Origin of the sequence: Micropruina sp., from assembly GCF_047602385.1 — a bacterium.
Taxonomy (GTDB): domain Bacteria; phylum Actinomycetota; class Actinomycetes; order Propionibacteriales; family Propionibacteriaceae; genus Micropruina.
Map to the genome: position 1 here is coordinate 456550 of NZ_JASGHL010000005.1, position 56988 is coordinate 513537.

The 56988-nt window shown below is 69.9% G+C and carries 50 protein-coding genes and 1 pseudogene (2 of these 51 cut by a window edge); 21 read left to right on the plus strand and 30 right to left on the minus strand.

The window, feature by feature from the left end:
* Both QM711_RS17630 and QM711_RS17635 read right to left on the minus strand, forming a co-directional pair.
* Nucleotides 1–1888, minus strand: partial view of an ABC transporter ATP-binding protein gene (locus tag QM711_RS17630; protein WP_415101732.1) — the 5' portion only. The gene continues 71 nt to the left of window position 1, outside the view; 1888 of the gene's 1959 nt are visible here — the first part of the coding sequence; it begins with the start codon at nucleotides 1886–1888; its stop codon lies beyond the left edge, outside the window.
* A complete protein-coding gene (locus tag QM711_RS17635) occupies nucleotides 1878–3743 on the minus strand; it encodes an ABC transporter transmembrane domain-containing protein (RefSeq protein WP_415101734.1) in 1866 nt (621 codons plus the stop codon). The genes QM711_RS17630 and QM711_RS17635 overlap by 11 nt, the downstream gene beginning before the upstream one ends.
* A 211-nt stretch (nucleotides 3744–3954) precedes the next feature.
* Between QM711_RS17635 and QM711_RS17640 the strand changes: the two genes are divergently transcribed.
* On the plus strand, nucleotides 3955–4299 hold the full coding sequence (locus tag QM711_RS17640; protein ID WP_415101736.1) for a glyoxalase superfamily protein: 345 nt from the start codon (nucleotides 3955–3957) through the stop codon (nucleotides 4297–4299).
* A 195-nt stretch (nucleotides 4300–4494) separates the two neighbouring features.
* Here the strand turns inward: QM711_RS17640 and QM711_RS17645 are convergent, their stop codons facing one another.
* The 5 genes from QM711_RS17645 to nirD form a co-directional block, all read right to left on the minus strand.
* Complete coding sequence (locus tag QM711_RS17645; protein ID WP_415101738.1) at nucleotides 4495–5283, minus strand: ABC transporter permease; 789 nt, start codon at nucleotides 5281–5283, stop codon at nucleotides 4495–4497.
* A complete protein-coding gene (locus QM711_RS17650; RefSeq protein WP_415101740.1) occupies nucleotides 5280–6143 on the minus strand; it encodes an ABC transporter permease in 864 nt (287 codons plus the stop codon). The genes QM711_RS17645 and QM711_RS17650 overlap by 4 nt, the downstream gene beginning before the upstream one ends.
* Nucleotides 6136–7056: an ABC transporter ATP-binding protein gene (locus tag QM711_RS17655; RefSeq protein WP_415101742.1), complete on the minus strand. Its 921-nt coding sequence runs from the start codon at nucleotides 7054–7056 to the stop codon at nucleotides 6136–6138. The genes QM711_RS17650 and QM711_RS17655 overlap by 8 nt, the downstream gene beginning before the upstream one ends.
* A gap of 207 nt (nucleotides 7057–7263) precedes the next feature.
* On the minus strand, nucleotides 7264–7980 hold the full coding sequence (locus QM711_RS17660; RefSeq protein WP_415101744.1) for a sirohydrochlorin chelatase: 717 nt from the start codon (nucleotides 7978–7980) through the stop codon (nucleotides 7264–7266).
* The gene (nirD, locus tag QM711_RS17665) at nucleotides 7977–8360 is read right to left on the minus strand and encodes a nitrite reductase small subunit NirD (RefSeq protein ID WP_415101746.1); all 384 of its coding nucleotides are present in this window, start codon (nucleotides 8358–8360) and stop codon (nucleotides 7977–7979) included. The genes QM711_RS17660 and nirD overlap by 4 nt, the downstream gene beginning before the upstream one ends.
* Nucleotides 8361–8565: 205 nt before the next feature.
* On the opposite strand from nirD, the gene nirB reads away from it, so the two are divergent.
* A complete protein-coding gene (gene nirB / locus QM711_RS17670; protein WP_415101748.1) occupies nucleotides 8566–11145 on the plus strand; it encodes a nitrite reductase large subunit NirB in 2580 nt (859 codons plus the stop codon).
* Nucleotides 11138–12340, plus strand: coding sequence for a uroporphyrinogen-III synthase (locus tag QM711_RS17675; RefSeq protein WP_415101750.1), 1203 nt, complete (start codon nucleotides 11138–11140; stop codon nucleotides 12338–12340). Before nirB ends, QM711_RS17675 begins: the two co-directional genes overlap by 8 nt.
* Here QM711_RS17675 and QM711_RS17680 read toward each other — a convergent pair.
* Nucleotides 12235–12918, minus strand: coding sequence for a hypothetical protein (locus QM711_RS17680; RefSeq protein ID WP_415101752.1), 684 nt, complete (start codon nucleotides 12916–12918; stop codon nucleotides 12235–12237). The genes QM711_RS17675 and QM711_RS17680 overlap by 106 nt on opposite strands.
* A gap of 194 nt (nucleotides 12919–13112) precedes the next feature.
* Here QM711_RS17680 and QM711_RS17685 point away from each other — a divergent pair, with 194 nt between their 5' ends.
* Entirely contained in the window at nucleotides 13113–13763 is a 651-nt protein-coding gene (locus QM711_RS17685) for a TetR/AcrR family transcriptional regulator (RefSeq protein WP_415101754.1), read from the plus strand.
* A gap of 124 nt (nucleotides 13764–13887) precedes the next feature.
* On the opposite strand, the gene QM711_RS17690 is transcribed toward QM711_RS17685, so the two are convergent.
* The gene (locus tag QM711_RS17690; RefSeq protein ID WP_415101756.1) at nucleotides 13888–14463 is read right to left on the minus strand and encodes a DUF1707 SHOCT-like domain-containing protein; all 576 of its coding nucleotides are present in this window, start codon (nucleotides 14461–14463) and stop codon (nucleotides 13888–13890) included.
* Nucleotides 14464–14520: 57 nt separating this feature from the next.
* Nucleotides 14521–15858, minus strand: a complete 1338-nt coding sequence (locus QM711_RS17695) for a DUF4921 family protein (RefSeq protein ID WP_415101758.1) — start codon at nucleotides 15856–15858, stop codon at nucleotides 14521–14523.
* Between the two features lie 227 nt (nucleotides 15859–16085).
* Between QM711_RS17695 and QM711_RS17700 the strand changes: the two genes are divergently transcribed.
* Nucleotides 16086–16652 carry a WhiB family transcriptional regulator gene (locus QM711_RS17700; protein WP_415101760.1) on the plus strand — a complete coding sequence of 189 codons (567 nt, stop codon included), beginning with the start codon at nucleotides 16086–16088 and terminating at the stop codon, nucleotides 16650–16652.
* 402 nt (nucleotides 16653–17054) lie between these two features.
* On the opposite strand, the gene QM711_RS17705 is transcribed toward QM711_RS17700, so the two are convergent.
* From QM711_RS17705 to serS, 7 genes are all read right to left on the minus strand, one after another.
* Nucleotides 17055–18137: an ABC transporter ATP-binding protein gene (locus QM711_RS17705; protein ID WP_415101762.1), complete on the minus strand. Its 1083-nt coding sequence runs from the start codon at nucleotides 18135–18137 to the stop codon at nucleotides 17055–17057.
* The gene (locus tag QM711_RS17710) at nucleotides 18107–19108 is read right to left on the minus strand and encodes an ABC transporter ATP-binding protein (protein WP_415101764.1); all 1002 of its coding nucleotides are present in this window, start codon (nucleotides 19106–19108) and stop codon (nucleotides 18107–18109) included. The genes QM711_RS17705 and QM711_RS17710 overlap by 31 nt, the downstream gene beginning before the upstream one ends.
* Before the next feature lie 2 nt (nucleotides 19109–19110).
* A complete protein-coding gene (locus QM711_RS17715; RefSeq protein ID WP_415101766.1) occupies nucleotides 19111–20112 on the minus strand; it encodes an ABC transporter permease in 1002 nt (333 codons plus the stop codon).
* Nucleotides 20109–21131, minus strand: a complete 1023-nt coding sequence (locus QM711_RS17720; RefSeq protein WP_415101768.1) for an ABC transporter permease — start codon at nucleotides 21129–21131, stop codon at nucleotides 20109–20111. Before QM711_RS17720 ends, QM711_RS17715 begins: the two co-directional genes overlap by 4 nt.
* 181 nt (nucleotides 21132–21312) lie before the next feature.
* Entirely contained in the window at nucleotides 21313–22995 is a 1683-nt protein-coding gene (locus QM711_RS17725) for an ABC transporter substrate-binding protein (RefSeq protein ID WP_415102307.1), read from the minus strand.
* 231 nt (nucleotides 22996–23226) lie between these two features.
* A complete protein-coding gene (locus QM711_RS17730; protein ID WP_415102309.1) occupies nucleotides 23227–23991 on the minus strand; it encodes an HAD family hydrolase in 765 nt (254 codons plus the stop codon).
* 76 nt (nucleotides 23992–24067) lie between these two features.
* Nucleotides 24068–25342 carry a serine--tRNA ligase gene (gene serS / locus QM711_RS17735; protein ID WP_415101770.1) on the minus strand — a complete coding sequence of 425 codons (1275 nt, stop codon included), beginning with the start codon at nucleotides 25340–25342 and terminating at the stop codon, nucleotides 24068–24070.
* A gap of 64 nt (nucleotides 25343–25406) precedes the next feature.
* Between serS and QM711_RS17740 the strand changes: the two genes are divergently transcribed.
* Nucleotides 25407–26963 carry a diacylglycerol kinase family protein gene (locus tag QM711_RS17740; protein ID WP_415101772.1) on the plus strand — a complete coding sequence of 519 codons (1557 nt, stop codon included), beginning with the start codon at nucleotides 25407–25409 and terminating at the stop codon, nucleotides 26961–26963.
* Between the two features lie 4 nt (nucleotides 26964–26967).
* Here the strand turns inward: QM711_RS17740 and QM711_RS17745 are convergent, their stop codons facing one another.
* Complete coding sequence (locus QM711_RS17745) at nucleotides 26968–29970, minus strand: BTAD domain-containing putative transcriptional regulator (RefSeq protein ID WP_415101774.1); 3003 nt, start codon at nucleotides 29968–29970, stop codon at nucleotides 26968–26970.
* Between the two features lie 92 nt (nucleotides 29971–30062).
* On the opposite strand from QM711_RS17745, the gene QM711_RS17750 reads away from it, so the two are divergent.
* The 5 genes and pseudogenes from QM711_RS17750 (at nucleotide 30063) to QM711_RS17770 (ending at nucleotide 32722) form a co-directional block, all read left to right on the plus strand.
* A complete protein-coding gene (locus QM711_RS17750; protein ID WP_415101776.1) occupies nucleotides 30063–30428 on the plus strand; it encodes a hypothetical protein in 366 nt (121 codons plus the stop codon).
* On the plus strand, nucleotides 30425–30985 hold the full coding sequence (locus QM711_RS17755; protein WP_415101778.1) for a hypothetical protein: 561 nt from the start codon (nucleotides 30425–30427) through the stop codon (nucleotides 30983–30985). Before QM711_RS17750 ends, QM711_RS17755 begins: the two co-directional genes overlap by 4 nt.
* Nucleotides 30982–31182: pseudogene (locus QM711_RS17760) on the plus strand (NAD(P)H-binding protein); the annotation flags it as partial. The gene QM711_RS17755 and the pseudogene QM711_RS17760, both read left to right, overlap by 4 nt.
* A 23-nt stretch (nucleotides 31183–31205) precedes the next feature.
* Nucleotides 31206–31949 (plus strand): NAD-dependent epimerase/dehydratase family protein, encoded by a 744-nt coding sequence (locus tag QM711_RS17765; RefSeq protein WP_415101780.1) that lies wholly within the window; start codon nucleotides 31206–31208, stop codon nucleotides 31947–31949.
* Entirely contained in the window at nucleotides 31946–32722 is a 777-nt protein-coding gene (locus tag QM711_RS17770) for a DUF4386 family protein (protein WP_415101782.1), read from the plus strand. Before QM711_RS17765 ends, QM711_RS17770 begins: the two co-directional genes overlap by 4 nt.
* Here QM711_RS17770 and QM711_RS17775 read toward each other — a convergent pair.
* The 3 genes from QM711_RS17775 to mptB all read right to left on the minus strand — a co-directional run bounded on the left by QM711_RS17775 (nucleotide 32637) and on the right by mptB (nucleotide 37406).
* Nucleotides 32637–34925, minus strand: a complete 2289-nt coding sequence (locus QM711_RS17775) for a prephenate dehydratase domain-containing protein (RefSeq protein ID WP_415101784.1) — start codon at nucleotides 34923–34925, stop codon at nucleotides 32637–32639. The genes QM711_RS17770 and QM711_RS17775 overlap by 86 nt on opposite strands.
* 151 nt (nucleotides 34926–35076) lie before the next feature.
* The gene (locus tag QM711_RS17780; RefSeq protein ID WP_415101786.1) at nucleotides 35077–35811 is read right to left on the minus strand and encodes a hypothetical protein; all 735 of its coding nucleotides are present in this window, start codon (nucleotides 35809–35811) and stop codon (nucleotides 35077–35079) included.
* A 20-nt stretch (nucleotides 35812–35831) separates the two neighbouring features.
* Nucleotides 35832–37406 carry a polyprenol phosphomannose-dependent alpha 1,6 mannosyltransferase MptB gene (mptB, locus tag QM711_RS17785; protein ID WP_415101788.1) on the minus strand — a complete coding sequence of 525 codons (1575 nt, stop codon included), beginning with the start codon at nucleotides 37404–37406 and terminating at the stop codon, nucleotides 35832–35834.
* A 354-nt stretch (nucleotides 37407–37760) separates the two neighbouring features.
* Here mptB and QM711_RS17790 point away from each other — a divergent pair, with 354 nt between their 5' ends.
* Nucleotides 37761–38573, plus strand: coding sequence for a fructosamine kinase family protein (locus QM711_RS17790; RefSeq protein ID WP_415101790.1), 813 nt, complete (start codon nucleotides 37761–37763; stop codon nucleotides 38571–38573).
* 272 nt (nucleotides 38574–38845) lie between these two features.
* On the opposite strand, the gene QM711_RS17795 is transcribed toward QM711_RS17790, so the two are convergent.
* Both QM711_RS17795 and aat read right to left on the minus strand, forming a co-directional pair.
* A complete protein-coding gene (locus QM711_RS17795) occupies nucleotides 38846–39709 on the minus strand; it encodes an Fpg/Nei family DNA glycosylase (RefSeq protein WP_415101792.1) in 864 nt (287 codons plus the stop codon).
* The gene (gene aat, locus QM711_RS17800; RefSeq protein WP_415101794.1) at nucleotides 39702–40418 is read right to left on the minus strand and encodes a leucyl/phenylalanyl-tRNA--protein transferase; all 717 of its coding nucleotides are present in this window, start codon (nucleotides 40416–40418) and stop codon (nucleotides 39702–39704) included. The genes QM711_RS17795 and aat overlap by 8 nt, the downstream gene beginning before the upstream one ends.
* A 274-nt stretch (nucleotides 40419–40692) precedes the next feature.
* Between aat and QM711_RS17805 the strand changes: the two genes are divergently transcribed.
* Nucleotides 40693–41370 (plus strand): hypothetical protein, encoded by a 678-nt coding sequence (locus QM711_RS17805; RefSeq protein WP_415101796.1) that lies wholly within the window; start codon nucleotides 40693–40695, stop codon nucleotides 41368–41370.
* 13 nt (nucleotides 41371–41383) lie between these two features.
* Here QM711_RS17805 and QM711_RS17810 read toward each other — a convergent pair whose 3' ends face one another.
* The 4 genes from QM711_RS17810 to QM711_RS17825 form a co-directional block, all read right to left on the minus strand.
* Entirely contained in the window at nucleotides 41384–43351 is a 1968-nt protein-coding gene (locus tag QM711_RS17810) for a GTP-binding protein (RefSeq protein ID WP_415101798.1), read from the minus strand.
* A 158-nt stretch (nucleotides 43352–43509) separates the two neighbouring features.
* Nucleotides 43510–43926, minus strand: coding sequence for a type II toxin-antitoxin system VapC family toxin (locus tag QM711_RS17815; RefSeq protein WP_415101800.1), 417 nt, complete (start codon nucleotides 43924–43926; stop codon nucleotides 43510–43512).
* 7 nt (nucleotides 43927–43933) lie between these two features.
* Nucleotides 43934–44161 (minus strand): FitA-like ribbon-helix-helix domain-containing protein, encoded by a 228-nt coding sequence (locus QM711_RS17820; protein ID WP_415101802.1) that lies wholly within the window; start codon nucleotides 44159–44161, stop codon nucleotides 43934–43936.
* 58 nt (nucleotides 44162–44219) lie between these two features.
* Nucleotides 44220–45161: a helix-turn-helix transcriptional regulator gene (locus tag QM711_RS17825; protein ID WP_415101804.1), complete on the minus strand. Its 942-nt coding sequence runs from the start codon at nucleotides 45159–45161 to the stop codon at nucleotides 44220–44222.
* 83 nt (nucleotides 45162–45244) lie between these two features.
* Between QM711_RS17825 and QM711_RS17830 the strand changes: the two genes are divergently transcribed.
* From QM711_RS17830 to QM711_RS17865, 8 genes are all read left to right on the plus strand, one after another.
* Nucleotides 45245–45922, plus strand: a complete 678-nt coding sequence (locus QM711_RS17830) for an alpha/beta fold hydrolase (protein ID WP_415101806.1) — start codon at nucleotides 45245–45247, stop codon at nucleotides 45920–45922.
* 177 nt (nucleotides 45923–46099) lie between these two features.
* Nucleotides 46100–46870, plus strand: coding sequence for a VTC domain-containing protein (locus QM711_RS17835; RefSeq protein ID WP_415101808.1), 771 nt, complete (start codon nucleotides 46100–46102; stop codon nucleotides 46868–46870).
* A 28-nt stretch (nucleotides 46871–46898) separates the two neighbouring features.
* The gene (locus tag QM711_RS17840) at nucleotides 46899–47429 is read left to right on the plus strand and encodes a DinB family protein (RefSeq protein WP_415101810.1); all 531 of its coding nucleotides are present in this window, start codon (nucleotides 46899–46901) and stop codon (nucleotides 47427–47429) included.
* 120 nt (nucleotides 47430–47549) lie between these two features.
* Nucleotides 47550–48356, plus strand: a complete 807-nt coding sequence (locus QM711_RS17845; protein WP_415101812.1) for an SGNH/GDSL hydrolase family protein — start codon at nucleotides 47550–47552, stop codon at nucleotides 48354–48356.
* Between the two features lie 53 nt (nucleotides 48357–48409).
* Nucleotides 48410–49759, plus strand: coding sequence for an FAD-dependent oxidoreductase (locus QM711_RS17850; RefSeq protein WP_415101814.1), 1350 nt, complete (start codon nucleotides 48410–48412; stop codon nucleotides 49757–49759).
* Between the two features lie 69 nt (nucleotides 49760–49828).
* Complete coding sequence (locus tag QM711_RS17855; protein WP_415101816.1) at nucleotides 49829–52141, plus strand: hypothetical protein; 2313 nt, start codon at nucleotides 49829–49831, stop codon at nucleotides 52139–52141.
* 55 nt (nucleotides 52142–52196) lie between these two features.
* Entirely contained in the window at nucleotides 52197–52973 is a 777-nt protein-coding gene (locus tag QM711_RS17860; protein WP_415101818.1) for an FAD-binding oxidoreductase, read from the plus strand.
* 23 nt (nucleotides 52974–52996) lie between these two features.
* The gene (locus QM711_RS17865; protein WP_415101820.1) at nucleotides 52997–53632 is read left to right on the plus strand and encodes a sugar O-acetyltransferase; all 636 of its coding nucleotides are present in this window, start codon (nucleotides 52997–52999) and stop codon (nucleotides 53630–53632) included.
* Nucleotides 53633–53846: 214 nt separating this feature from the next.
* On the opposite strand, the gene QM711_RS17870 is transcribed toward QM711_RS17865, so the two are convergent.
* The 3 genes from QM711_RS17870 to QM711_RS17880 all read right to left on the minus strand — a co-directional run.
* A complete protein-coding gene (locus QM711_RS17870) occupies nucleotides 53847–54611 on the minus strand; it encodes a carbohydrate ABC transporter permease (protein WP_415101822.1) in 765 nt (254 codons plus the stop codon).
* A gap of 134 nt (nucleotides 54612–54745) precedes the next feature.
* Complete coding sequence (locus tag QM711_RS17875; protein ID WP_415101824.1) at nucleotides 54746–55690, minus strand: carbohydrate ABC transporter permease; 945 nt, start codon at nucleotides 55688–55690, stop codon at nucleotides 54746–54748.
* Between the two features lie 4 nt (nucleotides 55691–55694).
* Nucleotides 55695–56988, minus strand: the 3' portion of a protein-coding gene (locus tag QM711_RS17880; RefSeq protein WP_415101826.1) for an ABC transporter substrate-binding protein. Its footprint extends 56 nt past the window's final position; only the last 1294 of its 1350 coding nucleotides appear in the window; its start codon lies off the right edge, out of view — the gene reads right to left on this strand; it ends in the stop codon at nucleotides 55695–55697.

Genomic DNA, 56988 nt, shown 5'->3' on the forward strand with positions numbered 1-56988 from the left:
GTTCGGCGATCCGGCCGTCGATCACGACCGCGATCCGGTCGGCATCGTGGGCGGTGTGCAGCCGGTGCGCGATCGCGACCACGGTCCGTCCTTCGAGCAGGGCGGCCATCGAACCCTCCAGGTGCCGGGCGGTGCGCGGATCGATCAGGGACGTCGCCTCGTCCAGCACCAAGGTGTGCGGATCGGCGACCACCAGCCGGGCCAGCGCCACCTGCTGCGCCTGCGCGGGGGTGAGCTCGGTGCGTCCGTGGCCGAGCATGGTGTCCAGGCCGTTCGGCAGCTTCTCCACCCACGACAACGCGTCCACTGCCTGCAACGCGTCCACCACCGCGGCGTCGCCCTGCTCGGGGGTGAGCTGCTGGTCGCGGGCCAGCACGATGTTGTCCCGGACTGTGCCGACGAAGACGTGATGCTCCTGGGTGACCAGCGCCACCTCGGTGCGCAGCAGGTCCAACGGCAACTCCATCAACTCGACGGCACCGACGGTGACCGAGCCGGTCCGCGGACCGTTGATCCCGGCCATCAGCCGGCCCAGCGTCGACTTCCCCGAACCGGACGGCCCGACGATCGCCAGCCGCTCCCCGACCCGCAGGTCGAGGTCGATTCCGTGCAATACGTCGCGGCCCTCGCGGTAGGCGAACCGCAGATCGCGTCCGACCAGATGGTTGTCGATCGGACGCCGGACGCCCGGCGTCCGGTCCTGCGGCACCTCGGCGATGCCGAGCAGACGGGTGGTCGCGGCCAGCCCGATCTGCAGCCGGTCGGCGACCTGGATCAGCCGGTCCAGCGGTTCGACCAGCTGCTGCACGTAGATCGCGGCGGCGGTGATCTGACCGATCGTCACCCAGTCGTTGGCGTACCCCCAGGTGCCGAGCACGACGACGGCCACCAGCGGCAGCTGGTACGAGGCGTCCAGGAAGATGAACAGCAGGTTCCGCAGCGTCATCGTGTAGCGCTCGGCGTTGTTCGACACCTCGATGTCGTCGTCGCCGATCGCGATCCGCCGCTCACCCAGACCGAGCGCCTCGACCGTGCGGGCGCCCTCGACCGTCTCGGTCATCGTCGAGTTGATCTGCGAATAGCTGCCCGACTCGGTGATGTAACCCGGCATCGCCCGGCGCAGGTAGCTGCGGGTGACCAGCACCAGCACCGTGATGGACGCCACCAGCGGCAGCGCCAGGAACCACGAGTTGAGCACCATCGCCACGATGGTCAGCCCGGTCACCACCACCGACATGACCAGCTGCGGGAACGCCCAGCGCACCGACTCGCTCATCTTCGACACATCGGAGGTGATCCGGGTCAGCAGGTCGCCCGAACTGGCCGACTCGATCCGGCCCAGCGGCAGCCGCAGCACGGTCCTCACGATCGCCTCGCGGGCCGCGGCCAGCAGGTTATAGCCGAACACCGCCGACACCCGGCGCGCCGCGAAGGTCAGTGCCGCCTGCACCACGACCACCGCGGCAACACCGAGAATGATCGCATCCACCGTAGCCAGCGGCGTATTGCCGGCGGCGACCCGGTCGACCAGATCACCCAGCAGCCGGGGCACGATCAGGCCGGCGGTGGCGGCCAGCACGTTGAACGCCACCACCGCGACCAGCAGCCCGCGACGGGTCCCCAGCAGTTCGCCGAGGAAGCGGAACGCCTTGTCGTTCTGCGCCACCGGCAGCCCCCGCTCGGGGTTCCTGGACGCCGCGAAGAACTCCTCGGCGCGCCGTTGCCGGATCCGGAACCGGGTGCCCAGCCCGCGCAGTTGCCGTCCCGGGTGGGTGATCAGTGACCACGGACCGTGCTTCGGCGGCGCGGCCAGCTCCGGCGGAAGCTCGAAGGCGTTCGGATCGTCGACCCAGGTGTCGGCCGACGTCGACAGCACGTCAGTGGTCATCGCCTTCCTCCATTCCTCGGTTGACGACCGCCCGGTAGGCGGCGTGGTTGGCCAGCAGGTACTCGTGGGTGCCGGTCGCGACCTGCCGTCCGTCGGCCAGGAAGACGACCCGGTCGGCGCTGTGCACCAGCAGCGGGGACGCCGTCATCACCACGGTCGTCCGGCCGCGGCGGTGGTCGGCCAGCCGTCCAGCGATGGCCTCCTCGGTGTGCGCGTCGACCGCCGAGGTGGGCTCGACCAGGACCAGCACCTCAGGGTCGGCCAGCAATGCCCGGGCCAGCACCACCCGTTGCCGCTGGCCGCCGGACAGTCCGCGTCCCTTCTCGTCGATCCGGCTCGCCCAGCCCTCCGGCAAGCCCTCGAAGACGTCTTCGGCGGACGCCGTCCGCAGCACCTGCTCGGCCTGCTCGCGGGTGTGGGTGCCCAATGGGTCGACCGCCTGCTGGAAGGTTCCGGCGAACAGTTGGCTGCCGGCGTCCGAGACCAGGACGCGTTCGCGCAGCGACGCCATCGTGTAGTGCTGGTAGTCGAGACCGTCGGCGGTGACCCCCCAGGACCGCTCCGCAGCGGCGGCGTCCGAGCGGGCCGCCTCGGCGCGCCGACGCTCCTTCTCGGCGCGGGCCAGTCGCGCGGCGCGTCCGGTCAGTTCGTCGTCGCTCTCGCTCTCCTCGATAGCACTCGCAACGGTGGGCAGGTACCGCCCGAGCCGGTCGGCGAGTGCCGCCGAGGCGTCCGGATCGGCGCCGACCACGACCAGGAACTCGCCCGGCTCGACCCGGACGTCCGAGACCAAGTCGTGCAGCACCGGACGCGGCGACAACTCGCGGGTGCCGTCGGTCCAGGGCAGCTCGGCGCCGAGCAGCGCGATCGTCTTGCGCGCCGACACCAGCCCCTGGACCCACTTCTGGGCCACCTCGAACAGCGTCTGCAGCGGCCAGACCATGAAGATCGCGTAGCCGACGAAGCTGATCAGCTGCCCCAGGGTGAGGCGTCCGGCGATCATCTCGTGGGCGCCGAGCCAGACCAGCACCACCAGCAGCAGGCCGGACAGCAACACCGACAGCGTCTCGACCACCGCCTGCCAGGTGCCGGTGGTGACCCCCAGCCGACGCACCCGCTGCGACTGCGCCGCATAATCGTCGCCGAAGGTCTTCTCGCCGCCGATGCCGCGCAGGATCCGCAGCCCGGCGACGATGTCGGCGGCCATCGAAGTGAGTTCGCCGTTCTGGGTGCGCTCCGCGGTCTGCGCGGCGTTCAACGGACGCAGCACCGGCGTCGCCGCCGCGACCAGCAACGGCGCGGTGATCAACACCACCAGGCCGAGCAGCCCCGAGGTGCTCACCATCAGCGCCGCCACTACGGCGAACGCACCCAGCGCACCGAGGGCGCGGGCGACCACCTCGAAGGTCTGGCCGAAGGTGTTCGAGTCCGATGAGGAGATGCTCAGCACCTCGCCGGTGGGCAGCCGGCGGTTCAGCACGTGGCCGAGCTGCGCCGATTTGCGGGTGACCAGCTTCTGGGTGCCGTACAGCGAGATCAGCCAACCCCGGACGGCGAACGTGTGCATCACGATTCCGCTGGCCGCGCCGATCAGGATCACCAGCGCCAGCAGCCCCGCCCAGCCCACGGTCGCCGTCCAGTCACCGACCAGGATGCCGGCGTCGATCGTCCGGCCCAGCAGGTAAGGACTGAGCGCGGACGGCAGGAACCAGGCCAATCCGGACACCGCCAGCGCCACGAGCACGTCGGCCTGCACCCGCAGCGTCCACAGCAGAAACCGTGCCGGGCTACGGGTGTCAGGCCTGGCGGTCTCGGCGCGCGTGTACGCGTCGATCCGCGGTGGGAAATCGTGCATAGCCGGGCAACGTTACGCCTGTGTGGTTGCTGTGTCGACCGCGGGACGCCGTCTCCCGGTTCCCACCGCTCCCCGAACCATTTAGGGCTCGCCGAGTTCAGCGAGCCCTGAATAGTCCGGGGAGCGGTGGGAATGGGGCCAAGGTATTGCCACCGGTGATCCCTCCCGGGGCATCATGGGAGGCAGTCCGCGGCGAGGGAGGCGTTCGACAATGACACAGGTGGTTCCGATCCTGCGGGTCGCCGATGTGGAGGCGTCGCTGGCCTGGTGGCAGCAGGCCGGCTTCGTCCACGACTTCACCCACCGCTACGGCGGCGGCACCACCCACCGCTTCATGGGCATCCGCCGCGACGGCGCCGACATCTTCCTCAGCGAGAACGTGGCGGACGCGTCCGGACCCACCCTGGTCTTCGTCTGGGTCCCCGACGTGGACGCGGTCGCCGCCGGCTTCAGCGCCGAGGTCGAGCAGCATCCGTGGGCGCGGTCCTTCGAGGTGACCGACCCGGACGGCAACCGGGTCCGGATCGGCACCAAGGAGTTGGGCCAGTCGGCCTGAGCCGTCCATCGAACTGAGCAAGGCATCCGTCGCGTCGGGTCTCGACACGCTCGACCAACAGTGGACTCGTCGGGTCTCGACACGCTCGACCAACAGTGGACTCGTCGGGTCTCGACACGCTCGACCAACAGTGGACTCGTCGGGTCTCGACACGCTCGACCAGCGGGGGGATCAACGCCCTCGACAAGCAGCGGCTTACCGCAGGAACAATGCCCGCAGCCGCAGGGTGCAGAACGCGACCCCGGCCACCGACATCACCACGAAGTAGCCCAGGTGCAGCCAGGTCGCGCCGGTGAACACCCCGGTCGAGAGCTGGCGCATCAGTTCGACACCGTGCCACAGCGGCATCGCCTGAATGAACCACTGGATCGCCGTCGGGTACACGTCGATCGGGAACAGGGTCGCGCTGAACAGGAACATCGGCAGCAGCACGATGTTGATCAGATCCATTTGCTGGAAGGTGGTGAACCAGCTGGTCACCGCCATGCCGACGGCTGCGAAACCGAGCGCGATCAGCACCGCCACCGGCACCATTGCCAGCGCCCACCACGAGGTGGCGATGCCCAGCACCGCCATCACGCCGAGGAATCCGCAGGCATAGAGCAGGCCGCGGAAGAGCGCCATCGCGATCTCGCCGGCGGCGACGTCGAGCGGACCGAGCGAGGTGGACAGCATCGCCTCGTAGATCCGGCCGAAGCGCATCTTGAAGAAGACGTTCCAGGTCGAGTCGTAGATGGCGCCGTTCATCGCCGAGGTGGCCAGCAGCGCGGGCGCGATGAAGGCCACGTACGACATCGGCTGGCCGGACGGCCCGGTCACCGTGCCGACCAGTCCACCGAGCCCGTAACCCATCGCGAGCAGGTAGAACACCGGTTCGAAGAAGCCGGAGACCAGGATCGTCCAGTTCTGGTTTCCGATCACCTTGAAGCCGCGTTCGAGCACCGCCCGGACGTTGCCGGCGTACAGCCCCGCCAGCGCGCTCACCGGGTCAACCTCCGGGTGAACAGCCGCGCCGCCGCCCAGGTGCTGCCGATCGCGGTTCCGGCCAGCACCAGGACGTGCAGCACCGTCAGCCACCACGGATTGGCCATCCCGAAGCCGACCACCCGGGCGAGCTGGGTGCCGTGCCACATCGGCGAGATCCAGCCGATCCACTGCAGGTAGCCGGGCATCGCGCTGAGCGGGAAGAAGGTGCCGGCGAACAGGAACATCGGCATCACCACGAACCGCTGGACGAACGCGAATTTGGTGCCCTCGTCGTTCTGGGTCGCCGCGAAGGCCATCAGCGGTGCGCCGAACGCCAGCGCGGCCAGCGGCGCGATCAGCACCATCAGCACCGACGCCGGCGCGGTCACGCCGCCGAACCAGACCAGTGCGAGCCAGAACAACAGCGACTCGGGAATGAACCGCAGCCCGACCGCGACCACCTCGCCGACGGCTACCTGGGCGGGCGTGACCGGGCTGGCGGCGGCCGCGAAGTAGTGCTTCTGCCATTTGAAGCCGGCCATCACCGGATAGCTGAACTCGCCGCTGGCCTCCATCACGATCGACGAGACCAGCAGCGCCGGGCCGACGAAGACCAGATAGCTGACCCCCTCGACCCCACCGGCGCCGGAGTCGACCAGGGCGCCGAGCCCGAGCCCCATCGACGACAGGTAGAGCAGCGGCAGGCCGATCGCCCGGATCAGGATCGTTTGCAGGTAGGCCCGCATCGAGGTCAGCCGGTACTCGGCGTACAGCCACCAGCCCCAGCGGCGTCCGATTCGCGCCTGTTCGGCGGCGGGCCGCGCCGCGCCGGTGTAGGCGAGCCGGTTCGAGTCGAGCAGTCCGGTGTGCTCAGTCAATGAGGGACCTCCCGGTGAGCCGGAGGAAGACGTCCTCCAGCGAGGAGCGGCGGACCAGCGAGGTGACCGGTTGCAGGCCGCGCGAGGTGACCTGTTCGAGGGTCGCCTCGCCGTCGCCGGAGTAGAGCAGGACGCGGTCCGGCAGCACCTCGATCCGCTCGGCAACGCCCTGCAGCTGGGCGACCACCGACGCGTTCCGGTCGGAACCGAACCGCACTTCGAGCACTTCGCGGGTGGAATACTCCCGGATCAGCTGCGCCGGGGAACCCTCGGCGACGATCTTCCCGTGGTCCATCACCACCAGCCGGTCGCAGAGCTGTTCGGCCTCGTCCATGAAGTGGGTGGTCACCACCAGGGTGACGCCCTCTTCTTTGAGCCGGAACAACCGGTCCCACAGAATGTGCCGGGCCTGCGGGTCGAGCCCGGTGGTCGGTTCGTCGAGCAGCAGGATCCGTGGCTCGTTGATCAACCCGCGGGCGATGGTGAGCCGCCGCTTCATGCCGCCGGAGAGGTTGTCGACCTTCTCGTTAGCCTTTTCGGTCAGCTGCGCGAACTCGAGCAGGTCATCGGCACGACGCTGCAGATAGGCTCGCGACAAGCCGAAATACCGGCCGTAGGTGATCAGGTTCTCGCGGCACCGCAGCTCGGTGTCGAGATTGTCCTGCTGCGGGATGACGCCCAGGTTCGCCCGCACCTCCGGTCCGTTGACCTCCGGGTCGAGACCGAGCACGGTAAGGGTTCCGGACGTGCGCAGCGAAGTGCCACCGATCATCCGCATCGTCGTCGACTTGCCGGCGCCGTTGGGCCCGAGCAGGCCGAACGACTCGCCGGCGGCCACCTCGAAGTCGATGCCGTCGACGGCGTTGAGTTCGCCGTAACTTTTCGCCAGGGCGTGGGCTTGGATCACAGGCACGGCCCAGAACCTACCAACCGGCTCCGACAAGAAGCAGTGGCCCCTCGGTGACAACCCGGCCACTGCCGCATCCAGGGGTCTCGACACGCTCGACCAACGGTTCTCCACCCACGCAGGCACCTCGGGGGGTTGAACTCTCAGCGGTCTCGACAAGCTCGACCACCGGTTCTCCACCCGCGCAAGCACCCCACTCAGGGGTCCCCAGACTCAGCGACGTGCCTCCGCGTACCGCTCGAGGACGAGGTCGACCAGTTCGGCGGGCGCCGGAGCGTTGGGCGCGAGCAGCGGGCCTGAGGTGACATCGCCGCCGGAGCTGGCCGCGAGACCGGCGAAGTATCCCGGTGCCAGCAGATAGCTGGCCACCACCACCCGGCGTCCGGGATGGGCGGCCCGGGCGGTGGCGATCTCATCGGACAGTCGTGGCAGCGCGGCTGAGATGAATCCGACGGAAACCGGCCGTCCCAGCGCCGCGCCCAGCCGGCGCGCGGTCTCGATGCAGTCGGCGACCGCACCCGCATCACTGGACCCCGCGGCGGCCAGCACCACGGCATCCTCGGACGCCAGCCCGGCCTGCGCGAGCCGGGTGGCCAGCAACTGGACCAGGCGGTCGTCCGGGCCGAGCGCCCGAGCGATGGTGGCCCCGGTGGCGTCCGCGACGTCGGCGAGGTCGACGTGGACGTGATACCCGGCCGACAACAGCAACGGCACGACCACCGAGGCCCGCCCGTCCGGCAGCGCGCCGAGCGCGGACGGTACGTCCGGCTGCTGCACGTCGACGAACCCCGGGTGAACGGACAGGTCGGGACGGCTGCCGGTGACGGCGGCGACCAGGGACGCCACCGCGGCCTGCCCCGACGGCGACGACGTCCCGTGCGAGACGGCGAGCAGCGCCGGGGCGAGGACAGTCGTGGCGGCGGCCCTCATGCGGCCACCTCCACCTCGACCATGCCGGCCACCACCCGGGTGCGATAGATCTCGACCCGGACGCCGGGGTCGTCGAGGCAGGCACCGGTGCGCAGGTCGTATACCTGCTTCAGCAGTGGCGAGGCGATGGTGGCCCGGTCGCCCCGGCTGCCGACGATGCCGCGGGCCATCACATAGGCCGAGGTCACCGGATCGCGATGATCGATCGCGTACAGCTCGCCCGGCTCGACCAGGACGAGGGCGACCTGCCGTCCGGCGACCAGGACGGCCTCGCCCCAGGTCGGCTCCAGGGCATCGACCGCGCACACCGGATGCCAGGTGCCGGCGGACGCGGCGGGGGTGGGCTCGGAGTTGATCCGATCGGGAAGCGTGAGGGTCATCAGGGGGTCCTTTCGCATCGCGTGGACCCGACGCTAGGCACCGGGTGTTTCGCCGGGCGGCACGCACGGTTTCTCCCTCGTGACGCTGTGCTCACATCACATCCGGCGCCGCGTGGGGCGGATGTGAGGCTTCCGTTACACAGCTGCAACTGCCGGGCAACCGCGGCTTCATACCGTCATGGGCATCGACGGAAGGGCACACCCCATGACCGACAGCACACCCCGCCGCGTGGTCGTGATCGGCGCCGGGCCGGCCGCGCATCGTCTCGCCACCACGATTCGTGCCCAGGACGCCGACGGCCGGGTCCGGCTCACCGTGATCGGGGAAGAGGACCAGCTGCCCTACGACCGGGTCGCGCTCAGCAAACGGTTTCTCGGCGGCACCGACCTGACCCTCGACGCGTCCGTGTGGGACCGTCCGTTCACGACGCTGATCCGCGGCGAACGCGCGATCGCTCTCGACCGGGTCGCCCGTACGGTCAGCACCGACACCGGACGGGTCCTGCCCTACGACGACGTCGTCTTCGCCACCGGATCCCGGGCACCGGTTCCTGACATCCCCGGGGCCGGTTACGCCCGGGTCTACCGCACCGTCGCCGACGTCGACGAGCTGTCGGCCGAGGTTCGGCTGCTCGGCGCGGTGCTTGGACGCGCCCCGCGGACGGTGGTCGCCGGCGGCGGCCTGCTCGGCCTGGAGGCTGCCGGCGGACTGGCCGAGCTCGGTGCGGAATCGGCACTGGTCCACTCCGGGGGCTGGCTGATGTCGGCGCAACTCGACGAGGGCGCCGGCCGCTCCCTCGGCCGGCTGATCGCCGGCCGCAACATCGCCGTGCACCTGGGCGTGCGGCCGCGCGCCATCCACACCACGCAGGGCGCGGTCACCGCGGTCGAACTCACCGACGGCGCGATCCTGGACGCCGACCTGATCGTCTTCGCCATCGGCATCTCGCCCCGGGACGAGCTCGCCGCCGCGGCCGCCCTCGATCTGGGCCCCCGCGGCGGCATCGTGGTGGACGCCGCCTGCCGGGCCTCCGATCCTCGGGTCTGGGCGATCGGCGAGGTGGCTCACGTGCACGGCCGCTGCGTCGGCCTGGTCGCGCCGGCGAACGCGATGGCCGAGGTGGTCGCGGACCGGCTGCTGGGCGGCACCGCCGAGTTCGACGCCATCGACGATGCCACCAAGCTCAAGCTGGCCGGGGTCGAGGTGGCCAGTTTCGGCGACGCCTTCGCCCGGGCCGCGGGTGCGCTCGAGGTGGTCTACGCCGATCCGGCCCGCGGCCTCTACCAGAAGCTGGTCGTCTCCGACGACGCCCGCACGCTGCTCGGCGGCGTCTTCGTCGGGGACGCGTCGCCGTACCTCTCGCTGCGGCCGATGCTCGGCCGGCAACTCGGCTCAGAACCGGGCGCCTACCTGTCGGCGCCCGGAGCCCAGCCGGCCGGCGCCGACGAACTGCCCGACGACGCCTTGCTCTGCGCCTGCAACAACGTCTGCGTCGGAGCCGTCCGGTCCGCGGTGACGGGGCCACAGGTGTGCCACACCGTGCCCGCACTGAAGGCCTGCACCCGGGCCGGCACCCAGTGTGGCTCGTGCGTCCCGCTGCTCAAGAAGACCCTCGAACAGGAACTCGCCAAAGCCGGGCTCAGTGTGTCGCGGGCGCTGTGCGAGCACTTCGGATACAGCCGCCAAGAACTGTTCGAGTCGATCCGGGTCCTCGGCCTGACCTCCTGGGAGGAGATCCTGACCCGGTTCGGCAGCGGCCGGGGCTGCGACATCTGCAAGCCGGCGGTGGCGTCCATCCTGGCCAGTCAGCACGACGGCTACATTCTGGACGGCGGCCGCGGCGCCCTGCAGGACACCAACGACCGGGCGCTGGCCAACATGCAGCGCGACGGCAGCTACTCGGTGGTGCCGCGGATCCCCGGCGGCGAGATCACCCCGGAGAAGCTCGGCGTGATCGCCCGGGTGGCGTCCGACTTCGGGCTGTACACCAAGATCACCGGCGGCCAGCGGATCGACCTGTTCGGTGCCCGGCTCGACCAGCTGCCCGAGATCTGGGCGCAGCTGGTCGATGCCGGCTTCGAGTCGGGACACGCCTACGGCAAGTCGTTGCGCACAGTGAAGAGCTGTGTCGGTTCGACCTGGTGCCGATTCGGCGTCCAGGACTCCGTCGGCATGGCGATCCAGCTCGAACTGCGCTACCGCGGGCTGCGGGCGCCGCACAAGATCAAGCTGGGGGTGTCGGGTTGCGCCCGCGAGTGCGCCGAAGCCCGCGGCAAGGACGTCGGGGTGATCGCCACCGACGCCGGCTGGAACCTCTACGTCGGCGGCAACGGCGGCTTCCAGCCCAGTCACGCTCAGCTGCTCGCGAGCGACCTCGACGACGACACCCTGCTCCGCTACATCGATCGCTATCTGATGTACTACATCCGCACCGCGGACCGGCTGCAGCGCACGGCCCGCTGGATGGAGGAGCTGGACGGCGGACTCGACCACGTCCGGGCGGTCGTGGTGGAGGATTCGCTCGGCCTGGCCGCCGAACTGGAGGCGGCGATGGCGACCCATGTGGCGGGCTACGAGGACGAATGGGCGGCGACCCTGCGCGACCCGGAGAGATTGAAACGCTTTCGCAGCTTCATCAACGCCCCCGCAGACGCCGCGCCGACCGTTCCCCGGGTGGCCGAGCGGGGTCAGCAGCGCCCGGCGACGGCATCCGAGCTGGCGGACGGACGGGTGCTGTTGGCCGGCGCCATGCTCCCGGTCCGCAGGGGCGGCAGCGATGACTGAGCTGGCACCGGGTCCGCTGCGCGACCAGCTGGAAGGCTTCCGGATCGGGGTGACCAGCGAACGCCGCGCCGGCGACCTGATCGATGCGCTGGAGCGGCGGGGCGCGCACGTGCTGCACGCCCCGACCCTGCGGATGGAGCCTGCCTCCGACGACGAACAGGTCATCGTCGACACCGAGGCGATCATCGCCGCGCGTCCCGACGTGGTGCTCGCCACCACCGCGTTCGGCGTCCGGCGCTGGCTCGAGGTGGCCGACGCGGCGGGACTGGGCGAACAGCTGCTCGCCCGGCTGGCGACGGCGCGGATCCTGGTCCGCGGCCCGAAGGCGCGCGGCGGCATCCGGGCGGCCGGGCTGGACGACTCCGGGATGAGCGAGGAGGAGACCACCGCCTCGCTGGTGGCCAAGGTGCTCGCCGAGCACGACTCCGCGCTGACCGTCGCCGTACAGGCCCACGGCTATCTCGAGGACGCGGTGCTGGCGCCGCTGCTGGCCGCGGGGCATCGGGTGGTGACCGTCTCGCCCTACCGGTGGAGATCGCTCGACGACACCGATGCGCGGATTCCGCGGCTGATCGAGACGGTGTGCGGCGACCAGCTCGACGCCGTCACCTTCACCAGCGCGCCGGCCGTCGACGCCCTGTTCGCCGCCGCCGAAGCGCTCGGCATGCACGACGCCCTGCTCCGCGCCTTCCGCGGAGGCGTCGTCGCAGCCGCCGTCGGCCCGGTCACCTCAGCGGCCCTGGTGGCCGCGGGCGTCCAGCCGATCCAGCCGGACCGGTTCCGGATGGGCGCCCTGATCCGGCTGCTGTGCGAACGGCTGCCGGAGCTCCGGGTGGCCAGGGCGGTCACCACGCACGGCGAACTGGTGATCCGCGGCGCGATCGTCGAACTGGACGGCCGGCGCATCCCGCTCACCCCGTTGCCGCTCACCTTGCTGCGCGCGCTGCTCGCCGCGGACGGGGCAGTGGTGACGCGCGAGCAACTGCTGCGCATGGTCGGCAGCTCCGACCACCACGCGCTCGAGATGGCACTGAGCCGGCTGCGGCGCTGCCTCGGCGCGCCGGTGATCGCCACCGTGGTCAAGCGTGGCTACCGGCTGGCCGTCATTGACACCGGCCCGCCGCCCGCGGGTGCGTCAACGATCGGACGACGGCGCAGCACCGATCCGGCGAACACGGCCGCGGCAAACAGGTAGACGACTCCGAACGCCATCCGGCCGACCGTCGGCAGGTAGAACTGCGGCAGCACCAGGGCGACCAGGATGCCCAGCGGCCACGCCGCCCGGCTGCTGGCGTACCGCGTCCAGGCCAGAGCGAAGGCGACGCCGGCGACCGCGAGCAGCAGCAGTCCGAGGCCGAACAGGCTGATCGCCACCGGCTGGTTGCGGATCTCGTCCACCATGGCCAGCCCCGAGACGTCGGTCAACGCGTGCCGTCCGATCACGTGCAGGGCGAAGGTCTCGGCGCCGAAGTACGGCAGCACCAGCACGGCCCCGGTCAGGCCCGACCAACGGGCCAGCCGGGCGGCGAACGACTCGCGCGCCAGGTCGGACAGCCGCAGCGCGAGGCGTCCGAACCCGGCCAGCGCCAGCGCCCCCGCGACGTGTGCAGCCACCCACCACGGGGACGCGAAGGCGGCCGCCTGCTCTGCGGGGTTCGGCGTGAGCGCCGGTGAATCGCCGTAGGGCCGGACCAGCAGATACACCGCCATCAGGACTCCGGTCGTCGCCAACGGCACCAACAGGTCCCGCTCCGTCGTCAGCCTGGGCCGCATGTCATCTCCTCCGATTAATCGAGAGCACCGCTCTCTTTTGAAAAGATAGAGCACCGCTCTCGGATTTGCAAGAGCGCTGCTCTTGTTCGTGCCAGACTGGTCCCCGACACCGAAAAGCCCTCCCTAACTAGTTCTGGCCTCCCTCCGGTGGGAGGGCAGAACTAGTTAGGGAGGGCCTGACGAGGGGACGCCCAGTGGGTAAGCGCGACGAGGCACGAGCCCGGACGACGGCCGCGATCCTGCGAGCCGCGCGGCAGGCGATCGCGGCCGAGGGCGGGGGCGCGCTCTCGATGCGGGCGGTAGCGCGCGAGGTGGGACTGGTGTCCTCGGCGGTCTACCGCTACTTCCCGACCCGCGAAGCGCTGCTGACCATGCTGATCATCGAGAGCTACGGCAACCTCGACCGCGCCCTCGCCGTCATTTCGGACGCCACCCCGCACCCCGCCTGGACCGACCTGGGGCACGCTTTCCGGAACTGGGCTAGGGGTGCACCGCACGAGTTCCAGCTGATCTACGGGACGCCGATCCCCGGTTACGTGGCGCCTCCGGAGACCATTCCGGCTGCCGCCGCGGTCGCCGTCCACTTTCTCGCCGCCGGCGCCACCTCGTCGCCCGACCCGTTCGACACGGCGGAGCTGGCCCGCCAACTCGGTCCGCTGACCGCCGGCCTGCCCGGCGCCCAACCGGCCGGCGCGGCCGCCGTCCTCACCGAGCTGGCTGCCCTGGTCGGCTTCATCGGACTGGAGTTGGCCGGGCACTTCGTCGGCACTGCCGATCCCGCGGACGCCCTCTACGCCGCGCTGCTGCGGCGTCAGTGCACCACCCTGGGAGTGCGCGAGGACTGAGCGGGCGGGGACGGGTCTCGACAGGCTTCACCAACAGGCTTGGGTCTCGACAAGCTCGACCAGCGGTCTCGGGTGCCAACCAGCGGTCTTGGGTCTCGACAAGCTCGGCCAGCGGCGCCGGATCTCAGCGCAGGTCGTTCTCCGGCGGCTGGTAGCCCCGGTCGATCGCCCGCTGATCCCGGCGGTCGATCCGGTCCTGCCGGTTGACCCGTCCGCCGACCACGCCCATGATCATCGGGATCGCGGTGCCCAGCATCGGCCACATCGGCCAGTAATAGATCCAGTGCCCCGTCCCGAGCACGGTCATCAACCAGATCAGGTTGAACATCACCGCCAGCCCGAGCCACCAGCGCGGAAACCTCCCGATCATCCCCTGCGGCCCGCGCGGACGTCCCTGCTGTGGCATGGACGGCGGGCTGGCCGCCGCCGGCTGGGGGCGCACCGGAGTCAGATCGGCCAGCACCGGCACCAGTTCGCCGAGGCTCTTCGAGCTCATCGTCTGGTCCAGCCGCTGGTTGTACTCGTCGTTGTCCAGCCGGCCCTCGGCGTAGGCGTCGGCCAGCATCGAAGCCGCGTTGCCGCGGTCGGCGTCCGAGGCTCGCAACTGCTGGTACTGCGGATCCCGCGGGTCGGCCGAGAAACCCGCCCACCCCCGGCCCTGCTCAGGCACCGGAAAGTTCTGCCACTGCTGACCGGACATCGGCCCCACCTTCCTGAAGTCGTCCCCATTCTGCCTCAGGACGGCCTTGGCTACCGCTCAGCGAGACCCGGCGTTGTATCGCAGCGAGTTCGGACGGCATTCGGCCTCGCTGCCGATCCGCAGGTTGGCGGCGATCCGGCCGTCGTCGCGCAGCGCCAGCAGCTTGGTCACCGTCCGGTCCCGGATCGCCCACGGGTCGAGGGTGTTGAGGTAGATCTTGGTGGCGCCCTCGAAGCCGGCCAGCGTCGAGATCCGCCACTTCAGCACGATCCGCCAGGGCATCGCCACGTCGACGTCGATCGGCCGGTAGTGCCATTCTTCGTTGCTGGGCACCTCGACCCCGGTCGCGGCGTGCATCGCGTGCAGCAGGTCCGACATGCCGCGCAGTTCCTCGGGCGACTGCTCCCACGGATCGCATTCGGCACTCTTGGAATAGATCTCCAGCGACGGGAAGCGGTGGCCGAAACCGGCGAATGCGATGGCGTGGTCGTTCTCGGCCAGCACCAGGTTCTTGTAGCCGGCGTAGTTGACGGCGTCCTCGTTGAAGACGTTCGGATTGGCACGCAGCTGGGCGACCGCACGTTCGGCCTGGACGCCACGCTCATCGACGGCGACCAACTGCTTGTGCAGGTGATCGAAGGACGCCCCGGCGGGCCGCAGCCAGTTCTGGAAGACCACCACGTAGCGGGCGTACCGGTTCAGTGTGAACAGCGCCGAGATCGACTCCACGGTGAAGGCCAGCAGTTGGTAATGCTCGTCGGGCGTCAGGGTGCCCGAGCCGGCCAGCTGGGTGTTGTCGACCGCGCCGTCCACGAAATGCCGGCGGCTGATGATCACGTCGTGCCCGCCGCCGAAGAACCCGGACGCGAACTCGACCTGTTCGTCGCTGGTCATCGCGTCGAGCTGCTCGGGCGTCCGGCCGCTGGCCACCAGCTTGGCCCGGGCCACCCCGAGCACATGAGCCCGGCCGGCGGCGGACTGCAGGTAGGCCGTCCGGCGCGCCGCCACCCGGCTGGGCAGCACGTAGCCGTAGTTGGCGTGCCAGTACTGGTAGCTGAGGATCTCGAACAGGTTCGGCACCCGCCGGAACTCGGCGGTGGTTGCGTACAGCTCCTCGGCGGTGGTCCGGTAGAGGGTCTCCCAGCTGCCGTCCGGACGCCGCACCATCCGCGACTTCTCCGGCGGCGTCTCCAGGTAGCGCCGCTCGCAGAACGGGCAGTGCCGGCCGTGCCGCTCGGGATCGAGCGGGACCGGCGGCGGCAACGACACCCCGAGCGGGCGGTTGCCGCGTCCGGCCACCGTCCACACCTCGGTGCCCGAGAACGGATTGAGTTGCTTGACGGTCCCGTCGGCCATGACGGTCAACCAGTCAGGCTCCCGGTGGAACGCCTGCATGGGTGTGCTCCCTGGATCGATGCTCCCGGTCAGGGTAGCGTCTCACCTAGTGCCGAGGCACTCGCCAATTCGGAGCGGGCCTGTAAGGGGCGAATCCGGGTGACGGAGACCGGAAGTTCATGCCCCAGCAGGGGATCATCCCGACGGACTCCGGGGGGAGTTGCAACCGAATCGTGACTGGACGCGTCCAAACCCCAAGACGCCCCAGCCACGGAAGTGAGTACGTCATGCTGCACCGCACCAGCGGCGACCGCGCCGCTTGCATCGATCAGCCGGCCCTGTTCCAGCACGCGCTGCTGGAAGACCCCTCCGCCGCGCGCGGCGACGGCGAGCGGCGCCGCCAGCTGACCCTGTTGACCGAGCGGGCCCGCGCCACCTGCGACGGCTGTCCACTGTTCAACTCCTGCCTCTACGACGCGGTGGTCAACCAGGACGTCGCGGGCTTCGTCGCCGGCACGACTCAGGCGCAGCGCACGCAGATGCGCGCCCAGCTCGGGGTGAGCGTCGCCAAGGAGGACTTCGACGCTCTGGCCGGCGTCGTCCGCGGTGGGCGGCAGCTCAATCACGAGGAAGTGCTGCGGTTGCGCCAGGCGAATCCGGACCAGAGCCTCGAGGTGCTGGCGATGCGACTCGGCTGCTCGCTGTCCACCGTGAAACGACACATGCGCCGGGCGCGCGCGGTGGCCGCGTCCGAGCGGCCGCTCGCGGTGGTGAAGCCGACCATGGAACGGGTCTTGGCCGCGTTCGTTGCGGTCGTCCGGACGCACCGGCCTCGGGACCGCCAGGTCGCCTAGTCCAGATCGTCGCAACCATCGCGGGTTGAGCGTGTCGGACCCACATTGCCAAAAGGTCTCGACAAGCTCGACCAACGAAGCACACCGCGGGTCGAGCGTGTCGGACCCACATTGCCAGAGAGGTCTCGCCAAGCTCGACCAATGAAGGTCAGCGCTTACCGAAGCATGGCTCCCGCCGAAATTCACGCGTAATCACGCGGGTGATTCGGTCAGCCGCGTCCTGGCGCGGAGAAAGGAGCGTTCTGGCCACACCCGGACCACCACCTGAACCCGCCGCCGCGAGACCCTGACGCGGGCCGTCCGGACCGCGCCATAACGGCTACTTCTCCGCGGCGCGGCGAAGCGGTCCCGACAGGCTCAATCGGCGGGGGTCCTCAAGCCGACGCCTTCCCCGAGCCAGCTTCAGCCCGCGGCGGCCTCCACCACCAGGGACGCCGCGGGCTGCACCTCGCCGGCCAGGATGCCTTCGGCCCAGTGGCAAGCGACCCGGTGGCCGGGGTGCCCGTCGATCTCGCGCAGCTGAGGCACCTCGTCATCGCACCTGGTGGGCTGCCGGTAGGGGCAGCGGGTGTGGAACCGGCAACCGGACGGCGGATTCGCCGGGCTGGGCAGGTCACCACGCAGCAGGATCCGTTCCCGGCGATCCTCGACGTCGGGGTCCGGGATCGGGATCGCCGACATCAGCGCGATCGTGTACGGGTGCAGCGGCTCGGCGTAGAGCTCGTCGGAGTCGGCTTCCTCGACGATCCGGCCCAGGTACATCACGCCGATCCGGTCCGAGATGTGCCGGACGACGGCGAGGTCGTGGGCGATCACGATGTAGGTCAGGCCGAACTCGCGCTGCAGCTTCTCCAGCAGGTTGATCACCTGGGCCTGGACCGAGACGTCCAGCGCCGAGACCGGTTCATCGGCGATCACCAGGTCGGGGTTGAGGATCATCGCCCGAGCGATCCCGATCCGCTGCCGCTGGCCGCCGGAGAACTCGTGCGGATACTTGGCCAGCGCCGAGCGGGGCATCCCGACCAGTTCGAGCATCTCGGCGGCTCGGGCCACCAGCTCGGCGTTCGGACGCGGATCGTGCACCCGCAGCGGCTCGATCATCAGGCTCTGCACCGACTGCCGCGGGTCGAGCGAGGCCAGCGGGTCCTGGAACACCATCTGCATCCGGCGGCGCAGCTTCCGCAGCGGCTCGCCCTTCAGCGTGGCGACGTCCACGCCGTCCAGGGTGACACTGCCGGCGGTCGGTTCCTCCAGCCGCAGCACGGCGCGTCCGAGCGTCGACTTGCCGCACCCGGACTCGCCGACCAGGCCGTAGGTGCGGCCACGGGGTACCCGCAGGTCGACACCGTCGACGGCCTTGACGTGGCCCACGGTGCGGTCCATCACGATGCCCCGCCTGATCGGGAAGTGCACCTCGAGCCCTTCCACCACCAGCAGGTCGTCGGCGGAGTCGTTCACTGGGTCACCTCCGCGGGGTGGACGCATCGGACAGGGTGGTCGGGCGGTGAATCCGGCAGCGGCTCGAGCGGGATGTCCGGCCGGACGCACTCGTCGGTCGCGTGCAGGCAACGCGGCGCGAAGGCGCAGGCTTTGGCCCACGCGATGGTGTCCCGGGGAGTGCCCGGGATCGGGTGCAGGGGTTCACCGCGCGGGGCGTCCAGTCGCGGGATCGAGGCCAGCAGACCGTGGGTGTAGCGGTGCCGTGGGTGCGCGAACAACTCTTCCCGGGTGGCGGACTCGACGATCCGCCCGGAGTACATCACGTTGACCTGGTCGCAGAGCCCGGCGACCACACCGAGGTCGTGGGTGATCATGATCATCGCCGTCCCGGTGTCGGTGACCAGCTCCTTCAGCAGCTCCAGCACCTGGGCCTGGATGGTGACGTCGAGAGCGGTGGTCGGCTCATCGCAGATCAGCAGCCGGGGCTTGCAGGCCAGCGCCATCGCGATCAGCGCCCGCTGCCGCATGCCGCCGGAGAGCTGGTGCGGATACTCCTTGAGCCGGCGGTCGGGGTCGGGGATGCCGCAGCGCCGGAGCAGGTCGACCGATTCGGTCATCGCGTCGCGCCGGTTCGTCCGGGTGTGGGTCAGCAGCACTTCGGCCACCTGGACGCCGATCGGCACCACCGGGTTCAGCGAGCTGATCGGATCCTGGAACACCATCGCGATCTCGGACCCACGCAGCTTCGCCATCGCGCCGTCGGACAGGCTCAGTAGGTCGCGTCCCTTGTAGCGGGCCTGTCCGGTGACCTGGACGCCGCGGCTGGCGAGCAGCCCCATCAGTGCGAGCACGGTGACAGACTTGCCCGAGCCGGACTCGCCGACCACGCCGACGATCTCGCCGGGCGCCACCGCGTAGCTGACCCCGTCCACCGCGCGGGTCTCGGAGTTCCGGCGCCGGAAGGTGACGCTCAGGTTGTCGATCTCGAGCAGTGAGGTACTGCCGTCGGCACTCATCGTCACCTCCTCGACTTCGGGTCGAGGGCCTCGCGCAGCGCTTCGCCGAGCAGGGTGAAGCCGAGCGCGGTGACCGCGATGCACAGGCCGGGCAGCAGGGTCAGGTGCGGCGCGGTCTGCAGCCGGTCCTGGGCCTTCACCAGCATCCGCCCCCACTCGGCAACCGCCGGGTCGGCTTCGCCGAGGCCGAGGAAGGACAACGCGGCGACTTCGATGATCGCGGTGGCCAGGGTGAGGGTGGCCTGCACCAGCACCGGCCCGAGCGAGTTGGGCAGCACGTGGCTCATCGTGATGGTGCGTCGCCGCAGGCCCAGTGAGACCGAGGCGAGCACGTAGTCCTTACGCGATTCGGCGAGCATCGAGCCGCGCAGCAGCCGGGCGAAGATCGGTACCTGGGCGGCCGCGATGGCCACCATGATGGCCAGCGGCTGGCGTCCCATCACCGCGGCCACCGACACCGCCAGCAGCAGGGACGGGATGGACAGCAGGATGTCGACCAGCCGCATCACCAGCACGTCCACCCAGCCGCCGAAGGCGCCGGCGAGCGCACCCAGGGCGGCCCCGCCGAGCAGGCCGAGCAGGGTGGACACGACGCCGATGATCAGCGACTGCCGGGCGCCGAAGATCAACTGGGTGAGCAGGTCCGAGCCGAACGGGTCGAGCCCCAGCGGGTGCTCGGACGAGAACGGCGGCAGCGCGTAGGGGGTGATCTCGCGGATCCATTGCGAGCCGGCCGGCTCGTAGGGAGCGAGCACCGGCGCCAGCACCGCGACCAGGACGAACATGGTCACGATGGCGGCGCCGAGAATGGCCGACGGGTTGCGGATCAGCCGTTGCAGGGCACCCTTCCACAGGCTGGTGCCCTCTTCGTCCACACCGGTGTCGCCCATCGCTTCGGCCAGCGCGGGCGAACGTTCGATGACGCCGACGGACGTGGCGAGGACGACGTCGGGAACCTCGGGGACGTCGGGGGTCGGCTCGGTGGACCGTTCGTCAGTGCTCATCTGGTTCTCAACCTCGGATCGATCAGGCCGTACAGCAGGTCGACCACCAGGTTCACCACGGCATAGACCAGCGCGATGAACACGATGAACCCCTGCAGCACGGCGAAGTCCAGGTTCGAGATCGCCTCGAACAGATACGAGCCGATGCCGTTGAAGGCGAACACCGCCTCGGTCAGCACCGCGCCGGACAGCAGCGCACCGGTCTGCAGGCCGATCGTGGTGGTCACCGGCAGCAAGGCGTTGCGCAGCACATGCCGCCGGCTGATCAGGCCGGGCGACAGGCCCTTCGCCTTGGCGGTGCGGACGTAGTCCTCGTGCAGCACGTCCAGCACCGACGCCCGGGTCATCCGCACCACGATGGCCAGCGGAATGCTGCCCAGTGCGATGGCCGGCAGGATCAGGTGCAGGATGGCGTCCCAGGACGCGTCCAGTTCGCCGGTGAGCAGGCCGTCCAGCACATAGAAATTGGTGATGTGGGTCGCGTCGATGGTGACCGTCTGTCTACCCGAGGAGGGCAGCACAGCCAAGAAGTGCAAGCCGGGCAGGCCGACCGCGAACACCACCTTGAGCAGGTAGGCGAGCACGAACACCGGGATCACCACGCCGGCCAACGAGGCCGAAACCGTCAACGTGTCGAGGACTCCACCGGCCCGCTTGGCCGCCAGGTAACCCAGCGGAATGCCCACCACCACGGCGAACAGCAGTGCGGCGACCGCGAGTTCGACGGTGGCCGGAAAACGCAGCAGAAAGGTTTCCAGGACGGGCTCGCCGGTGCGCGGGCTGCTGCCGAAGTCGCCGCGGATCAGCTGTCCGACGTAGGTGAAGTACTGCTGCAGGATCGGCTTGTCGAAGCCGTACTGTTCGTTGATCCGGGCGATCGCCTCGGGAGTGGCCTTCTCGCCGAGCAGAGCCCGGGCCGGATCACCCGGCAGCGACCGCAGCCAGCCGAACAGCAGCACGCTCAGGCCGAAAAGCACCGGGACCATCAACAGGATCCGGCGGACGGCGAACCTGAGCATGCGCGTCCCTTCCGTTCGGTGCGGGCCGGGGCCGTCCTGGGGCCCCGACCCGGCACTGGGTCAACTGCAGCTGGAGAGGCGCTGATCGATCCGGCGTCCCCCTGGTCAAGCCTGTCGAAACCCGTTGCCAGAGAGGCTTCGACAAGCTTGACCGACGATGATCAGCACCTCTGAAGGGGTGTCACTTGGTGATGGTGACGCCGTTCCACACCTCGTCCTGGACCGGCGAGGGCTGATAGCCCTGGACGCCCTTGCCGAAGGCCAGCGACGGCGGCGCATGGGTGAGTGGGACGCCCGGCACGAAGTCCGCGATCATCTTGTTGATCTGTTCGTACTTCGCCTTCTGGGCGGCCGCGTCGCTCATCCCACGGGCCTCCTTCAGCGCGGTGAACAGAGCCGGGTTGTCGAAGCCCCACTCATTGGCCTTGGTGCCGAAGAACACGCCGATGAAGTTGTCCGGGTCGTTGTAGTCACCCGTCCAGCCGAGCAGGTGAATACCGTGCTTGTCGGTGCCGGCGTTGCCCTGAATCAGATCGAGATAGTCCGGGCTCCACTTGTTCGCCACCGGATTGACCTTGATCCCGACGGCTTCGAGCTGTGCCTTCAAGGAGGTGTAGATGTCCTCGGGCGAGGGCATGTAGGGCCGCGAGACGCCGGTCGGGTAGTTGAAATCCAGGGTCAGGTTCTCTTGCCCGGCCTCCTTCAACAGTGACTTCGCCTTGTCCGGGTTGTAGGCATACTTCTCGACGTTGCCATTCCAGCCGGTCACGTTCTCAGGCATGAAGTTGATCGCCGCCACGGTGCCCTCGGGCATCACCTGCTTGATCAGGGCGTCCTTGTCGATCGCGTAGGCGATCGCCTGGCGCACCTTGAGGTCGGAAAGCGCCTTGATCTTCTGGTTCATGCCCAGGTACAGAATGTTGAACGCCGGGCGCTGCAGGATCTGCAGGCCGGCCTGCTTGAGCCCCGGCTGGTCGGCGGGCGCGACCAGGTCGTAGCCGTCGATGTTGCCGGCCTGGAGCTCCTGGGTGCGGGCCTTCGGGTCGGAGATGGTGCGGATGATCACCGTGGAGACTTTGGCCTTGTCGCCCCAGTAGTTGTCGTTGCGCTTCAGGGTCACCTGCTGGCCGCGCTCCCACTTCTCGAAGACGAACGGGCCGGTGCCGGTCGGATGCGCCGTGGCGTACTCGGAGAATCGCGGGTCCTTCGCCGTACCCGAGGTGCTGTCCGCGTCGTACTTCTTCATCGCCGTCGGCGACTGCATCGAGAACGCCGGCAGGGTCATCGCGTCCAGGAAGTGCACGAACGGACTGTTCAGATTGATCGTCGCCTCGGTAGCGCTGCTCGCCTGGCAGTCCTTGTAGAGCGCCTGGTCGGCGTTTGCGCCGGTCTTGAAGCCGCGCATCAGCTTGCCGTAGTAGTACGAGATGTTCTCGGACTGGTTGAGGCCGGTCCAGTTGAACCAACGGTCGAAGTTCGCGCACACCGCCTCGGCGTTGAAGTCGGTGCCGTCGGAGAACTTCACCCCGCTGCGCAGCGTGAAGGTGAACGCCTTGTTGCCGTTGGACGCCTTCCACGCGGTCGCCAGCAGCGGCTCGACCTCGGTGGTGCCGGGCTTGGTGCCGAGCAGGCCCTCGAACTGCTGCCGGGCGACCCGGAAGGTCTCACCGTCGCTGGCCATCGCCGGGTCGAGCATGATCGGGTCCGAGGACGCCGCGAAGACGAAGGTGTCCTTGGTGCTGCCGCTGCCGGCGGGTGCGCCCGGGCTCGCGGTCTGTCGCTGGCTCTGCGCACACCCGCCGAAGCCGGCGAGCAACGTGATCGCCGCGGCTATTGCCGCCCCGCGACGCACGGTGAACTGCATGGTCACTTCCCCATTCCTTCCCGACAGCGCGGTGCCGCCACGATGGGGGGAGGCTAGCCCCCGCCGGACTGCTGCGGGAGTGAACCGGGACGAGTGTTCCCAAGCTGTTATGTGTCGCCAGACGCCAATTGCGCCCGTCGCGCGTCCCCCAATCGCTCGCCGAACTATTCAGGGCTCGCTGAACTCAGCGAGCCCTGTTCAGTTCGGCGAGCGCGGGGACGGGCGGGGTGGTCAGCCGAACCAGCGCAGCAGTTCCTTGGCCGTGCCGTCCTGGTCGAACAGGTCGGTGACGTGGTCGGCTGCCGCCTGCACCTCGTCCGGCGCATCGCCCAGGGCGACCCCGCGTCCGGCCCAGCGGAGCATGCCGATGTCGTTGCGGCCGTCCCCGATCGCCAGCACGTCGGCGGCGTCCACACCGAGGTCGGTGCAGGCGGCGGCCAGGCCGAAGGATTTGTCGACGCCGGGCGCGATGTCGAGCCAGGCGGTGTAGCCGATGAAGTAGCTGACTCCCTCCAGGCCCAGCCGATGCGCGAGCGCGATGAAGTCGTCCTCGGACGCGTTCGGGTCGCGGACGACCACCCGGGTGACCAGCTCGGAGACCAGTTCGTCGCGGTCGACCACGGTCAGTTCGCCGGTCAACTCGCCCTCGGGGAACAGCCGGTTGACGTTGAATCCCTCTTTGCCGACCTCGACCGCCAGCATCGCCTCGGGATGTTCGGCCAGCACCCGGTCGACCACGTTGGTGGGATCGAAGGTGACCGTCTGAAGCACCTGCAGCGGCGGGTTGTGCACCCGGACGGCGCCGTTGGAGCAGACGTGCTGGCCGGGCGGCAGGTTCAGCGCCTCGACCAGCAACCGGGTGCCGGCCCAGCCGCGTCCGGTGCTCAGCACGACCGGAACCCCGGCGTCCACTACGGCAGCTACCGCCGCGGTCACCGAATCGGGCAGGACCCGGACCGGGTCCACCAGCGTGCCGTCGATGTCCAGTGCCACCAGGCGTGGTCGCCAAGCCATGAACTCACTCCCCTTCCTGCCCAGGCTTTCAGGGGTGCCGTGGCGAGGGCAAACCAGGTCAGCTGACCGGGGTGAGGAACTCCCGCCCACCCAGGTAGGGACGCAGGGCGTCCGGGATGCGCACCGAGCCGTCCGGCTGCTGGTGGTTCTCCAGCAGGCAGATGATCATCCGGGTCATCGCGCACAGCGTGCCGTTCAGCGTCGCCACCGACTCGATGCCGGCCTCGGTGCGCATCCGGATGTTCAGCCGGCGAGCCTGGAAGGTGGTGCAGTTCGAGGTCGAGGTGATCTCGCGGTACTTGGCCTGGCTGGGGATCCAGCCGTAGCAGTCGAATTTGCGCGCCGCGCTCAGCCCCAGATCGCCGGAGGCCACCTCGAGCACCTGGAACGGCAACTCGAGCGCGGTGATGAACTCCTTCTCGAACTCCAGCAGCTTGCGGTGCAGGTCGTCCGCCTCGTCGGGATGGCAGTAGACGAACATCTCGACCTTGTCGAACCAGTGCACCCGGAAGATGCCCTTGGTGTCCTTGCCGTAGCTGCCCGCCTCGCGCCGATAGCACGGCGAGTAGCCGGCGTAGCGCCGCGGCAACGTCGCGGCGTCCAGGATCTCGTCACTGTGGTAAGCGGCCAGCGCCACCTCGGACGTCCCGACCAGATACAGGTCGTCGGCCGGCAGGTGGTAGACGTCCTGCGCGGCCTGACCGAGGAAGCCGGTGCCCTCCATCGCGGACGGCTTCACCAGCGCCGGCGGCAGGATCGGCGTGAAGCCCCACTCCATCGCCTTGGCCAGGGCCAGGTTGATCAGCGCCAACTCCAGCATCGCGCCTTGTCCGGTGAGGAAGTAGAAGCGCGCGCCGGACACCTTCGCACCGCGCGGCATGTCGATCGCGCCGAGCAGTTCGCCCAGCTCCAAGTGGTCGCGCGGGGTGAAGCCCTCCGCCGCGAAGTCACGCGGAGTGCCGTGCTCGGAGACCACCACGAAGTCGTCCTCGCCGCCGCGCGGAACGTCGTCGAACACCGGATTGGGCAGCGTCAGCAGCAACTCGTCGAACCGCGTGGCCGCCTCGGTCGCCGCCGCGTCCGCCGCCTTCACCTGCGCGGCAAGCTCCCGGGTGCGGGTGATCAGCGCGGCCTTCTCGTCGCCCTTGGCCCGGGCGACCTCCTTGCCGAAGGACTTCTGCTCGGCCCGCAGCGACTCGAAGGACGCGATCGCCGACCGGCGTGCCGAATCCGCCTCGACCAACCGGTCGATCAGCTCGGAGGACTCGCCGCGGGCCTCTTGGGCGGCTCGCAGACGGTCGGGCTCGGTGCGTAACAGTTTCGGGTCGATCACCGGCTCAGCCTATCGGCCGGCGCCGGACGCCCCGCGTCCCGCTATCCGGGTGCCACAATGGCGCATGCGCAGCCGCCGGCCGGGCATCGGCCCGCTTGCCACGATCACCTTCGGGGTGGGCTTCGTGGTGTGGACGCTGCTGCTGTACTCGGGCGCGCTCATCGCTTTGGACGCCGTTCAGGCGCCCACGCCGCACTGGCAGGACCCGGTTATCCAGATCGCCGCGGCAGTCGCCATCCTCTTCCACCCGTTGCCGGTGAACTGCGTGCTCGCGGGCATCGCCATCTGGGCGTTCCGGCGGCGGCTGCGGAACCTGACCGTGGGAGTCGTGCTGGCAATCGGCCTCGGCTGGGGCGGCCAGAACCTGGCCCGGCTGCTGTTCGCGCGACCGCGTCCGCCCGGCACCCTCACCGAGCTGATCAGCAACAGCGGCTACGCGTACCCGTCCGGACACATGGTCGCCATCGTCACCGCCGCCCTGGTGGTGATCGCCACCACGACCACCACCAAGCAGCCTCGGGCAGCGATCGAGTTCTGGCGCTGGCTGGGCCTTGGGATGATCCTGCTGGTCGCCCTCGATCGCTGGCTGCTGCATGCGCACTGGGTCAGCGACCTGGTCGGCGGCATCCTGTTCGGCGGGTTCACGGCCAGCCTCGCCCTCACCGTGGCGAGGGTGCATATGCAGCCCGAGCGGCCCACTCGCGCCGCGGCCCTGGCTGCCCGCAACCCGAAGCGCTGCGCCATCGTGGTCAACCCGACCAAGATCCCCGACTGGGCTGCTTTCCGGCGGCACGTCGAGACCGACTGCCGCGAGTACGGCTGGACGCCGCTGTTCCTGGAGACGACTGTCGACGATCCCGGACGCGGCATGGTCCGGGCGGCGTTGAAGGCCGAGGTCGACCTGGTGATGGTGGCCGGCGGCGACGGCACGGTCCGGGTGGTCTGCTCGGAGCTGTCCGGCACCGACGTCCCGCTCGGCCTGCTGCCGTCGGGGACCGGCAACCTGCTGGCCCGCAACCTGGGCATTCCGCTGGACGAGTCCGAGGCGCTCCGGGTGATCCTGGAAGGGCGCCGGGACCGGATCGACCTGGTCGAGGTGACGATCGACGAACAGGAGCCCGAGCACATCGCGGTGATGGCCGGCGTGGGCTTGGACGCCCGGATCATGAGCGGCACCGACGAGGGCCTGAAGAAGATCCTCGGCCCGGCCGCCTACGTGATGGCCGCCGGCGATGCCGCCGCGCTGCCGTCCTTCGACGTGACCGTCACCCTCGACGACGACAAGCCGATCGAACGGCACGCCGGGCTGGTGATCGTCGGTAACGTCGGCCAGTTGCAGGGCAACGTCCAACTGCTGCCCGACGCCCAGTTCGACGACGGGCTGCTCGACCTGTTCATCGCGTCCCCGGGCAACGTCGCGGACTGGCTGCGGATCACCACCAGTGTGCTGCTGCCGGTGCCGGAGGCGTCCGAGATCGACCGGGGGCAGGGACGCCGGGTGCTGATCGAGGCGTCCGAGCCGGTGGAGTACCAACTCGACGGGGACGCGGCCGGCGAATGCCGACGGATGGCCGCCCGGGTGGTGCCGCAGACCCTGACCGTGATGGCGCCCCAGCGGTGACCTGTCACCGCCGAGCCGCGGGCTCGGTGAGGGCCCGAGCGGCCACGGCGTCGTACCGCTCGGTGTGCTGCAGCAGGTAGGGCGCGGCCGCCATCTCCTCATCGGCACGGCCGAGCAGGTCGCGCGCCCGTCCGAGATCTCCCGAGCGCGCCGCGCACAGGGCCAGGGCATCCAGGGCGGCGACCACCGACTCGATGTCCCCGGCCGCCCGGGCCTGGTCCGCCAGCAACGTCAGTGCTTCCTCATCGCCGGCGAGCGCCGCGCGTTCGATGCGATTCAGCAGCATCAGGTCACCGCCGCCCGACCTCGCGTACCAGTGCGCGTTCTGCTCGACCAGACGTGTCGCCCGCTCGGGGTCGCCGTGCGAGCGGAGCAGTCGCGCCAACTGCAGCCGCACGGAGGCCTGCAGGCGGCCGTCGGCGACCGCGGTCGCGTCGGTCAGCGCCTGTTCGAAGGCCGCCTCGGCGCCCGGGTCGCCGGCCCTGGCCAGACAGCGAGCCAGGGACGCCCGGTGCAGCGCCGCCTGACCGGCGAAGCCAAGTCGCCGGGCGGCCTCGGCCGCCGCCTCGAAAGCGGTCGCCGCCTCGCCCAGCCGGCCCTGGCCCTGCGCCACCCCGCCGAGAATGGCGTTGCCGTGGATGAGGCCCCAGGCGTCACCGGTGGCGCCGATCAGGGCGACCGCCGCACCGGCGTCGCGGTCCGCCGACGCGACATCTCCCGCCATCAGCGCACCGTAGGCGGCCAGCAGCAGGCCGGCGGCGATCGACCAGTCGGAGCCGGACTGTCGATACACCCGCAGCGCGGCGCCTGATTCGGAGCGGGCGGCGTCCGCGTCACCCCGCTGGATCGCCACGAACGCCCGATACCAGCGGACGTCGGCGGCCAGCAGGTCGTCGCTCAGGGCTTCGGCGAGCGCCGCCGCGAGTAGGAGGTCGCGCTCGGCCACGGTGAGGTCACCGGCCGATGCCTCCAGCCACACCGCGGCGAGCAGGCCGCGGGCGCGATCAGCCGGCGCGGCCGTCGCCACGGCGTCCCGCACCCGGGCGGCGCCGGCCGCACCGTCGCCGAGCACCACCCAGGTCCAGGCCATGCCCAGGCCGATGGCGGCCGCGATCGACGGATCGTTGCGCCGGCTCCAGGCCAGCGCCGCGTCGATGTCGGCCCGCTCGGCGCGGGCGTACGCCAGGCAGTCGGGCTGACTCGGCGTGACGATGTGGCCGGCACACCAGGCCGCCCGGTCGGCGTACCAGCGAGCATGGGCCAGCCGGGCGGACGTCTCCGCACCTGACTCGGCCAGCCGGCCGGCGGCGAACAGCCGGACGCTGTCCAGCAGCCGGTAGCGCGGCGCGGCCTCGGAGCCGTCGTCCAGCACGACCAGCGAGCGGTCCACCAGGCGGGTGATGGTGTCGAGAACCGCGGTGTCGGGCACCTCGAGTGCGGCCAGCACGGCTTCGAGAGCGCTCAGCGTCGCTCCACCGGCGAAACAGGACAGCGCCCACAGCCCGCGGCGTTCGTCGGGAAAGAGCAGCTCGTAGCTCCAGGCGATGGCGGCCTCCAGCGCCCGTCTTCGTGGCGGCTGGTGGCTGCCCGGGTCGCGGAGCAGGGCGAACCGGTTGTCCAGCCGCCGGGCGATCTCGTCCACCGGCAGCGACCGGACCCGGGCGGCGGCCAGCTCGATGGCCAGCGGCAGGTGGTCCAGCCGGGCGCAGACGTCGGCGAGGAGCTGCTCATGCCGGGCCTCGACGGTGAAGCCGCGGCGGTGACGCCGAGCCCGTTGCTCGAACAGCCGCCGCGACTCGGCGGGCGCCAGGGTCGGCAGCACCAGGACCTGTTCGGCGTCCAGACCGAGCGGAACCTGGCTGGTGGCGAGCAGGCTGAGCCGGGGAACCTCGCCGAGCAGCCGGTCCACGGTGGCGGCGGCCTGGGCGATCAGGTGCTCGCAGTTGTCCAGCACGAGCAGGGTGTCGGCACCGGTCAGCCGGTCGCGGACGGCGTCCGGATCGCTCGGTACCCGCAGGGTGTGGGCGATCGCCTGGAGCAGGTCGGAGGAGTCGTCGAGGCTTTCCAGCCGGATCAGCCAGGCGCCGCCCGGCACGGTCGAACGTGCTGCGATCTCGGTGGCCAGCCGGGTTTTGCCGACACCGGCGGGGCCGATCAGCGTGACCAGCGACGACTGCTCCATGGCCTCGTCGGCCGAGGCCAGCTCCCGGTCGCGTCCGACCAGGGGCTGCGGTGGCCGGACGACGTTGCCGGGCCGAGCGGTTTCGAGCCGGGGCTCCCCCAGCCGCGGGTGATGCCGCAGCACGTCCAGTTCCAGTCGCCGCAGCTGCGGTCCCGGCTCAAGCCCGAGTTCGCCGGCCAGCCGCTCCCGGATTCGCCGGTAGGCGGCGAGCGCGTCGCTTTGCCGTCCGGACCGGTACAGGACCGTGATCAGCGCCCGCCACAGCCCTTCCCGCAAGGGCTGTTGGGCGATCAGGCCTTCGAGTTCGGCGACCAGTTCGGCACCTGCGCCGAGGTCGACGCGGGCCGCGACCATGGTCTCGATCAGGCTCCAGCGGGTCTCGTCGAGCCGGGTGCGGTGCACCGCCGCCCACGATCCGGCCAACGGCAGCAGGTCGCCCCGGAACAGCACCACCCCTTCGCGGGACAGGTCCAGTGCGGTCGCAGCATCCCCAGCGAGCTGGGCGCGTTCGGCGGCGTCGGCGAGGCGGACGGCCCGCTCGGCGTCGACGGCGTCCGGTTCGAGGTCGAGCAGGTAGGCGCCGTCGAGGGCGCGGACGACGCCCGGCTCGGCGAGGCTGCGGCGCAGCTGCGAGACCTTCGCCTGCAGCGTGTTGCGGCCGGTGGGCACGCCCCAGAGGTCGTCGATCAGCACGTCGACCCGGACCGGATGCCCCGCGTCGAGTGCCAGCCGGGCCAGCAGTTCGGTGGTCTTGCCGGCCGGAAGGGCGACCGCGAGACCGTCGCGGCGAACCTCGACGGCACCCAGCACCCCCACGGTGAGCACGCACCGAGCGTACGGTCTGGACGGCGCCTGCGGCACTGCCGGGTGGGCCGTCAGTCGTCGTCAGCGGTTCGTCAGCGGTGGAGGTGACGCTGATGGACATGAATCGAACGCGACGAGATGCGGACGCCGACGACATCCTGCTTCGCCGGCTGATCGGCGGCGACCCGGCGGCGGGCGCTGACCTCGTCCGGGCGTCGGCCGGTTCGGACTCGGTCGGTCTGCTGGTCGCCGCCGGCGTGCTGGCCGGGGACTCGGCCCCGCTGCGTCGAGCCGCCGCCCTGGCCACGTCCACCCGCGAGCGGCAGCTGGTCGCGCTCGCGCGGATGCGGCTGGAGGGCCAGGCCGAACTGTTCGACGCGCTGATCCGCGACCACCTGGCCAGCTACCCGGATCACCTGCTGGCCGCCTGGCTCGCCGGGCAGCGATCCACCGATCCCAATGAAAGGAAACTTCGATGACCCTCACTCAGGCACCACCCGCCAAGCGGCTCCGGCCGCTGCTGCGCTGGACAGTCTCATTCGCCGGCTTCCCGCTCGGCGGACTCGCCGCGATGCTGCTGGTCGGTCCCGTCGACTCGCCAGCCGCCGCCGTCCTCGGCGGCCTGCTGACCGGAGTCGTGATCGGCGTCGTCCAAGCCTGGGCGCTCCGACTCGGCCGGGTGGACGCCGTGGCCTGGGTGGCCGGCACCGGCGCCGGCCTCGCGCTCGGGCTGATGGCCGGGGCGTTGCTGGTCGGCTTCGGCACCACGCTGCCTCAGTTGGCGCTGCAGGGCGCGGTGTCCGGGGCGCTCGTGGGTGTCGGCCAGGCCGTCGTCCTGGCCCGCCGGGCCGGGCCACTCGCCGCTGCCTGGCCGGCGTATCTGGCCGCGGCCTGGGCGACCGGCTGGGCGGTGACCACCGCGATCGGCGTCCAGGTGGGCGACCGGTTCACCGTCTTCGGGTCGATCGGCGCGCTCGTCGTGACCGCCCTGACCGGCGTCCTGCCGATCATCCGCGGGCGGGAGCAGCGGTCATGACCCGGCACATCGTCTTCGGAACCGGCCAGATCGGCCGCCACCTGATCGACGCGCTGGTGTCGGACGGACACGAGGTGACCGCGGTCAATCGCAGCGGCCGCGGCAGCGTCGCCGGTGCCCGGGTGGTCGCCGGCGACGCGACCGATGCCGCGTTCACCACGCGCGTCTGCCGCGGCGCGGACACCGTCTACTTCTGCCTCAACGCCGCCAACTACGCGCGTTGGCCGCAGGAGTTCCCACCCTGCAGCGCGGCGTGCTGGACGGCGCCGCCGCGGCCGGCGCCCGGCTGGTCGTACTGGACAACCTGTACGCCTACGGCCCCAGCGGCGGCCGGCCGCTGGTCGAGACGATGTCCGCCCGTCCCAGCTCGGCCAAGTCCGCGACGCGGGCGGCGATGACCGCCGCACTGCTGGCCGCGCACCACGCCGGACGGGTACAGGTGGCGATCGGCCGTGCCTCGGACTACTTCGGGCCGGGCGTCACCCAGTCGGCGCTCGGCGACGCGGTCTTCGGTGCGGCCGTCCAGGGAAAGACGGCGCAACTGATGGGCGACCCGCGCCAGCCGCACTCCTACTCCTACGCACCGGACGTCGCGGCCGGCCTCGTCCGGCTCGGCACCGCGGACGGCGCGACCGGGCAGATCTGGCATCTGCCGGTCACCGAGACCCGGACGATCCGTGCCACCGTCGAGGCCGTCTACGCCGCCGCCGGCACTCCGCCGCGGCTGCTCGCCGCCGGGGGATGGCTGCTGCGCGCGATGGCGCTGTTCCAGCCGGCGATGCGTGAGTACCTGCACACGCTTTACCAGTTCACCGAGCCCTGGGTGGTCGACGACAGCAAATTCTGGACCGCCTTCGGCGACCACTCCACGCCGCTCGACCAGGCGATCCGCAGCACGGTCGCCTGGTACCGCGAGCGCCTCCATCAACCCGTCCAGGCCCGACTCAAGGAGCACACGCCATGACCACCACCACGACTCTCGAGCGCCGCCGCGGCACCGCGCGGAAGGCCGCCCTCGCCCTCGCCGTTGCAGCGGCCCTGGCCATCGCCGGTTTCACCGCCCTCGGCGCGGTGTTCGACTATCCACAGATCCTCAAGCGCCCGACCGAGGAGATCCTGGCGCTGTATCGCGCACACCAGGCGGCGATCAGGCTGTGGTTCGCGGCGCTGGCGATCGGTTCGGCGCTGCTGGGACCCGCCGGGGTCTGGCTGGGACGGCTGGCCGGCGGCACGCTGGGCCGCTGGATCGCCGGTACCGGCATCGCCGCGGCCGCCGTCCAGGTGATCGGGTTGCAGCGCTGGGTGTTCCTGGTGCCGGCGATCGCCCGCGACGCGCTCGACCCGGCGCAGCGGGCCGCGGCCGAGGCCCGCTTCGAGTTCCTGCACAACCTGCTCGGCCGGGTGATCGGTGAGACGATCGGCTACGCGCTGACCGCGACCTTCACCATCCTGGTCGCCGTCGCACTGGCCGGGACGGTGCTGCCGCGCTGGCTGGCCGTCGCCGGCCAAGCCGCCGCCGGACTGATCGCCACCGGCGTGCTCGCTCCAGTCCTCGGCATCGCGACGCTGACCAACTTCGCCGGCTACGTGCTGTGGTGCGCGTGGCTGCTGGCGTTGGCCTGGCTGCTGATCCGGCGGACGACCGTCTCCGCTAGCCGGGAGTCGGGCGAACCACCGGCGTCCGCGGCGACCACGGCACCACGCCCAGGTCGCGGACGCCGTCCGGCAGATCGGTGAGCGGCCGGCTGGTCACCCACAGGCAGTGGCCGGCGGCGTCGGTGAGCAGTTCGTCGAAGCCGGGGCCGCGTCCGACCAGCGGGGCGATCGCGGCCACCGAGGGCGCCAGCACGATGCCGCGCAGGGTCGGGTCGGAGCCGTCCCGGTGGTCGTCGAAGGCGCCGGGCTGGCCGACGATCACGAACCGGGTGATCGAACCGGACAGGTCGTCGATCTCGCGCTCAACCACATGCACGAACGGATGGTCCGCCTCGGCACCGGACGAGGCCAGCGCGATCGCGGGACCGTCCGCCGCCGACAGCAGGGCCAGGGCGTCCGCGGTGGAGGGGCACGGTTGCGGCACCAGTCCCCAGCGCCGGACGAACCCAGTGCACTGGGCGAGCGCCTGCGGATGGCTGAACACCGGGGCGCCGCGCAACTCGGCCAGCACCACCGGCGCCGCCGCGTAGGCGTCGAACCGGACGGCGACGTCCACCACCCCGCCGGCGACCACCGCGACGTCCGAATCGAGCAGCGCCCGGGTCGAGCGGGTGACCAGGCCGGACGCCGAACTGGTGATCGGCAGCACGCCGAGCCCGCCGTCCCGGGTGGCGGCCAGCACCGCGTCGAAGGACTCCACCGGTTCGATCCGGACGTCGTGGCCGCCGGACCCGGTCAGCCCGACCGCGAATTGCCGGGCCGCGTTCTCGGAGAAGGTGCCGGGCGGACCGAGGTAACGCAGCGCGAGCCCGCGGGCCCGCACCGGACGGGCCACCCCGTGCGGCCACGCGTAGGCAACCTCGACGGCCCGGCGGAGCCGTTCGATGGTTTCGTCCACGTCGAGATCGGCCCGGATCGCGGTCCGGATCACCACCGCCCGCTGACCGGTCCGCACCGCTTCGGAGATCAGCACGACCTTCGCGATGCCGCGCTGCTCCCCCACCACCGACTTCACCCCGTCGCCGGCCACCGACTCCGGCACCAGGAAGCGAATGTCCCGCAGGACGTGACCGAGCCAGCGGTCGAGGGCCACTTCGAGTTCGGCGTCGGCGAGCACCTCGACGTGCCCGATCCCGAAGCGGGTCCGGACGGGTTTGCCGCGGCGCCCGAGCCGGGCCGCGTTGCGCACGCCGGGGCCGTCCAGCAGCACGGCGCTGCCGGATGGCCCGATCAGCAGCTCCTCGAGCACCAGGTGCACCGGGGTCAGGTCGACCAGCCGTCCGACCCGGAGCTTGTCGGGACGCCCGGTCGGGTGCAGGCCGACCAACCCGCCCAGCCGGCGGACTCGGGCCAGCGCCGCCCGCTTCGACTGGCCGGCGGTGAGCGTGGCGACCGCAGTGTTGCGGACGGTGTCGAACAACGCACCGCTGAACCGGTCCCGGGTCGCTGCGATCCGGGTGACCAGGCCGTCGCGGGACTCGGCCGCCGCGCTGATCGACGCCACCGCGGCGGTAAGTTCGGTGGCCGCCACCGCGCCGTCCACGCTGGCCTGGATGTGCGCCAGGCTGAGTTCCTGGTTCTCCTCCAGCAGGCTGACCGCCAGCCCGAGCAGCGCCTCGAAGAGCGGCGTCCGGGCCGCCCAGAGCTCATCGGTCAGGTCGAGGCCGCTGTCGGCGATCGCGGTGACGAAGCCCAGCAGCGCCTGCTGGGTGAGCGCCAGCACATAGGTCATGATCCGGTCGTGCCGCGCGGCCGGCAGCACCGTGTAGATGCCGCCGCGGCTGGTGATCGCCTCAGCCAGCCAGCCGGTCGATCCGCCGCGCACCTCGCTGGCGCACACCGTCTGGCCGTCGAGGGAACGCGCCGCGGTGTCCATCAGCGGGTGCAGTACGACCGCCGTCCGGGCGGGTACCGCGTCCAGCACGCCGAGCGCCCAGCTGAAGCTCGCACCCACCATGATCACCGGCGCATCGGCGGGCAGCAGCTCGTCCACCTCGCCGAGCACCTCGAGGGCGGCGCCGTCGGGAACGGCGATGCAGGCGATGAAACCCGGCTCGGCCAGTTCGGCGCCGACCTCGTCGAGCGTGCCGATCACCACCGGGGTCGCGCCGTAGGCGGTGGCGGCGCTCTCCAGCAGTTGCGTCGAGGCGGCGGTGTCGACCAGCACCACCCGTTGCCAGGGCAGCTCGGCGAACAGATGGTCGGAAAGCCAGCGGCCCATTCCCGCAGCGGCGCCGACGACGAGCAGCCGCGTCACGCCACCGGGCTGCGCTGTCTGGGTCACCCGGTCATCTTAGGGAAGCGCCGATCAATCATGTCCCCTGCTGCAGCGCACCCGGTGGGCGATCTGCGCCCCCTTCTCTTGCCCGATGACCCGGAAAGTCTCTTGCGCCCGGTGACCCGGAAAGCCGATCAGTCGTCTTCCGGCTATGCCGTCAGCCGACCGCGACGATGGACGCCGCCGCCCGGTCCATCGCCGGGAAGTGTCCGGACGCCCCCGGATGATTCGGCCGCACCTCGATGTAGGCGAAGTGCCGCCCGTTCGGCAATGCGACCAGAAGCATCGACAATTCGACCCGCTCGACGGCACCTGCCAGTCCACCGGTCACGGTCGCGCGCGCCCAGCGCGCCGGATACTGCCCGATCGCCGTCTCGGGATCGCTGCGGACGTCAGCCACCCGCAGGTCCGAGAGGGCCCGGTAGAGTCGCCGGCCGAACTCGGCGAGCACGCCGCGCCCGGTGGCGTCCAGGTCGCCGACCACCACCGTCTTGGGCTCCAGATCGGCGACCAGGACGCTGATCGGCAGGTTCTTGTCCGGCGTCCAGCCGCGATCGTCGCTCACCCCGCAGAGCGTCACCTCGGCGAACAACCCCTTGGTGAAGGTGGCCGGGGCCACGACGAACGGCTTGCCGGGCAGCTGTCCGGACAGATACGGCTCGACGCTCAGCCGCCGGCTCAGCGGATCGACGCTGACCCGTTGGGCGGGCTGACGGGGCATCGTCGAGGCCGGCCCCGGGGTGGGCGCCGGGACTGTCGGGGCCGGCAGCACGGGGCCGCGAGCGGCGCCGAGCACCCCCAGCGCGAGGGTGACCAGCACCACCGCCACAACCAGAGACAGCGCCACCGACCCGGCTCTGCCGAGCCTGGGTCCGCCGTCCGCCTGACTCATCCGGGGAGTGTAGCCGGAGGTCAGGGCGCGGCCGGGCGTCCACGGAACCGCCGCCAGGCGTCCCGCAGCAGGCTCAGCCGGGGCAGTTCGCCACCCTCGGAGCGCCACCACCAGACCACCCAGACGATCGCCGCCATCTGCGCGGCCGTGCACAGCACGTCCCGCATCACGAAGCCGGCGATCACCACGCCCGGACCGAACTCAATCACCCGTCCCGCCACATAGGCCAGCGAGAGCCAGGTGCCACGCCACATGGTGATCACGTCCAGCCGGTTGGCGGCCATCAGCGCCAGCGGCACCCAGGTGATCAGGTCGTACCAGCTGAGCGTGTAGGGCGAGGTGATCAACCAGGCCGCGGTGAGCAGCGCGGCGGTCCGCACGGTGATGGTGAGCGGATCGCGGCGCGGATCGGTCCCGGGTGGGGCACCTGGGGTCGTCACCCAGGGCAGCACCCGGGACAACATCCAGGCGATCGTCACCATGCCGGCAGTGCCGAGCAGGCTGATGATCCGCCGGGTGGTGCCGTCGCCGATCGTGATCGTGCCGAGCCCGAGCAGCCATTCCGCCCAGGAGCCGGCCGAGACGTAGGAGGTGTTCCGGGCCGCCGCGAACAGTGCCTCGGGGGCGAACAACCCGTAGCCGAGGCCGATGGTGACCGCCGCGGCCAGGCACAGCTGGATCAGCTTCCACGGCTGGTGCCGGTAGCCCCACACCATCGCCAAGCCGTAGTAGACCAGCGAGACCTTCACGCAGCCGGCCAGCCCGATGCCGACGCCGGCCAGCCAGGCGTTGCGCCTGATGAACCAGAGCCCGACGACGGCGAACACCAGGGTCAGCGGCTCGTTGTGCGCCTGAGCGCAGATCGACCAGATCATGATCGGGTTCAGGATGGTGAACAGCACCGCACGGGTTTGGACGGCTGGGTCACCGTGGGCCATCTTGACCGCGATGAAAGCGATCGCCAGGAACGGCAGCAGCGCGAACATCTGCAGCCAGAAGACGACCTGATGCATGCTCTCGCCGCCGAGCGTCGCTGCCAGCCACTGGCTGAACGTGGCGATCGGGCCGTAGACCGACGGGGTGTCCTGCCAGGGCGCCTCGACCCAACGCATCACCGGGTCGTACTCCTGCCGGATGATATTGCCGGGCGCGATGTCGTAAGGGTTCCAGCCGAGCACCATCAGCCGTCCGTAGGCGGCGTACATCAGCACGTCGGCCGAGGTCAGCGGCGGCACCAGGGACGTCACCAGCGACAACGCGGCGCCGAGCGCGAACAACCGGTGAATGCTCGGGCGCCAGCCCGAATCGACCGCGCGGTAGCAGATCCACAACCCGATCGACCCCGCGGCGAGACCGAGCCACAGCGACAGCACCGCCACCCACTCGTTCAGGCTGACCAGCCCGGACGGCAGGTACCACGGCGGCATGAAGGACGAGCGCGGCCCCAGTCGCAAGGTCACGGCCGAGGGCCCCATGAACGCGACCACGATGGTGACCAGGGTGGCGGCGATGATCAGCCGCAGGCCCAGCCGAGCGTTCTTGGTCCAGCTCTGGTCGAGGATTGCGCGTGCCCGATCGACCAGCGCGCGCGACATGGGTTCCTCCGGGGTAGACAGCATCGCCGAGACTATCCGGCGAGCCGCATCCGCCCCCAGCGGACGCGTCCGGTCGAGATCATCATGTTATCGACTGCGGTCATCATGGATGTTGTCGACTGCGGTCATCATGGCCGGCGCTCAGCAGCGCGATCGGCGTCGTCTGCTGCCATCCGGGTCGGCGACGGCTCACGTCGACCCGACCACTGAGCGCTCGTCAGCTGGCGACCGATTTCAGTGCCGGGCTGCCTGACCAGGCGAGACGACGCCCGAATCGGTCGCCAGCTGACGTTCGGGGTCGTCAACGCATCCTCGTTCGGCGACCGGCCGAGCTCCCTGCGCTAACGTGCGGCGATGGACGCCGCGACGACGCTGGACGGCTGGCCGGCGGGGTTGCCGGCGCCGGCGACGCTGGAGCCGTTGGGTGGTGGCTGGGTGGGACACACCCGGCTGGCGACGCTGAGCGACGGACGCCGGGTTGTGGTCAAGGACTGTCCCTACCCGGCGGCGGTCGAGGCCGACGGGCTGGCGGCGCTGCGCAGGGCCGGAGTGCCCACCCCTGAAGTCTTGGCGGTGGCGGATACGCGGCTGGTGCTGGAGTACCTGGACGGTCCGCCGGACTGGGCCGGGCTCGGGACGGCGGTGGCCAGGATGCACCGCTGCACCGGTCCGCGTTACGGCTGGCACCTGGACAATCGCGGCGGACGGTTCGTCCAGCCCAACGGCTGGCTGGACGACTGGCCGACCTTCTTCGCCGAACACCGCGTCCGCACTCACCTGAGCGATCCGGCGATACCTGCCGCGATCGTGACCCGGCTGCAGCGGGCCTGCGACGGCCCGATTCAGGAGTCGCTGCCGAGCCGTCCGGTTCCGTCGCTCACCCATGGCGACCTCTGGCTGGGCAACACCGTGGCCGGACGGTGGGTGATCGACCCGGAGGTGTCCTTCGCCGACCGAGAACTCGACCTGTCCTGCATGCTCGGATCCAGCACCCACCCGTTTCCGCCGGAGTTCTGGGAAGCGTACGAGCACGACTGGCCGATCCCGGACGACTTCGACGACCGCCGCCGAGTGCTCGGGCTGCACCACCGGCTGTTGCAGGTGCGGCACTTCGGCGACCGCAGCGTCCCCGCCCTGCTCGCCGACCTGGACGCCCTCGGCTGGTGACCGAGGGGACGGTTCTCCTGGTAACTGGGGACGGTTCTCCTGGTCACCGGGGACGGTTCCCTTGGTCACCGGGGACGGTTCCCTTGGTCACCAGGGACGGTCCTCCCCGGTCACTGGGGACGGTTCCCTTGATCCACTCTTGGTGACCAAAAGAACGTCCCCTCGGTCATGGACGCCCTCGGCTGGTGACCAAAAGAACCGTCCCCAGTGACCAGGAGAACCGTCCCCAGTGACCAGGAGAACCGTCCCCTCGGTCCAGAACCGAGGCGACTTTACTTCAGCAGTTTGGACATCCGCCGGTCGGCTAGTGGTTTGCCGCCGGTTTGACAGGTGGGGCAATACTGCAGCGACGAATCCGCGAACGAGACCTCGGCGATAGGAGTCCCGCACACATCACAGGGTTCACCGGCCCGGCCGTGCACTCGCAGCCCGATCTTCTTCTCGCCCTTCAACTCCTTCGCCGCCCGTCCGACTGAGCGGGCGATGGCGTCGTGCAACTCGTCCTTGATCGCCGCGAACAGCCGGGCATGCTCGTCGGCCGACAGGGCGTTGGACGGCTTGAACGGGCTCAGCTTCGCGGCGTGCAGGATCTCGTCGCTGTAGGCGTTGCCGATGCCGGCGATCACCCGTTGGTCGCGCAGCACTCCCTTGAGCTGGGCGCGTCCGGCCTTGGTCAGGATCGCCGCCAATGCGTCGGAATCGAACTCGTCGGCGAGCGGGTCGGGCCCGAGGCTGGCCAGCATCGGCACCTCCTGCGGGTCGCCCACCACATAGACGGCCAGCTTGCGCTGGGTGCCCATTTCGGTGAGGTCGAAGCCGGCGCCGTCGGCCAGGACCACCCGCAGGCTGAGCGGTCCGCGTCCGGGACGGGCGGGCTTGACCGGCATTGCGTCCCGCCACTGCAGCCAGCCGGCCCGGGCCAGATGAAACACCAGCCAGCTGCCGGACACATCGATAGCGATGAACTTGCCGTAGCGGCGCACCTGTTCGACCTCACCGCCCTGCAGTGCCGAGAGCGGCAGCTGGAAGGTCTTCAACGCGCTGAACGCCAGCAGTTCGGTGCGGGCGATGGTGGCGCCGGTCAGCTTGTCGGTCAGGAAGGACCGCAGTGCCTCCACCTCGGGCAGTTCAGGCATGGTGGGCCTCCCATCCAGGTTCGGTCAGCGCGCGTTCGGCCGTCCAGTCGGGCGCCGGCAGGGCTAGCAGCTCGTCCAGTGTCGCCAGGTACTCGTCGCGGTCGATCTCGATCACCCCGAGCGAGCCCAAGTGATCGGTGCGCCACTGGACGTCGATCAACCGCTCAGGTCCGTCGTCGCGTTGCATCGCCCGGACCAGCCGCAGCAACGCCACCTTGGACGCATCCCGCCCGATCTCAGGATCGTGGAACATCGACTCGCCGGCGAACAGACCGCCCAGCGACACCCCGTACAGCCCACCGGCCAGCCGCCCGTCCGGCGTCCAGGTCTCGACGCTGTGCACCACCCCGCGCTCGTGCAGCAGCGTGAACGCGTCGACGATGTCGTCGTCGATCCAGCCGTGCGGACGGCTGGGGTCGGCGCACCTCGCCAACACCTGAGGGAACGCCGCATCAACGGTGGTCAGATAGCGTTTCGCGGACTGGCGCAGCGACCGGGTGAGCCGGACGCCGTCCGGCAGCAGCACACCGCGCCGCACCGGCGACCACCAGCCCATCCGGGCCGGGAACCACGAGTTGTGTAGGGGCATCGGGAACACCCCGCAGCGGTAGGCCAGCACCACCAGGTCCGGGTCGAGCTCGTCGGAGAGCCCGATCAGGTCCTGCGCCGGCCAGTCCCGCGGCGGTCCGAAGATGCCCGGGCGACTCATTGCACGATTGTGCCATCCGGCACAGACGATTCCACCGACCCGGGCATCCGCGCTTCGATCGCTCTCGCGGACGCCGGACCTGCCGAGGATGCTGTCGCGAAGTGGACCGAAAGAACCGTCCCGGCGGACCACTCCCGGAGAAAAGTGGACTGAAAGAACCGTCCCCGCGGTCCAGATTGCCGGCCCAGGGATGCCGCGGGGTCACCCCGGATAGCCGGGGGGTGAGCCGTGAGTAGGGTGGACGGCGCAGCCCGCGACACCCAGGAGTGACCGCATGTCCGCTCAAGAACCCAGCTCCACCCCGGCCACCGGCAAGACCCTCGTCCAGCGCGCCCCCGAGGTCGCTGGCAACTGGCTCCGGCAGATTCTCGAGTTCGCCATCGACGGCTACATGACGATCCCCGGCGCCAAGGACGCGGCGGCCCGGGCGCTGCAGTCCCGGGGCGACCACGAGGCCGCGCTCGACAGCCTGATCCGGCAGCACGTCGGACTGGCCGGCGCCCAGGGCTTCCTGACCAACCTCGGTGGCCTGATCACCCTGCCGGTGGCGCTGCCGGCGAACCTGGCCGGGCTGGCGATCGTCCAGATGCGGATGATCGCCGGCATCGCCCACCTGCGCGGTTACGACGTCAACGACCGGCGGGTTCGGTCCGCGCTGACCCTGACCATGCTCGGCGAGGACGAGGTGCGCAAGCGGGTCGCGTCCGGACGGCTGCCCAGCACGCCGATGGGCGTCGCCACGGCGCCGGTGTTCGACCCGGCCCTGGAGCACGCGGTCAGCGAACGCGTCTTCGGCGACCTCGGCACCAAGATGGCCGGCAAGCATGTCGTGGTGCAGGTGGCCAAGCGGATCCCGCTGGTCGGCGGGGGCGTGGGTGCCGCTGCCGACGGCTACTTCACCTACGCCTTGGGCCAGTACGCCCGGCGCGAGTTCATCCGCCGGCGCGGCTGACCCGGCAGCCTCCTCAGCGGGGTCGTTCGCGGCACCAGGTCTCGGCATCGAGCGGATCGGGGCCGACCCGGTTCCGGACGGGTGGCGTCCCGATGACCGGCTGGTCGTGGTCGATCTCGGTCTGCAGCACGCCTTCGCCGCGGGTCAGGTCCGGCAGTCCGCGGGCGAGTTCGAGCAGCCGGCGGGTGGGCACAGTGCCGGAGAGCACCAGCCGTTCGCCGTCCTGCATCGTCTGGGTTATCAGGCCCTCGGACTGGCCCAACGTCGCGATGACAGCGGCAAGGCTCCCCACCGGGATCTCGAGGGTGAACCGCTCGATCGGCTCGCAGACCTCCGTGCCGGCCGCGGCGAGCGCCCGGTGCACCAGCATCGGCGCGAGGTTGCGGAAGTCCGCGCCCACTGACGACATGGCCTTGCTGAACTTCTGGTGCGCGTGGCTCTGCCGCGGGTAGTAGCCGGTCCGGGTGATCGTCACCACCGCGTCCGGCACCGCCCAGCCGAATCGGCCCTGGGCCAGGCCGGCCCGGACGCCCTCCCAGGCCGCCTCGAAGAAGGCCGGCGGCATCGATCCGAGCTCGGCCTCCAGTCGCCGGCACAGCCCGGCCCCCGCCAGCGCCGGCTCGACCCGGACGCCGAGCGTGGCCAGGTAGGGCGTCGTCGACTCGGTGATCAGGTGGACCGCCTCACCTGAGGTGAGCACCCGTTCGACATGGACGATGCTGGTGTCGCTGAACCGCGTCCGGACGCCGAACTGCTCGGCCAGCAGGCTGCCGATCACCTCCTTCTGCACCTCGCCGTACAACGAGACGGCGAGTTCACCACGGTCGGGGTCGACCCGCAGGTTGATCAGCGGATCGGATTGCGCCAGTTCGGACAGCGCCCGGTTCAGCGCGCCGCGCTGACCGGCGTCCACCGGCTCGACGATCGCCTCCAACCCCGGCGCCGGGAACTCCCGGGTCACCCGTCCGGCCAGCGGGGCACCGATCCAGTCGCCGACCCGCAACGCGTCGACTCCGTGGAGAGCGGCCACCTCACCTGCCCCTACCCGGTCGGCAGGGACGAATCCCTCGGCCGCCGCGCGGCGCAACCCGGTGATCCGCCGCGCCCGCTCCCCGCCAGCACTGACCTGCTGACGGAGGGCGAGCTCGCCGGCGAACACCCGTGCCCACGCCGTCCGGCGTCCCCGGTCGTGGTCGACCTTGAACACCAGCGCGGACGGGGCGGACGCGGCTGGCCGCGCCCACGGCAGCAGCGTCGGCAACGCGTCCAGCAGGTCCCGGACGCCGGCCCCGGTCAGCGCCGAGCCCGCCAGCACCGGCACCAGCGCCCCGCGGCCGACCAGCCGCCGGGTCAGCTGCGCGAGCCGATGACGGGCGGGGCAGCGGTCGTCGACCACCTCAGCCAACAGTTCGTCGTCATGCCGAGTGAGCACCTCGAGCACGGCGTCCGCGGTCAGTGGCACCGCTGTCGCTGCGGCGTCCGGACCGCCCTCGGCTCGAGTGCCGGACAGCACCATCACCTCGCCGACGCCCCTCACGAGCCGGCGGCGCACCTCGTCGACGACCCGGCCGGCGTCGGCGCCGGCCCGGTCAATCTTGTTGACGAAGAGCAGCGTCGGCACCTTCAGCCGGCGCAGCGCCCGCCAGAGCACGACCGTCTGCGGCTGGACGCCCTCGACCGCCGAGATCACCAGCACGGCGGCGTCCAGCACGGCGAGGCTGCGCTCCACCTCGGCGATGAAGTCGGAATGGCCGGGGGTGTCGATCAGGTTGATCTGGGTTCGGCCGCGGACGAACGACGCCACATTGGTGCGGATGGTGATGCCGCGGCGGCGCTCCAACTCCATCGAGTCGGTCCGGGTGGTGCCGAGATCGACCCGGCCGAGGCGGTCGACGGTGCCGGACTCGAACAGCAGCCGTTCGGTCAGGCTGGTCTTGCCAGCGTCAACGTGGGCGAGAATCCCCAGGTTGAGGAAGTGCATGCGGGTGCTCCAGGAATGGTCGGACGATCAGGGCAGGGGCAACCCGTGCAGCCATGACCGGACCTCCTTCCTGGGCACTCCGACGCCACCCGGCGTCCGCGGAAAGCATCACAAACCAGCTGGCCGAACGCAAGCGTTCCGGCGGAATGCGCCGGCTATCAATGGGGTTCCCAAGGATTGATGCATGCGACGCCAAGCGGTTCGAAGTGCCGGGCGTTGCGGGTGACCACAGTCATGCCGGCAGCCTCAGCCACGGCGGCGATGAGCGCATCGTCCAGTGGCGCATGCTCAGGCACCCGGTAGCCGGCCAGAATCCGCGCGGCAGCGAGGTCGAAGGGCAACACCCGTCCGGCGAACGCCACCAACACCTGATCGGAGAACCAACGACGCAGGATCTCGCCCTGGCGCGGGTCTGTTCGCTCTCTCGCGAACACGCCGCGTTCGATCTCGGCAAGGACCGTCGCGGTCACGAATTGATCGACCGCCGGCACCGAGGACGCCCACGCCTCCACCGAGGGACTGCGACCTCGAACCCTGAGCGCCGAGACGACATTCGTGTCCAGGATGTAGCGCATGGCGAACTCAGAGTTCAGGGGTGTGCGCGGTCAGCCCGAGCCGCCCGGGTTCGAACTCGATGTCGGCACTCTCGTTAGACACGAGCAACTCGACCATCGTCAACGGATCGTGCGCGAGTGCGTCCGCGAGGATCCCCCGCGCTTCGGCCTCCACCGACCGGTGATGCTGTGCGGCGCGCACCTTGAGGGCGGCCTTGGTTCCTTGGGGCAAATTGCGAATGAGGATCTGCTCCACATCAACCACCTCCGATATCACTGCGATGATATCGGAGGAAATCCGATGGTCAACGGGGTCAGCGCACCGCGCCGGCGAACCGCTCAGCCAACACCCGCACCGCGGCTCGCAATTCGGGGCCTTCCTCGACCAGGAACGGGAACGGCACCTGCGCCAGCCACTCCGCGGCATACATCTGCGGGTCGCTGGTGGTGCCGGTCAGGACGCATTCGTCGCCGTCGGCGTCCAGCGTTCCCATCGGGGCGCGCAACCAGGGCCGGACCCGTTCGGCAGGCCCCTGGAACCGGACCCGGGTGGACAGCGCCCAGCCCTCGCCGAGACTGCGTTCCAGCACGGCGACGGCGTCCAGGTCGGCCGGCACCTGGGACGGGGTGCTGAGCAGATCCACCGAGCCGACTCGGTCGACCCGGTAGCTGCGCCGTTCGCCGGCGGAGTTGCGGCAGAGCAGGTACCACAGGCCGTAGCGCACCACAACCGCCCAGGGGTCGATGTCGCTGGTCCACTCGTGCCCGGCGGCGCTGCGGTAGGCGATCCGGACGCAGCGGCCGGCGGCCACCGCCTCGACCAGCCGTGACGTGATGGTCACGTCCGGGCGCGGCATCGTGGACGGCGCGGCCGCGATGTGCTGCCAGAACTGGCCTGCGGGGCGTCCGACCGAATCGGGCAGCGCGCGCAGCAGCTTGGCCACCCCGGTTCCGGCCATGCTGTCTGGGGCCGGTGCGCCACCGGGCGAGTCCAGCACCGCCATCACCAGGGCCAGCGCCTCGGGACCGCTGAACACCACCGGGGGCAGCCGGACGCCGCGTCCGACCTGATAGCCGCCATAGGGACCGGTGGTGCCGGTGACCGGGATGCCGGCCTCACGTAGCGTGCCCACATAGCGCCGGACCGCCCGCTCGGTCACCCCGAGCCGATCGGCGAGTTCGGCGGCGCGGATGCCGGGTCGCTGGTGGATCAGGTCGAGGGTGCGCAGCGCACGGGCGGTCGGGCTGGCGTCCATGCCGATCATCGTAGGCAGGTTGCGGACGCTGATCGTCCGGATACCTGCCTAGCGTGGTGCGCAGTCGACCCGAAGGAGAAGCGATGAGTGACATTGTTCTGATCGGCGGCCTCTGGCTGACCCCCGCGATCTGGGACGACGTGGTCACCGAACTCGACCGGCTCGGCCACCGCGGCCTGCCGGTGGCGCTGCCCGGTCAGGGCGACGGCAATACCGCCGCCACGCTTGATGACCAGGTCGCGGCCGTACTGGCCACGGTGGACGGCTGCGCCGAGTCGCCGGTAGTGGTCGGGCATTCGGCGGCGGCGTCCCTGGCCTGGATCGCGGCCGATCGGCGTCCGGTCGCCCGGGTCGTCCTGATCGGAGGCTTCCCGGTCGCGGACGGCGCCGCCTACGCCGACTTCCTACCGATCGTCGACGGCGCGATGCCGTTCCCCGGCTGGCCGGCCTTCGAGGGCCCGGACGCCGCCGACCTCGACCCCGGCACCCGGGAGCGGCTGGCGTCGGCGATGATCCCGGTACCAGAGGGGGTCGCGCTGGGCACCGTCCGACTCGGGAACGACGAGCGCTACCAGGTGCCGGTGACGCTGATCTGCCCCGAGTTCACCCCGGACGACGCGCGCGGCTGGCTCGCCGCCGGTGACTTGCCCGAGTTGGCGAAGGCCAAGCACCTCGACCTGGTCGATCTCGACTCTGGACACTGGCCGATGGTCACGCAGCCGGTTGCGCTGGCCGACCTGCTGAGCCCAGCGAGCGCCTGAGTGACCAGGAGAACCGTCCCCAGTGACCGGAAGAACCGTCCCCGGTGACCGCGGGGACGGTTCTCTTGGTCACCGGGGACGGTTCTCCTGGTCACTCGAGTCGGGTTTCGCCCGCTCACGGGAGGTTGCCCAGCACAGCACAGCCGACGCACAGCGGCGGACGATGTGCTGAGGAACATGATCACCGCAAGCACTGGACTGTCCGTCGCCGCCCTGCCCAGCATCGATCTCGACGAGTTGATCGCGCGGGGCAGCCTGCTCACCCGCACCGACCGCAAGTATGCGTTGAGTACGGCGGACGCCGCGATGGCCCTGGAACTGGTCGACCCGACCAGCACCCGGGTGCTGGAGATCGACGGCGTGCAGAACCTCGGCTACACCTCGGTGTACCTGGACAGCGCGGGCCTGGACACCTTCCTGCTGGCCGCTCGCGAGCGCCGGCGGCGGTTCAAGGTGCGCACCCGTCGCTACGAGTCCAATGGGGCCGCGTTTCTGGAGGTGAAGACCAGGCTCCGCGAGCAGACCGTCAAGCACCGGCTGCCCGGCGAGCACCTGATCGACGGACGCCTCGGCGAGGCCGGCGCGGGGTTCGTCGCCGAGACGCTGCGCGACGCCCGCGTCCGCAACGTCGCGGTCGGCGCGCTGACGCCGTCGCTGCGGGTGGACTATCGGCGGGTCACCCTGTTCCACGAGCCGACGGCGTCCCGGGTGACGATCGACACCGGGCTGACGTGGTGGGACGTCCGCACCGGGGGGTGGCTGAGCCGTCCGGAGCTGGCGATCATCGAGACCAAGTCGGCCGGCCGTCCAGCCGGCATGGACCGGCTGCTCTGGTCGCTGGGGCACCGTCCCGACCGGATCTCGAAGTACGCGACCGCGCTCGCCGCGATGCACCCGCACCTGCCGGCCAACAAGTGGCGTCGGGTGCTCAGGCAGCACTTCCGCTGAGAGCGCAGGCGCTCACTACACTGCCGCGATGACCGAACTGATCGCGCCGCCGCTCGCCGGGGACGAAGTCGCCACGCTACGTGGCCTGCTCAACTTCCAGCGGGACGTGTTGCGCCGCAAGACCGAGGGCCTCAGCTCCGAGCAACTCGCCCGGACGATGCCCGGGCATCCCTCCACCATGACGCTGGGCGGGCTGCTCAAGCACACCGCGGTGGTCGAGGCCGACTGGCTGGTCGGGGTCTTCCTGGGCGAGCCGATCGGCGAGCCGTGGGACTCGGTGGACTGGGCGGCCGACCAGGACTGGGAATGGCACAGCGCTGCGGACGACTCACCGGCCGAACTGCGAACGTTGTTCGACCAGACCGTCGCCCGGGCAGACGCGGTGCTCGACGCCGCGCTGGGCAGGCCCGAGGGCTTGGACACCCTGGCCGCACGGGAAGGCCGTCACGGCAGGGTCAGCCTGCGCTGGATCCTGACCCACCTGATCGAAGAGGAAGCCCGGCACCTGGGTCATGCCGACCTGCTGCGCGAGGCGATCGACGGCGGCGTCGGAGACTGAGAACCCAACTCTGCACAGCGCCCACCAGCCCCTACGTCGCAAGGGGGCAGAATTGCCACCTGTCTGGGGACAGCGTCACGGTGCGAATCTCGCCTCGCCACGGGAGGGGAAGGGTTCACCATGTCCATGTTCCGCCGGGCCTGCGCGAGTCTGGTCGCCACGCTCGCCCTGATCGCCCTCGCGGCGCCGGGGGCGTCCGCGCACACCGTCGAATACCGCAAGCCACCCAAGCTCAGCTACGTCGCACTCGGCGACTCCTTCGCCGCCGGGGTCGGCGCCGCGCCGGCTCAGGACGCCTGTCTGAGTTCAGCGTTGGCCTACCCGCGGCTGATTGCCAGGTTCGCCCGGATGGACCTCACCATGGCTGCCTGCGCCGGCGCCACGTTGACCGACGTGACCAACAATCAGCTTTCGGCGCTCAAGCCGTCCACCGACTACGTGACCGTCCAGGCGGGCGGCAACGACATCGGGTTCGAGCCGATCCTTCGGCTGTGCGGGCTGCCGGGCAATGACGCCACCTGCATCGGCGCCGTCAAAGTGGCGGCGGCCGAGCTGACTTCGAGCAAATTCGCCGATGATGCGCGCACGCTGTTCGCCGGCGTCCGGGCGCGCGCACCCAAAGCCCGGGTGATCGTCGTCGGCTACCCACGGCTGTTCAGCGGCAAGGACTGCAGCCCGCCGGCAGAGTACTCCGCCGCCGAGCAGAGCGAGATGAACGCCACCGTCGGGCTGCTGAACCAGCGGCTGCGGCGGATCGCGTACTCCGTCGGTGCCCGGTTCGCGGACCCGACCGCGGCGTTCGCCAACCATGCCTGGTGCGCCAAGCGGTCATGGATCAACGGCCCGGAACACGTGGTCGCCTTCCATCCGAACGCGCTGGGACAGCTGCTCGGCTACGCCCCTGTGGTGGCGCGGAAGTTCTTCTGACCTCGGGGTTCGGCGGAGCCGGGCGAGGGCGTTCCGGCCGGTAGGGTGCGGCCATGCCGGAACCCCGTTACCGCGTCGCGATCGTCGGCGCCGGGCCGTCCGGGCTGTTCGCGGCCCAGTTCCTGACCGCGCGCAACGACATCGACGTCGACATCTTCGACCGGCTGCCGACGCCGTACGGGCTGCTGCGCTACGGGGTCGCGCCGGATCACACCTCGATCAAGGCGGTCGCGCACGCGCTGGCCCGGGTGTTCGACAGTCCGGCCGTCCGGTTCCTGGGGCTGGTCGCGGTCGGCCGCGACGTCACCCGTGAAGAACTGTTGGCCGGCTACGACGCGGTGATCTATGCGCTCGGGGCAAGTGAGGACCTGCGGATGGGGGTGCCCGGCGAGGACGCGGTGGGCAGCCGGTCGGCCCGCGAGTTCGTCGCCTGGTACTCGGGCCATCCGGACGCCGAGCCGCAGTCGCTGACCGGGGTCACCCAGGTGGCGGCGATCGGCGTCGGCAACGTCGCGGTCGATGTGGCCCGGATCCTGATCAAGGAGCCGCTGGCCCTCGACGTCACCGACATGCCGGCGGACGTGCTGGGCGAATTGCGCCGGGCCCGGGTGAGCGATGTCTGGGTGATCGGACGGCGCGGCCCGCAGCATGCCAGCTTCACCACCACCGAGTTGCGGGAGCTGTGCCGGACGCCGGGCGTGGCGGTCAGTGTGTCGCCGGACGCGTTCGACGGCATCGACGAGAGCCTGCTCGACCGGCGCACCAGGGCGAACGTCGCCGTGCTGCGCGAGGCGTCAGCGGCCGAGACCCCGTGGCCGCGGGTCCGGCTGCACTTCCTGTTCTGGCGGCGTCCGGTGGAGGTGCGGGGTGACCCGGTCCGGGGACTGGTCGTCGAGCGAACTGCCCTGGACGCGTCCGGCCGGCTCGCGGGCACCGGCGAGATCGAGACGCTCGACGTCCAACTGGTGCTGCGGGCGATCGGCTACCGAGCCGTCCGGCTGCCCGGCGTGCCGTTCGACGAACTGCTCGGGGTGATCCCGTCCGAGCACGGCCGGGTGCTCGACGGCGACCGGCCGGCCCCTCGCGAGTACGTGGTCGGCTGGATCAAACGCGGCCCGATCGGGGTGATCGGCACCAACAAATCCGACGCCCGCGAGACGGTCGAGCAGCTGCTTGCTGATCTGGCCGTGATGGGTCCGCGCAGCGACCGGATCGATCTTCTCGATACCCTCGCGGCAAGGGGTTTCGTGCCGTCCAGCTATGCCGACTGGCAGCGGATCGAAGCCGCCGAAGCCAATCGTGGGGCGTCCCATGCGCGCGAGCGGATGAAGATCGAACTGTGGCACGAACTGCTCGACCTGGTGCAGTCGGAGCGCCCGGGGGGCCCGATCCCGCCGAACTGAGCGGCGGAGTTATCCACAGATTTCAGATCGGCTCCGGGAACTGTCTCCGTCTGCACTTACGGTGTCGCCATGAAGTACCCGCGTGTCCCGCTAGCCGCCCTGACAGCCCTGCTGGTCGTCCTCTCGGCGTGCACCGGTGACCCGCCGGCTCCGTCCGTGCCGTCCGCTGCCGCCGCCCTTCCCGCCGACGTGTTCCCCGCGCTGCCGGACGTGGGCACGGGCATCACCACCGAAGTAGAGGCGATGGCGAGCGACCGCGAGACCCTGGTGATGGTGGCTACCGTGCACGGCCGCACCAGCTTTCCGGTGCTGCGGTACTCCACCGATGCCGGTGCGACCTGGCAGGACGGCGCGCTGACCCCTGCCGCGAGTGCCACGAGTGTGGTGGGCGAGGAGGCTGTCGGCGTGGCCGCGGTCGCCGCCAACGGAACCCAACGGCAATGGCTGGCACTGGGCACCGCCGATCGGGCAATGTTCGCCTGGACGAGCGTCGATGGCCGGCTGTGGGAGCGGACGCCGGTGCGCGGGATCGACACCGACCAAGGTGACGAGGTCTCCGACGTGGCAGGTCTCGCCGGTGGAGGATTCGTCGCTGTGGGTGGCCGGAAGAACGACGAGCGTGCACTTCCGGGAGTCTGGACCTCGCCGGACGGCATCACCTGGACGGCTCAGAAGACCCCCGCGACCGGCTGGCTGAATGCGGTCGCCACCAGCGGCAACAACGTGGTCGCGGTCGGCAACACCCCGCTCGCCGAGGTGACCAAAGGCCGGTCCCAGCGTTCGCTGCTGGTCACCTCTGCGAATCGGGGTGCATCCTGGCGAGAAGTCACTGCCAAAGAGCCGGCCACGTCCGGTGCCTTCTTCAGCTATCTCGACTACGCGATCGCAACCAGCTCGGGTTTCATGGTCGGCGGCGGCTACTACGACGACCTCAGCGACGGCTACCGACCGTTCCTGCTGGCCAGCTCCGGAGTCGGGTCCTGGCGGGCGCCGCCGAGGCTGCCCGATGCCGGTGAGTCGTCCGATGTCGATGAGTTGCTGCAGCTGGACACGACGACAGTCGCCGTCCAACGGTCGCGACGCAGCGGGGCCAAGCACGAACTGCGCGTGCACTACCTGTTCGCCGGAGATCCCGCGTGGACGCCGGCCAAGGTTCCCCCGCTGACCGTGAGCGCCTGGACGGAAGCGGCCGCCGCCGGCGGAAACACCGCCGCCCTCGCGGTGGCCGCGGAGGGAAACCCACGACAGCACCGGCTGTGGCGTTTCGAAAGTCCGGCCCAGGTCCGGGTGGACGAGGTCACGTCGCCGGCCGGGCTACGCGACACCGTTGAACCGGAAGGCCTGTTCGTCGCCGACGGCCGGCTGAGCGCCTACGGGATCGCCCAGGGCCGGCCGGTGCGGTGGGAGAGCGACGCCGGCACCTACAGCGTGCCGCACGGCCTGCCGATCGGCGACGAGGAAACGCTCGACGAGATCGCCTGGAGCCCCGACGGCGGCTTCCTGGCCACCGGAAGCCAGGCCTACAACCAGGCGTTCACCCTGCACTCCCCCGACGGCACGACCTGGAAACGAACCAACCCGAAGAACTTCAACCGGGTCGCCCAGTATCACTGGTCGCGCATCAACGCCGTCGTGCGGGCCTCGGGGCAATGGGTGGTGGTCGGCGCGAGGAGCATCAACGGCAGTATCCGGCGGTCGGGACTGGCCTTCACCTCCACCGACGGCTTCAACTGGACGCCGGGCCGTCCGACCAAGGTCAGCGCCCGCGGCGACTGGTACGGCCGCCGCGACCCACTGGACGACCTGCACGGCCTGGACAATCGCGGCCGGGAACTGCGAGCGGTGGTGAGCGTCGGGGGCGGGCTGGTCGCGGTCGGCGATACCGGTGAGGCGGATCGCCCGCGTCCGGCCGCCTGGGTTGCACCGAACGGCCGCGACTGGCGCTTGGTGCCGCTGACGTCCGGCAAGTATCCGGACGCCACGGTCACCAGCCTGGACAAAGTCGGCGGCATACTGCTCGGACAAGGCATGGTGCGCGGCAAGGACGACCAACGGACCACCCGAGCGGTGTGGCGCTCCGACGACAACGGACGGCACTGGAGCTTCCAGGCGTTTCCCGGCAGCTACGAGGCCACGTTGATGTCGGCGAGTGAACAGGAGTTCCTGCAGCTCGTCCTCGCCGAGGATCAGCGGACGCTCACCCTGTCCCGGTCGGCCGACGGACGCACCTGGACCGACGCCCCGATCGCAATCGACGCGCTCGGCGAAGGCATCCGACTGGAGTTGCAGGACGCGGTGGTCCACGACGGCGCTCTGCAGCTGCTGATCACCCTGCGCACCCGCCTGGATGCCGTCACGGTCGTGCAACGGGTGCCGCTGTGAGCGCTGCGCCGTTGCGGCATTGTCCACGGCCATCGGTGCCGCCAAGCTGTAGGCCATGACGGGTGGTACCGACGAGCAGGCCTGGCGGGCGTACCGGGTGATCGAACGCACCGAGGAGAATGTGGACGCGTTCTCGCTGCTGCTGGCACCGGTTGCGGGCGCGCTGCCGGAGCATCAGACCGGTCAGTACGTCACTATCGCCGTCGACATGCCGGACGGCGAGCGCCTACCCCGGCAGTACACCATCTCGTCGGGTCCGAACGGGAAGTCGTTCCGGATCACCGTCAAGCGGACGCGGGGCAGCGGGAAACCGGGCGGGCAGGTGTCGAGCTGGTTGCACCAGACCGCCCTCCCCGGGGCCGTCCTGGACCTTTCGGAACCGCGCGGCGAACTCGTGCTGGACGACTCCGACGGCCCGCTGGTGCTGATCTCTGCCGGAATCGGCGTGACCCCGATGGCAGCGATCGTCGAGGACGTCGCCCGGCGTCAGCCCGACCGCGAGGTCTGGCTGCTGCATGCCGACCATTCCCACGAGCGCCACGCGCTCTACGACACGCTGCGCAGGCACGCGCTGACGATGACCAACGTCCACACCCAGGCCTGGTACGAACGAGACGCCGCCAGCGCACCGACGCTGCGGCCGGCCCGCACCGGCCTGATGGATCTGACCGACATCGACCTGCCGACCAACGCCACCGTGTTCCTCTGCGGGCCGCCGCAGTTCATGCGGCAGATCCGTGATGCGCTGATCGCCAAGGGTGTCCACGACCGTGACATCCACCGCGAAGTGCTCGGCGCCGACTCCTCACCAACCTCCGGTGCCGTCGAATAGAGGGAATGTGCGACAATAGGCCCGTGGACAATGCGGCACGAATGAAATCCGGTCTCATCTATGACCCTGCCGACATGACGCTTGCTGACAAACAGGGTGCGGCGCTCGAATTGCTCTACGACTACAACGCGACACGGCCGTCCGAACTGGCCGAACGCTCCCGCCTTCTCAAGGAGATGTTTGCCAGGGTCGGCGACGGATGCTACATCGAGCCTCCGTTCCACGCCAACTGGGGAGGCGCGAACGTCCACCTGGGAAACCGCGTCTACGCCAACTTCAATCTCGTCCTGGTCGATGATGGACCGATCTACGTGGGTGATGACGTCATGTTCGGGCCGAACGTCACTTTGACAACGGCCGGCCACCCGATACTTCCTCAATTGCGTGTGCGCTCTGCCCAGTTCAACCTTCCCATCAGGATCGGCAATAACGTCTGGCTCGGCTCCGGCGTCCAGGTCCTTCCAGGAATATCGATCGGGGACAACACGGTGGTCGGCGCCGGAAGTGTTGTCACCCGTGACCTCCCGGAGAACGTTGTCGCGGTCGGAACGCCATGTCGCCCGGTTCGGAAGATCAACGATCAGGATCGGACCCACTATTGGCGTGACAGGGCGTTCGATATGCCGGTCGAGCAGCTGATCCGCTACTTCGACTCGTAACCACAGCACGTTCGTTCGATCAACAGCACGGCTGCCCGGCGCAAGCCTGGGACAATCTTCCTGCCGCCCGGGCCGGCCGAAAGGCAGCGCCCCCGCGAGGCGGGGGCACTGGCTGCCGGAGGTTAGGGAAGCGCTGGTCAATGCTGAGTTTCGCTGGTTGAGCTTGTCGAGACCCGTTGCCAGAGGGGTCTCGACAAGCTCGACCAGGGCTTCCTCAGGTCTTCGAACCCTGCAGGGCGATCCCCTCGACGATCTGTCGCTGGGCGAAGATGAAGATGATCAGGATCGGGAGCGCCACCAGCGAGGTCGCGGCCATCAGGCCACCCCAGTCGGAGTTGTACTGGCCCTTGAACTGGTTGACCCACATCGGCAGGGTGAACAACTCGGAGCTGTTGAGGAAGATCAGCGGCGTGAAGAAGTTGTTCCACTGACCCAGGAAGGTGAAGATGCCCAGCGCCACCATCGGGGTGCGTAGCAGCGGCAGGATCATCGTGAAGAAGATCTTCACCCGGCTGGCCCCGTCGATGGCGGCAGCCTCTTCCAGTTCGACCGGGATGCCACGGACATACTGACGCAGCATGAACACGCCGAACGCGCTGAACATCGCCGGCGGCAGGATCAGCGCCAGGTGGGTGTCGACCAGCCCGAACCAGCCCATGATGATGTACAGCGGAATGACGGTCAGCTGGCCGGGCACCATCATGGTGGCGAGGAACACGCCGAAGATGATGTTGTGGCCGGGGAACTTGAGCCGGGCGAACACGTAGGCCGCCATGGCGCAGGTGACCAGCGACACCGCGGTGATGATCGCCGCGATGTAGATGCTGTTCAGCAATGCCGAGAGAAAGCTCCCGGTGCCGAAGGCGGTTGCGAAGTTGTCCATCGTCGGCTGGGCCGGGAACAGCTTCGGCTCGGTGACGAAGATCTCGTCCAGCGGTTTGAACGCGGAAAGCAGCATCCAGAGGAAGGGCAGGCCCATCCCGAGTGCGCCGAGGCTGACCACGATGTGCAAGACGATGCGGGAAGGCCGGAACGGCTTCCTCTTTTCTGGTTTCTCGTTCTCGCTCGCGGTCGTCGCGACTGCGCGAACGGGTACTTCATTCTGGACAGTAGTCATTCTGTGTAGTGCACCCATCTCTTCTGGGCGACCATCTGAAGACCGGTCACCGCCAATAGGATCAGGAACAGCACCAGAGCGATGGCCGCGCCGCGCCCGAAGTCGAGTTCCTTGAACGTGATCTGAACGATCTCGTACACAATCGTCCGGGCACTTGCCGGGGCGGTGGTGTCGTAGAACACGTAGATGTAGTCGAACACCTGGAACGAGCCGATGATGGTGGTGATCGACAGGAACAGGATGGTCGGCGACAGCAGTGGAATGGTGATCCTGAACAGCTTCTGGAGTTGCGATGCTCCGTCGATGTCGGCGGCTTCCATCAGCGAACCGGGCACGTTCTCCAGGCCGGCCATGAACATGACCATCTGGTAGCCCATGCCCTGCCAGATGCTCACGAACACCAGCACCGGGATGATCGTGGTCGGATTCTGCAGCCAGTCCGGTGGGGTGATGCCGACCGCCTTGAAGACCGGGTTGATCGGCGACAACTCGGGGTTGAGCAGCCATAGCCAGATCGCCGAGACCGCAACGCTTGAGGTGATCACCGGTGCGAAGTAGAACACCCGATAGAAGTTCCTTGCCTTCCGGGTGACCTGAAGCAGCAGGGCGGCCATGAAGCCCGAGACCAGCAGCCCCGGCACCTGCAGGACCGTGAACCACAGTGTGTTCGCCAGTGAGGTGAGCATCTGCGGGTCAGTGAACACCCACTGCAGGTTGCCCAGGCCGACGAATTCCTGGGTGCCGAATCCGTCCCACTTCATGAAGGCCAGCGCGAACGCGAAGACCAGCGGACCGAGCAGGAAAACGATCAAGCCCAGCAGCTGCGGCGCCAGGAAGCTGAACGCGAAGATGGTGTCTTTGCGCTGTGCCCTGTTGGCTCGCTGCTTGCCGGCCGCGTCCACCCCGGTTTTCCCAGGCGCACTGGAGGTGGTCGTCGTCATCGGCCTAGCCGCCCGCGTTGATGAACGCGGCCATCTTGGTGGCGAACTCCTTGGCGCTGGCCCCGCCCTTGATCAGGGTGTCCGCCTGGGTGCCGATGTTGGTGGACACCTTGGCGCTCCGGGCGATCGGCAGCGGGATCGACCAGCCCTTGGCCGCGATCTCATTGAAGACCTTCGCGTTGGCCGGCACCCCACCCTCGAGCACCACGTCGTCCAGGCCCTTCACCGAAGGCACCGCGTTGCCGCCACCCGCGAGGCGCATCCGCTGACCGTCGGCGTTCACGTAGCGACCGGCGAACATCAGCGCGGCCTGCTTGTCCTTCGCCCCGGCGTTGACCGACATGGCCGCGCAGTAGACGGCGACCGGCATGACGGTCTTGCCGTCAGGAGAGGGCATCGGTACAACGTCGTACTGCATGTTCTTCAGCTTGCGCAGGTTCGGCAAGATCCAGCGGCCGTACTGGCTGGTCGCCATCTGCCCGCTGAGGAACAGGGCATCGACGCCCTGGCCCTTGGGCAGCGACCCGCCGTAGGTGATGGTCTCGGCCTTGAAGTGGTCGAACAGCCACTCCAGCGTTTCGAGGGCCTTCGGGTCGGTGTCGAAGATCATCTTCGAGCCGTCCTCGTTGGCGATCTTGCCGCCGAAGGTGGTGATCAACGACATCCAGTCGAACCAACCGGCCTCGACCACCATGCCACGCTTGCCCGTGGCCTTCACCTTGGTGAGCAGGTCGTCCAGGGCGTCACGGTTCCAGGTGCCGGCCGCGAAAGCCGCCGCGGGGTCGGTGGTGACCCCGGCCTGCTGCAGCAAACCCTTGTTGAACCAGAAGACCTTGGGGTTGCAGTCCACCGGAACGCCGTAGAGCTTGCCGTCGGTTTTGCTCTTGCACCACTCGAGCAGGCCCGGGTGCACGTCGGAAAGCTTCAGGGGCGAGTCGGCAGATGCCAGGAAGTCGTCCAGCGGCTCCAGCTTGCCGCTGGTGATCATCGGTGCCATCGACCCGTCGCCGACATAGAACGCATCCGGCGCCGCCCCGCCCGCGAGCTGGGTGAGGATCTTGGTCTGATAGTCGCCGACCACCTGTTGCCAGGTGATCTTGTTGCCGTACTTCTTGGTGTACTCCTCAGAGACCCGCCGATAGGCCTCAGCCTCGCCGGGATTGGCGTAGGACGCCCAGGTCACCGGCCCGGTCGCACCGCCGGGACCGCCGCTGGGCGCCGCCTTCGGCGCTCCGGAGCTACAACCGGCGAGCAGCACGCTCGCTCCGGTCGCCCCGAGGCCGGCGACTGCGGCAGCT

Excerpts from the sequence above, each read along its gene's own strand:
- nirD (WP_415101746.1), bottom strand. The coding sequence starts at position 8,360 with ATGACCCTCACGCTTCCCGATCGGATCAACTCCGAGCCCACCCCCGCC.
- QM711_RS17750 (WP_415101776.1), top strand. The coding sequence starts at position 30,063 with ATGGACATGAATCGAACGCGACGAGATGCGGACGCCGACGACATCCTG.
- QM711_RS17810 (WP_415101798.1), bottom strand. The coding sequence starts at position 43,351 with ATGCACTTCCTCAACCTGGGGATTCTCGCCCACGTTGACGCTGGCAAG.
- QM711_RS17690 (WP_415101756.1), bottom strand. The coding sequence starts at position 14,463 with ATGTCCGGTCAGCAGTGGCAGAACTTTCCGGTGCCTGAGCAGGGCCGG.
- QM711_RS17845 (WP_415101812.1), top strand. The coding sequence starts at position 47,550 with ATGTCCATGTTCCGCCGGGCCTGCGCGAGTCTGGTCGCCACGCTCGCC.
- QM711_RS17695 (WP_415101758.1), bottom strand. The coding sequence starts at position 15,858 with ATGCAGGCGTTCCACCGGGAGCCTGACTGGTTGACCGTCATGGCCGAC.
- QM711_RS17710 (WP_415101764.1), bottom strand. The coding sequence starts at position 19,108 with ATGAGTGCCGACGGCAGTACCTCACTGCTCGAGATCGACAACCTGAGC.
- nirB (WP_415101748.1), top strand. The coding sequence starts at position 8,566 with ATGACCGACAGCACACCCCGCCGCGTGGTCGTGATCGGCGCCGGGCCG.
- QM711_RS17700 (WP_415101760.1), top strand. The coding sequence starts at position 16,086 with ATGCTGCACCGCACCAGCGGCGACCGCGCCGCTTGCATCGATCAGCCG.
- QM711_RS17805 (WP_415101796.1), top strand. The coding sequence starts at position 40,693 with ATGTCCGCTCAAGAACCCAGCTCCACCCCGGCCACCGGCAAGACCCTC.
- QM711_RS17740 (WP_415101772.1), top strand. The coding sequence starts at position 25,407 with ATGCGCAGCCGCCGGCCGGGCATCGGCCCGCTTGCCACGATCACCTTC.
- QM711_RS17860 (WP_415101818.1), top strand. The coding sequence starts at position 52,197 with ATGACGGGTGGTACCGACGAGCAGGCCTGGCGGGCGTACCGGGTGATC.
- QM711_RS17680 (WP_415101752.1), bottom strand. The coding sequence starts at position 12,918 with ATGCGGCCCAGGCTGACGACGGAGCGGGACCTGTTGGTGCCGTTGGCG.
- QM711_RS17705 (WP_415101762.1), bottom strand. The coding sequence starts at position 18,137 with ATGCGTCCACCCCGCGGAGGTGACCCAGTGAACGACTCCGCCGACGAC.
- QM711_RS17855 (WP_415101816.1), top strand. The coding sequence starts at position 49,829 with ATGAAGTACCCGCGTGTCCCGCTAGCCGCCCTGACAGCCCTGCTGGTC.
- QM711_RS17815 (WP_415101800.1), bottom strand. The coding sequence starts at position 43,926 with ATGCGCTACATCCTGGACACGAATGTCGTCTCGGCGCTCAGGGTTCGA.
- QM711_RS17830 (WP_415101806.1), top strand. The coding sequence starts at position 45,245 with ATGAGTGACATTGTTCTGATCGGCGGCCTCTGGCTGACCCCCGCGATC.
- QM711_RS17870 (WP_415101822.1), bottom strand. The coding sequence starts at position 54,611 with ATGGGCCTGCCCTTCCTCTGGATGCTGCTTTCCGCGTTCAAACCGCTG.
- QM711_RS17755 (WP_415101778.1), top strand. The coding sequence starts at position 30,425 with ATGACCCTCACTCAGGCACCACCCGCCAAGCGGCTCCGGCCGCTGCTG.
- QM711_RS17840 (WP_415101810.1), top strand. The coding sequence starts at position 46,899 with ATGACCGAACTGATCGCGCCGCCGCTCGCCGGGGACGAAGTCGCCACG.
- QM711_RS17720 (WP_415101768.1), bottom strand. The coding sequence starts at position 21,131 with ATGCTCAGGTTCGCCGTCCGCCGGATCCTGTTGATGGTCCCGGTGCTT.
- QM711_RS17675 (WP_415101750.1), top strand. The coding sequence starts at position 11,138 with ATGACTGAGCTGGCACCGGGTCCGCTGCGCGACCAGCTGGAAGGCTTC.
- QM711_RS17715 (WP_415101766.1), bottom strand. The coding sequence starts at position 20,112 with ATGAGCACTGACGAACGGTCCACCGAGCCGACCCCCGACGTCCCCGAG.
- QM711_RS17850 (WP_415101814.1), top strand. The coding sequence starts at position 48,410 with ATGCCGGAACCCCGTTACCGCGTCGCGATCGTCGGCGCCGGGCCGTCC.
- aat (WP_415101794.1), bottom strand. The coding sequence starts at position 40,418 with ATGAGTCGCCCGGGCATCTTCGGACCGCCGCGGGACTGGCCGGCGCAG.
- QM711_RS17770 (WP_415101782.1), top strand. The coding sequence starts at position 31,946 with ATGACCACCACCACGACTCTCGAGCGCCGCCGCGGCACCGCGCGGAAG.
- mptB (WP_415101788.1), bottom strand. The coding sequence starts at position 37,406 with ATGTCGCGCGCGCTGGTCGATCGGGCACGCGCAATCCTCGACCAGAGC.
- QM711_RS17640 (WP_415101736.1), top strand. The coding sequence starts at position 3,955 with ATGACACAGGTGGTTCCGATCCTGCGGGTCGCCGATGTGGAGGCGTCG.
- QM711_RS17635 (WP_415101734.1), bottom strand. The coding sequence starts at position 3,743 with ATGCACGATTTCCCACCGCGGATCGACGCGTACACGCGCGCCGAGACC.
- QM711_RS17780 (WP_415101786.1), bottom strand. The coding sequence starts at position 35,811 with ATGAGTCAGGCGGACGGCGGACCCAGGCTCGGCAGAGCCGGGTCGGTG.
- QM711_RS17795 (WP_415101792.1), bottom strand. The coding sequence starts at position 39,709 with ATGCCTGAACTGCCCGAGGTGGAGGCACTGCGGTCCTTCCTGACCGAC.
- QM711_RS17660 (WP_415101744.1), bottom strand. The coding sequence starts at position 7,980 with ATGAGGGCCGCCGCCACGACTGTCCTCGCCCCGGCGCTGCTCGCCGTC.
- QM711_RS17835 (WP_415101808.1), top strand. The coding sequence starts at position 46,100 with ATGATCACCGCAAGCACTGGACTGTCCGTCGCCGCCCTGCCCAGCATC.
- QM711_RS17825 (WP_415101804.1), bottom strand. The coding sequence starts at position 45,161 with ATGGACGCCAGCCCGACCGCCCGTGCGCTGCGCACCCTCGACCTGATC.
- QM711_RS17725 (WP_415102307.1), bottom strand. The coding sequence starts at position 22,995 with ATGCAGTTCACCGTGCGTCGCGGGGCGGCAATAGCCGCGGCGATCACG.
- QM711_RS17875 (WP_415101824.1), bottom strand. The coding sequence starts at position 55,690 with ATGACGACGACCACCTCCAGTGCGCCTGGGAAAACCGGGGTGGACGCG.
- QM711_RS17790 (WP_415101790.1), top strand. The coding sequence starts at position 37,761 with ATGGACGCCGCGACGACGCTGGACGGCTGGCCGGCGGGGTTGCCGGCG.